Below are 57,671 nucleotides of genomic sequence, written 5' to 3' on the forward strand. Positions count from 1 at the left end.
AAAGGCCACCAGGAAGTGCAGGCCGACGGCAATCGTTACCTGGTGCTGCAAAATGGCTACCGCTACGACGGCAACCCCGGCCAGGCCGATTACCGTGCCATCAAATACGACACTTACGGCGTGCTGCTGCCAAAGCCGGAAGTCAGCGAGGAAGTGACCGAGCGTGAAGCGATCCCGACCTCGCAGCTGATTGGCCAGGAGGGCCTGCGCGAACGTGCCGAGCTGCAATGGCGTATCTCGCTGCCGATCCTGGTGTTCGTCGTGACCCTGCTGGCGGTGCCGCTGTCCAGGGTCAACCCGCGTCAGGGCCGCTTCCTCAAGCTGTTGCCGGCGATTCTTCTGTATATGGCTTACCTGACGATGCTGATTTCCGTACGCGGTGCTCTGGAGAAGGGCAAATTGCCGATCGCCCTGGGCATGTGGTGGGTGCATGGCCTGTTCCTGTTGATCGGCCTTGGGCTGATGTACTGGGAGCCGCTGCGCCTGAAGCTTGCCGCCCGTCGTGCGGAGGTGGCCCATGGCTAAGCTTGATCGCTACATCGGCCAGAGCGTGCTGCTGGCCATTCTGGCCGTGTTGGGGATCATCCTCGGCCTGGCTTCGCTGTTTGCCTTCATCGATGAGATGAGCGACCTGAGCGACACCTATACCGTGCTGGATGCCGGCAAGTTCGTGTTGCTGACCGCACCACGGCGCTTGTACGACATGTTGCCGATGGCCGCGCTGATCGGCTGTTTGATCGGCCTGGGCAGCCTGGCCAGCAGCAGCGAGCTGACCATCATGCGTGCCGCCGGGGTTTCCATCGGCCGTATCGTCTGGGCAGTGATGAAACCGATGCTGGTGCTGATGCTGGCCGGTGTGCTGATTGGCGAGTACGTGGCGCCGGTTACCGAGAACACGGCCCAGGCCGATCGTTCCCTGGCCCAGGGCGGTGGTGAAGCGCAGAGCTCCAAGCGCGGCATGTGGCACCGCCAGGGCGAAGAGTTCGTGCACATCAACGCCGTGCAGCCCAATGGCCTGCTCCTGGGTGTGACCCGTTATCGCTTCGACAGCGACCGCAAGATCGTGACCTCGAGCTTCGCCCGCCGCGCCCAGTACAACCAGGACCACTGGCTGCTCAGCGATGTCAGCACCACGTATTTCCGCGGCGACCATACCGAAGTGGTCAAGGCCCCTGAAGAACGCTGGGATGTGTCGGTGACGCCGGAGCTGCTCAACACGGTGATCCTGGCGCCTGAGTCGCTGTCCATCAGCGGGCTGTGGGACTACATCCACTACCTGTCCGACCAGGGCCTGAACAACTCCCGCTACTGGCTGGCGTTCTGGACCAAGGTGCTGCAACCGGTGGTGACCGCGGCGCTGGTGTTGATGGCGATTTCCTTCATCTTCGGGCCATTGCGTTCGGTGACCCTGGGTCAGCGCGTGTTCACCGGTGTGCTGGTGGGCTTCGTGTTCCGCATCGCTGGCGACCTGCTGGGCCCTTCGAGCCAGGTGTTCGGCTTCCCGCCGTTGCTGGCGGTGGTGATCCCGGCGGGGGTTTGTGCACTGGCTGGCATCTGGTTGCTGCGCCGGGCCGGATGACGGCGTGAGCGCTATGAAAAAGCCGACCTTAGGGTCGGCTTTTTTTTCGCCGGCAAGCCGGCTCCCACAGGTACAGCATAGCTTTCGAAATATGTGGGGGCCTTGTGGGAGCCGGCTTGCCGGCGATAGGGCCCTGCTATTTGTTCCGCTTCGGCACCCGCACCAGCTGGCTGTCCGAATAGATGTCATGCCAGCCGCGTTTGCGCTTGTCGATCAGCGACCAGAAGAACCCCAGCCCCAGGCACAGCCACGAGGCGATCGAGACCACGAAGCGCAGCAGTGCCTGCCACAGGCTGATCGCGCTGCCATCGGTGTTCTGCACCCGCACGCCCCACACCTGCATGCCCAGGGTTTGCCCGCCATGGGTCCAGAACTTGGCAAAGAAACCGAACAGCACGAACAGCAGCACCGTCGACAGCAGCGGGTCGCCATCCAGTGCACCGGCTTCGGTCAGCTCACGCATGCGTGCCTCGCCAATGATCGCCATCTGAATCATCTTGTAGGCGCCGGCAGTGACGATCAGCAGTGCCGTGCACAGCAAGAAGTCATAGAACATCGCCGCCAGGCGCCGGCCGAGGCCGACCGGTGGGAAATCACCCTGGGGTGAGAGCATAGGCTTGGACATGCAAAACGGCTCCAGAAGGCGAAGCCGGTATTCTACGGGCAAAAAAAAGCCCCTGCACTGGGCAGGGGCTTTTCTTCGAAGTCTGGATCGGCTTAGCCGAGGACTTGAACCTTGTCAGCCTGCATGCCTTTTTGGCCCTGAACTGCTTCGAAGGTGACCTTCTGGCCTTCCTTCAGGCTCTTGAAACCATTGCCTTCGATGGCACGGAAGTGCACGAACAGATCAGCACCGCTTTCTGGGGTGATGAAGCCGTAACCTTTCTCGTCATTGAACCACTTGACGGTACCGTTCTGACGCTCAGCCATTGTCTTATTTCCTATGAAGCTTAAATTTTAATGACAGTTTCTTTCACGTTATAAAAGAGTGAAAGAGTACTGGGCTGGGTTGCAGGAAAGTAAGAGACGTCGTACGGGTTGTAGCAGATTGCGGCTACTGGCCCAGGTCACGAACTGTTGCGACCCATGCAAACACAGTGCAGTGACTCTACGCCAACTCCCAAGAGAAAAACAAGCCCTTGGTCGTATGGAAAATCAGGCTTTTTTCGGTAACCGCCCGATTTGTTGGAAACGGCATGGTGCCTGGCCTGGCGGCATGTTCAAAAGTTATTGGGCAGGTTCGAAATCGAATATCTCGAACCTGCCGAAAAACCTCATACAGTGCCTTCAACCACGGTAGTAACGCTGCGGAACAAAAGGCATTTTACTGACCTTCAAGGCAACCTTCTTTCCTCGCACCATGGCATAAAGCGCTGTGTCGAGTGCGCCATGTTCGATATCGACATAGCCCATCGCAACAGGCGCGCCGAGTGTCGGGCCGAAACCGCCACTGCACACTTTGCCTACCACTTTATCGGTTGTATCGACGATCTCGGCGCCTTCACGTACCGGGGTGCGTTCCTGTGGCAACAAGCCGACTCGCTTGCGCGCTACACCCTGTTGCTGCTGGGCGAAGATCGCCTCGGCGCCGGGGAAACCGCCGGCGCGCGCGCCGTCGGCACGGCGAACCTTGGAAATGGCCCAGAGCAGGCTGGCTTCGATGGGCGTGGTGCCGGTGTCCATGTCGTGGCCGTACAGGCACAGGCCGGCTTCCAGGCGCAGCGAGTCGCGTGCGCCCAGGCCGATCGGTTGTACTTCAGGTTCGGCCAGCAGGCGACGGGCGAGGGCGTCGGCGGCTTCAACCGGCACCGAGATCTCGTAACCATCTTCACCGGTGTAACCCGAGCGGCTGATGAAGCAGTGTTCGCCGAGCAATGTGACCGGGCGGAACTGCATGAAGGTCATGCCGGCCACTTCCGGTGCCAGGCGCGCGAGCACCTTGGCCGCAGCAGGACCTTGCAGGGCCAGCAGGGCGCGCTGCTCGAACAGCGGCTGTACTTCGCAACGGCTACCGATGTGCGTTTGCAGGTGGGCCAGGTCCTGGTCCTTGCAGGCGGCGTTGACCACCAGGAACAGGGTGTCGTCACCCAGGTTGGCGACCATCAGGTCGTCGAGGATGCCGCCTTGTTCGTTGGTGAACATGGCGTAGCGTTGCATGCCCACCGGCAGGTCGACGATGTCCACCGGCACCAGGCTTTCCAGGGCAAGGGCAGCGTCTTTGCCGCGCAGGATGATCTGGCCCATGTGCGAGACGTCGAACAGACCGGCCTGTTCGCGGGTGTGCAGGTGCTCCTTGAGCACGCCGAGCGGGTACTGCACCGGCATGTCGAAGCCAGCGAACGGCACCATGCGCGCGCCCAGTTCGATGTGCAGGGCGTGCAGCGGGGTCTTTTGCAGTGTTTCGGACATCGATGACTCCTTGGTTTTAGTGTCGGGTCAACATTCGATGATGTTGACGGCCAGACCGCCGCGGGCGGTCTCCTTGTATTTGCTTTTCATGTCGGCGCCGGTCTGGCGCATGGTGCGGATGACCTTGTCGAGTGACACGAAGTGTTGCCCGTCTCCCCGCAGGGCCATGCGCACGGCATTGATGGCCTTCACCGAGCCCATGGCATTGCGCTCGATGCACGGCACCTGGACCAGGCCGCCGATCGGGTCGCAGGTCAGGCCGAGGTTGTGTTCCATGCCGATCTCGGCAGCGTTCTCGACCTGCTGTGGGGTGCCACCCATCACTTCACACAAGGCACCCGCAGCCATCGAGCACGCCACGCCGACCTCGCCCTGGCAGCCGACTTCGGCCCCGGAAATCGAAGCGTTTTCCTTGTACAGGATGCCAATCGCGGCCGCGGTGAGCAGAAAACGCACCACGCCGTCATCGCTGGCACCCGGCACGAAGCGCATGTAGTAGTGCAGTACCGCCGGGACGATGCCTGCCGCGCCATTGGTCGGTGCCGTGACCACGCGGCCGCCGTAGGCGTTTTCCTCGTTCACGGCCAGGGCATAGAGGTTGACCCAGTCGAGCACCGACAGCGCATCGCGCAGGCTGGCTTCCGGGTGCTGGCTGAGCTGGCGATACAGCGCCGGCGCCCGACGCTTGACCTTGAGTCCGCCCGGCAGGATGCCTTCATGCCGGTAGCCGGCCTCGACGCAATCCTGCATCACCTGCCAGATCCGCAGCAGGCCGGCGCGGGTTTCGGCCTCCGGGCGCCAGGCCGCTTCGTTGGCCAGCATGACCTGGCTCACCGACAGCTGTTGTGCGCTGCAGTGCCCGAGCAGTTCCTTGGCGGTCTTGAACGGGTAAGTGAGTACGGTGCTGTCCTCGACGATGCGGTCGTGGCCGGCGGCGTCCTCGTCGACCACGAAACCGCCGCCTACCGAGTAGTACTCGCGGCTGCGGATCTGCAGGCCGGCTTGGTCGAAGGCGCGGAAAATCATGCCGTTGGGGTGATAAGCCAGCGGCTTGCGGATCATCGCCAGGTGCTGCTTTTCAACGAAGACGATGTCGTGCTCGCCGAGCAGGCGCAGGTGGCCGCTGTCGCGGATCGATTGCAGGCGGGCGGGGATGGCTTCGGTGTCGACGGTATCAGGGTGCTCGCCTTCGAGGCCGAGCAAGACCGCCTTGTCACTGCCGTGGCCTTTGCCGGTGGCGCCGAGCGAGCCATACAGCTCGGCCTTGACGCGGGTGGTACTGGCCAGCAGGCCGTCGCGGCGAAGCCCTTCGGCAAAACGCGCGGCGGCGCGCATCGGGCCGACCGTGTGGGAGCTGGAGGGACCGATGCCGATCTTGAACAGGTCGAAGACACTCAGGGACATGGTGGTTCCTCCTGAAGACGCTGGGGCTGCTACGCAGCCCTTTCGCGACACAAGGCCGCTCCTACAGGGACAAGCGCCGCCTGTAGGAGCGGCCTTGTGTCGCGAAAGGGCTGCGTAGCAGCCCCAGCCTTTTACAGACCGCCTCAGGCGTCCTGATAGCTCTCGATCGACGGGCAGGCGCAGACCAGGTTGCGGTCGCCGAACACGTTGTCCACTCGTCCGACCGGCGGCCAGTACTTGCCTTCCACCAGGCTCGGCAGCGGGTACACCGCCTGCTCGCGGCTGTAGCCATGGGTCCATTCGCCAACCAGCTCGGCCGCCGTGTGCGGGGCGTTCTTCAGCGGGTTGTCGTCCTTGTCCAGGCTGCCATTCTCCACGGCGCGAATTTCTTCGCGGATCTGGATCATGGCGTCGCAGAAGCGGTCCAGTTCTTCCTTGGACTCGCTTTCGGTCGGTTCGATCATCAGCGTGCCGGCCACCGGGAAGGACATGGTCGGGGCGTGGAAGCCGAAGTCGATCAGGCGCTTGGCCACGTCGTCGACGCTGATGCCGCTGGTGTCCTTCAACGGGCGCAGGTCAAGGATGCACTCGTGGGCGACCAGGCCATTACCGCCGGTGTACAGAACAGGATAGTGCTCTTCCAGGCGACGGGCGATGTAGTTGGCGTTGAGGATCGCCATCTGCGACGCACGCTTGAGCCCGGCACCGCCCATCATGCGAATGTACATCCAGGTGATCGGCAGGATGCTGGCGCTGCCGAACGGCGCTGCGCACACCGCGCCTTCGTGGTTTTCCAGCTGGGCGTGGCCCGGCAGGAAGGGCGCCAGGTGCGACTTGACGCCGATCGGGCCAACGCCCGGGCCGCCACCGCCGTGGGGGATGCAGAAAGTCTTGTGCAGGTTCAGGTGCGAGACATCGCCACCGAACTTGCCAGGGGCGCACAGACCCACCATGGCGTTCATGTTGGCGCCATCGATGTAAACCTGGCCGCCGTTGTCGTGGATGATCGCGCAGATCTCGCCGATCGCTTCCTCGAACACGCCGTGGGTCGACGGGTAGGTGATCATGATCGCGGCCAGCCGCTCGCGGTGCTCGATGGCCTTGGCGCGCAGGTCTTCCACATCGACGTTGCCACGTGCGTCACAGGCAGTGACCACCACACGCATGCCGGCCATGTGCGCGGTCGCAGGGTTGGTACCGTGGGCCGAGGACGGGATCAGGCAGATGTCGCGATGGCTTTCGCCGCGGCTGCGGTGGTAGGCGCGGATCGCCAGGAGGCCTGCGTACTCGCCCTGGGAACCGGCGTTGGGTTGCAGCGACACAGCGTCATAGCCGGTGGCGGCGCACAGCATCGCTTCCAGCTCGCGGGTCATCTGCAGGTAACCCTGGCTCTGCTCGGCCGGGGCGAACGGGTGCAGGTTGCCGAACTCGGCCCAGGTCACCGGGATCATTTCGCTGGCGGCGTTGAGCTTCATGGTGCACGAGCCCAGTGGGATCATGCTGCGGTCCAGCGCCAGGTCCTTGTCGGCTAGGCGGCGCAGGTAGCGCATCAGCTCGGTTTCGCTGTGGTAGCGGTTGAATACCGGGTGTTCGAGGATCGCCGACTGGCGCAGCAGGGCGGCAGGCAGGCGCGATGCAGTGCTGGCGGCCAGGGCCGCGAAGTCAGGTTGCGCCTGGTCGCCTGCGAACAGCTGCCACAGGGCTTGGACATCGGCCTGGGTGGTGGTTTCGTCGAGCGACAGGCCAAGCGTGTCGGCATCGATCTGGCGCAGGTTGATGCGCTGGGCGCGGGCCTTGTCGTGCAGGCTTGCGGTGGCGGCACCCGTGGCCAGGGTCAGGGTGTCGAAGGCGGTTTCGCCGATCACGTCGATGCCCAGGGTCTTCAGGCCAGCGGCGAGGATCGCGGTCAGTGCGTGGGTGCGTTCGGCAATGCGCTTGAGGCCGGCCGGACCGTGGTAGACGGCGAACATGCTGGCGATGTTGGCCAGCAGGACCTGCGCGGTGCAGATGTTGCTGGTGGCCTTTTCGCGGCGGATGTGCTGCTCACGGGTTTGCATGGCCAGGCGCAGGGCAGTCTTGCCAAAGCGGTCGATCGATACACCGACCAGGCGGCCTGGCATGTCGCGCTTGAAGGCGTCGCGGGTGGCGAAGTAGGCCGCATGCGGGCCACCGAAGCCCAGCGGCACACCGAAGCGCTGGGCGCTGCCGATGGCCACGTCGGCGTCGAATTCGCCTGGCGGGGTCAGCAGGGTCAGGGCCAGCAGGTCGGCGGCCACGGCCACTAGGGCGTTGGCGGCATGGAAGCGCTGGACCAGCTCACGGTAGTCGAACACTTCACCGTTGCTGGCCGGGTACTGCAGCAGGGCGCCGAAGAAGGCGCTGACATCGCTCAGCTCGCGCTCGTCGCCGACCACGATTTCGATGCCCAGTGGCTCGGCGCGGGTGCGCAGCACGTCGAGGGTCTGCGGGTGGCAGTGCACGGACGCGAAGAAGGCATGGCTGGCCTTGTTCTTCGACAGGCGCTTGCAGAAGGTCATGGCCTCGGCGGCGGCAGTTGCTTCGTCGAGCAGGGAGGCGTTGGCGATCGGCAGGCCGGTCAGGTCGCTGATCAGGGTCTGGAAGTTCAGCAACGCTTCCAGGCGGCCTTGGGAGATTTCGGGCTGGTACGGGGTGTAGGCGGTGTACCAGGCCGGGTTTTCCAGCAGGTTGCGCAGGATCGGTGCCGGCGTGTGGGTGTTGTAGTAGCCCTGGCCGATGTAGTTCTTGAACAGCTGGTTGTTGCCGGCGATGGCCTTCAGCGCGGCCAGTGCATCGGCTTCACTCTGGCCGTCTTCGGCACCGAGCACGCTGGTGCCCTTGATGCTGTCGGGGATGACAGCGGCGCTCATGGCTTCCAGCGAATCGAAGCCCAGGGTGGCCAGCATGGCCTGCTCGTCAGCGGCGCGCGGGCCGATATGACGGGCAATGAATTCGTTGGCGGTGCCGAGGTTGTGGGTCATGGTCAGATTCCTCAGGCGTCGTCGTTGGCTTTGATCAGGCGGTCGTAGGCGTCCTGGTCGAGCAGGGCGGCCACTTCGTTGCTATCGGCGGGGATGAAGCGGAAGAACCAGCCTTCCCCCAGCGGGTCTTCGTTGACCAGCTCAGGGCTGTCGTTGAGGCCGTCGTTGACGGCGACCACTTCACCGGTCAAAGGCATGTACACGCCGCTGGCGGCTTTCACCGATTCGACGGTGGAGGCTTCGGCACCTTTTTCGTACTGCTGCAGCTCGGGCAGTTGCACGTAGACCACATCACCCAGGGCGTTCTGGGCGTAGGCAGTGATGCCCACGGTGACACTGCCGTCGGCTTCGGTGCGCAGCCATTCGTGATCTTCAGTGAAACGCAACTCGCTCATGGGGAATCCTCAAGGGGCGTGGGGCGCGGTGGGTTCGCGCTCTTGGGTTGGGATTCGGGGTTGCAATATTTCGGCCATATACAAAAAAGACATATAAATCAGATATTTACGTATTTTTGTGAACAGCTGATGTACTTTTTTGGAATGAAATCGATACAGTCGGCCGGGGCGAGAAAAGGGTTTGAGGATCAAACCCTTGGGAATGGGAGTCGGGAGGGTTGTGTATCGATTTCAATACGATGTATTGAAATCGATACGACAGGGGTGGCCGGCTCAGAGTGCGGCGAAGAAGGGCAGTGCGAGGTAGAGCTTGATCACGATCACATTGATGATGTCGATGAAGAACGCACCGACCATCGGCACGACCAGGAAAGCGATCTGCGAAGGCCCGTAGCGCTGGGTCACGGCCTGCATGTTGGCGATAGCCGTGGGCGTGGCGCCCAGGCCGAAACCACAGTGCCCTGCTGCCAGCACTGCCGCGTCGTAGTTGCTGCCCATGATCCTGAAGGTCACGAAGATGGCGAACAACGCCATGACCAGGGTCTGGACCGCCAGGATGATGAAGAACGGCAACGCCAGTGCAGCCAGGTCCCACAGTTTAAGCGACATCAGGGCAATCGCCAGGAACAGTGACAGGCTGACATTGCCCAGTACCGACACTTCCCGCTCGAACACTTGATACAGGCCGAACGCTGCAAGCCCGTTACGCACCACGACGCCTACGAACAGGACACAGACGAAGGTCGGCAATTCAAAGGCGGTGCCCAGCAACAGGCTGTTGAGCAAAGAGCCGCCCATCAAGCTGACCGAGATGAGTGCGAGGGATTCCACCATCGAGAAGGGGGTGATCAAACGTTCTTTGTTCGGTTGCTCGAAGCCCTTGGGCAAGCGCGGCGTTTCCTGATCCAGGCCGGGCGTCTGCACGCGGTTTATCAGCAGGCGGGCGACCGGGCCGCCAATCAGACCGCCCAGCACCAGGCCGAAGGTTGCCGCAGCCAGTGCCAGTTCCGTAGCGGAGGCCAGCCCATACTTTTCGCTGAAGGTCGCCCCCCAGGCAGCGCCTGTGCCGTGGCCGCCGGCCAGGGAAATCGAGCCTGACAGCAGGCCCATCAGAGGGTCGAGCCCCAGTGCCGTGGCGAGCCCGATGCCCATGGCGTTCTGCACCACCAGAAGGCCGGTGACTGCAAACAGGAAAATGGCGACCACACGGCCGCCCTTCTTCAGGCTGGCCAGATCGGCATTCAGGCCGATGGTGGCAAAGAAGGCCAGCATCAAGGGCGACTGCAGCGAGGTGTCGAACTGCACCTGAACGTCGAGGCTGCGCAGGCCTAGCAGTATCAGCGCAACGACCAGACCGCCCGCTACGGGTTCGGGGATGTTGTACAGACGCAGAAAATTGATGCGGGTGACAAGGCCGCGGCCGAGCAGGAGTACCAGTGACGCGGCGACCAGGGTTCCATAGAAATCGAGCTCAAGCATTCATGTAACTCTTTGTTGTATTCGGGCGTGAACGGTCCTCCATTTTCGTGTGGAAACTGGCTTGATATGTGTAGGGAAATTCTGCAGTTCGCTAGGTATTAACCTTAGGAATGCCGTATTTGCGCAAACGCTGGGCAATCGCGGTATGCGAGGTTTGCAACCGCCCGGCCAACTGCCGTGTCGATGGGTAGCTGGCATACAACCGCTGCAGCAGCTCGCGCTCGAAATCGCCCACCGCCTGCTCCAGGCTCGCCACTTCGCCATCCTGCCCGCGCGCCACCGAGGTGCCGGCGATGTCGAGGTCGCCGATGTCCACCAGGTTGCCTTCGCAAATGGCCGCGGCACGGAAGATCACGTTCTGCAGCTGGCGCACGTTGCCCGGCCAAGGGTTGGCCAGCAGTGCCGAGTGGGTGGCGGGCGTCAGCCGGCACGGCGGGCGCTGGATCTGGGTGCAGGCCTGCTGCATGAAGAAATGCGCGAGCATGAGGATGTCCTGGCCACGGTCGCGCAGGGGCGGCACCTGCAGGTTGAGTACGTTCAGGCGGTAGAACAGGTCTTCACGGAAGGTGCCTTCGCTGACCATGCGTTCCAGATCGCGGTGCGTGGCGCTGATGATCCGCACATCGACCTTCACTTCGCGGTCGCCGCCTACGCGGCGGAAGCTGCCGTCACTGAGAAAGCGCAGCAGCTTGGCCTGCAGATAGGGCGACATCTCGCCGATTTCGTCGAGAAACACCGTGCCCTGGTTGGCCAGCTCCATCAGCCCCGGCTTGCCGCCTCGCTGCGCGCCGGTGAAGGCGCCGGGGGCGTAGCCGAACAGTTCGCTCTCGGCCAGGCTCTCGGGCAGCGCGGCGCAGTTCAGGGCAAGGAACGGCGCCGCATGGCGGCTGCTGATCGCGTGGCAGGCACGGGCCACCAGCTCCTTGCCGGTGCCGGTCTCGCCATGTACCAGCAGCGGAGCGTCGAGTGCCGCCACACGCAGGGCGCGGGCCTTGAGGGTGCGGATCGCCGGGGATTCGCCGAGCAAGGCATCGAAGCCTTCGGCATGGTCGTGATGCAAGGCCGACAGGCGCTCGCCCATGCGATTGGGCGGGTACAGGGTCAGCAGGCCGCCGGCGTTGGTGATGGGCGTGGCGTCCAGCAGCAGGCTCTGGCCGTTGAGCTGCATTTCCCGCATCGGCAGGTGGAAGTTGTTGTCCAGCAGGGCCTGCAACAGGGCCGGGTCGCCGAACAGCTCGCCCACCGAGCGCCCGGCCGATTCGCGGCCGCACAGGGCGATCAGCGCGGGGTTGGCCAAGAGCACCAGGCCTGCGCTGTCCACCGCCAGGACTGGGTCGCTCATGGCGGCCAGCAGTGCGTCCAGCTGCAGGTGGCGGCGTTGGCCGGGGAGGATGTCGACCACGTCCACCGATTGCACGCCGTGTACTTCGAACAGGGCGTCGTGCAGCTCTTCGAGCACCGCCGGGCTGAGCGTCGGGGCGTCGATGTAGACGTTGGGCGGGACCATCTCCACGGCGTCCAGGTTGAGGTTGCGGGCACCGAGCAGGGCCAGGACTTCCTGGGTGATGCCGACGCGGTCGATGAAGCTGACGTGGATGCGCATGGGGAGGCGGGGTCATGGCCGGGGGAGGGCAGTAGTATGCCTTGGCTCATGGGTGAAGCCTAATCGCCGGCAAGCCGGCTCCCACAGGTTTTAGCGCTGTACCTGTGGGAGCCGGCTTGCCGGCAATGAATTCATTCGGGACTTTCGTTCTTGATCGGGTCGCCGGATTTCACATCCAGTTTATCGCGGATGTCTTCGAACATATGGTCGTAGATCTTGTGCGGGGAACTGAGGTTTTCGAACTTCTTGGGCGGTGCGAGGTGGGCCTGGGCCTTGCGGCTCAGCACCATCAGGAAGCTTGGCAGCGCCTGGTCCTTGGGCAGGAAGAATTTCTCGTCCACCGCCTTGCCTTCGATGCTGCCATGCATGCGGAACTGGATGCCCCTACCTTCCTTGGCATCGGTAGTCGCTTCATAGTCGATGTTCAGGTCGTAACTGTGGTCATCCTTGTTCAGCGCGGCACGCTGGATATGTACATGACCTGGCTCATACGTCGCCATGGCAGGCTCCTTTGGAAAGTGAAAATGGCGGGCTACGGTAGCCCGCCAACTGCATTCAACGGTAGCTGATTCCTGGCTTGGCAATGCTGACACGTGTGCCACCGGTGCCTTGAACGATCTTTTCGATGTTCTCCAGCGAACCAATCACCGCAACCCTACCGGTCAAGCGGGCAAACTCGCAAGCCGCCTGGACTTTCGGGCCCATGGAGCCAGCGGCAAAGCCCAGGCGCTCCAGCTCGTCCGGATGCGCTTCGGCGATCGCTTTCTGGGTAGGCTTGCCGTAGTCGATATACGCGGCATCGACGTCGGTGGCGATCACCAGCAGGTCTGCGCGCAGTTCCCGGGCCAGCAGTGCCGAGCACAGGTCTTTGTCGATGACCGCTTCGATCCCCTTCAAGGTGCGCTTGGTTTTATCAGGGTCGTACATGGTGGGGATACCGCCCCCGCCAGCGCAGATCACCACGGTGCCGCGTTCCAGCAGCCAGGTGATCGGCTTGATCTCGAAGATACGGATCGGTTTGGGGCTGGCCACCACACGGCGGTACTTGTCGCCATCGGGTTTGACTTTCCAGCCTTTTTCCGCTGCCAGACGCAGCGCCTCTTCCTTCTCGTAGACCGGGCCGATGAACTTGGTCGGGTCCTGGAAGGCGGGGTCGTTAGGGTCGACCTCGACTTGCGTGAGCAGTGAGGCGAACGGCACTTCGAAGGGCAGGAGGTTGCCGAGTTCCTGTTCGATCATGTAACCGATCATGCCCTCGGTTTCGGCGCCCAGCACGTCCAGCGGGTAGGCTTCGTCAGGCTTGTAGGAGAGCCCTTGAAGGGCCAGCAGGCCAACCTGCGGGCCGTTGCCGTGAGCGATGACCAGTTCGTTGCCGGGGTGAACCCTGGCGATCTGCTCGGTGGCGGTGCGGATATTGGCGCGCTGGTTGTCAGCGGTCATGGGTTCGCCGCGGCGCAGCAGGGCGTTACCGCCCAATGCAACAACGATACGCATGGGGAATGTCCTTTGCGAAGAAGGGGGGAACGCCTCGTTCCTGAGTGGGAGCCGGCTTGCCGGCGATCACCGGCGAAGCCGGTGCCATGCACCGTGTTGCCTGCATCGCCGGCAAGCCGGCTCCCACAGTATCGAGGTGGTTATCAGAGGTCGGCCAGCGTCGAGACGAGGATCGCCTTGATGGTGTGCATGCGGTTTTCCGCTTGCTCGAAGGCGATGCAGGCTGGCGACTCGAATACGTCGTCGGTCACTTCGATGCCATTGGCCATCTCAGGGTACTGTTCGGCGATCTGCTTGCCGACCTTGGTTTCGGAGTTGTGGAACGCCGGCAGGCAGTGCATGAACTTGGTGCGAGGGTTGCCGGTGGACTTCATCAGCTCCTTGTTCACCTGGTAAGGCTTGAGCTGCTTGATGCGCTCGCCCCAGGCTTCGATCGGCTCGCCCATCGATACCCAGACGTCGGTGTGCACGAAGTCAACGCCCTTGACCGCCGCTTTCGGGTCTTCGGTCAGGGTGATGCGTGCACCACTTTCTTCCGCGTATTTCTTGCAGCGCTCGACCAGGTCGTCATGCGGCCACAGGGCCTTAGGTGCGGCGATGCGCACGTCCATGCCGAGCTTGGCGCCGATCAGCAGCAGCGAGTTGCCCATGTTGTTGCGGGCATCGCCCAGGTAGGCGTAGCTGATGTCGTGCAGCGGCTTGTCGCTGTGCTCACGCATGGTCAGTACGTCGGCGATCATCTGGGTCGGGTGGTATTCGTCGGTCAGGCCGTTGAAGACCGGTACGCCGGCGAACTTGGCCAGTTCTTCGACGATTTCCTGCTTGAAGCCACGGTATTCGATAGCGTCGTACATGCGCCCGAGCACGCGGGCGGTGTCCTTCATGCTTTCCTTGTGGCCGATCTGCGAGGAGTTGGGGTCGATGTAGGTGACGTTGGCACCCTGGTCATAGGCGGCGACTTCGAAGGCGCAACGGGTGCGGGTCGAGGTCTTCTCGAAGATCAGGGCGATGTTGTTGCCCTTCAGGTGCTGCTGCTCGGTGCCGGTGTACTTGGCACGCTTGAGGTCGCGGGACAGATCCAGCAGGTACTTCAGCTCGCGGGTGGTGTGGTGTTCGAGGCTGAGCAGGTTGCGGTTGTGAATGTTGAACGCCATGACAGTTTCTCCTTGAGTTTGGTGAACATCCCTGCCGCGGCCTTGTGGGCGCGGCAGGGTGTATGGACGTTAGTAATCGATTGCGTCGCGGACGATCGGGCAGGTCATGCAGTGGCCGCCGCCACGGCCCCGGCCGAGCTCGCCGGCGCTGATGGTGATGACCTCGATCCCCTGCTTGCGCAGCAGGGTGTTGGTGTAGGTGTTGCGGTCGTAGGCAATGACCACGCCTGGCTCCACAGCCACGACGTTGTTGCCGTCATCCCACTGTTCGCGCTCGGCGGCGAAGCTGTTGCCGCCGGTCTCGACCACCCGCAGCTTGACGCCAAGCTGCTCGCCAACCACCTCGATGAACGATTTGTTGACGCGGCGCACGTCCATGCCGTAAGGCTTTTTCTCGTCCGGGCGGATGATGAACGGCACGATCTCTTTCACCACTTCCGGGAAGACCGTGACCAGGTCGCGGTCGCAGAAGCTGAACACGGTGTCCAGGTGCATGGCCGCGCGGGACTTCGGCAGGCCGGCGACGATGATTTCCGTGACCGCGCCTTTGGCGAACAGGTTCTGTGCCAGCTGGCCAATGGCCTGGCGCGAGGTCCGCTCGCCCATGCCGATGAGCACGATGCCCTTGCCGATCGGCATCACGTCACCGCCTTCGAGGGTAGCGTTGCCGTGTTCCTCGTCGGGGCTGCCGTACCAGATCTGGAACTCAGCGTCGGTGAATTCCTTGTGGAATTTGTAGATGGCGGTGGTCAGCAGGGTTTCCTGACGGCGCGCTGGCCAGTACATCGGGTTCAGCGTCACGCCACCGTAGATCCAGCAGGTGGTGTCGCGGGTGAACTGGGTGTTGGGCAGCGGTGGCAGGATGAAGCTGGAGTGGCCCAGGTAGTCGTTGTACATCTTGACCACGTCGGCGCCTTCGCTGGTCGGCAGGTCCTGGCCTGCGACGCCGCCGATCAGGAACTCGGCCAACTGGCGTGGTTCAAGACCTTCGAGCCAGCTGCGGACTTCGTTGGTCAGGCCTACGCCGACGGTATCCGGCGTGATCTTGCGGTCGAGGATCCACTTCAGTGCCGCTTTGTCCTTCACGATATCGGTCAGCAGGTTGTGCATTTCCAGCACATCCACACCGCGCTCGCGCATCTTGGTGACGAAGTCGAAATGGTCACGCTTGGCTTGGTCGACCCAGATCACGTCATCGAACAGCAATTCATCACAGTTGCTCGGCGTCAGGCGCTTGTGCGCCAGTCCCGGCGAGCAAACCATCACCTTGCGCAGCTTCCCTGCTTCGGAGTGGACACCGTACTTCTGTTTTTCAGTGGACATTGTTCATTCCTCCATTAGTGCGAATACGTGGGATCACAAGGTCAGGAAGCCGTCGTACAGACCATAGGCCGCCACCAGGGCGCCGATGACTACGGCTGCGAAGAGCAGTTTTTCCACGTTGGTGAAGATCGGTTGGCCAATTTCATGTTTGGCCTTGGCGAACAGGATCACGCCCGGGGCATACAGCAGGGCGGAGAGCAGCAGGTATTTCACGCCGCCGGCATACAGCAGCCAGATGGCGTAGATCAATGCGATGGCGCCGATGAGCAGGTCCTTGCTGCGCTCTTTCGCAGCTTGCTCATAGGTTTCGCCGCGCATGGCCAGCAGGAACGCATAGGCCGCCGACCACAGGTAAGGCACCAGAATCATCGAGGTGGCGAGGTAGATCAGCGACAGGTAGGTACTGCTGGAGAACAGGGTGATGACCAGGAAGATCTGCACCATGGCGTTGGTCAGCCACAGGGCATTGGCCGGCACATGGTTGGCGTTCTCGCGGCGCAGGAACTCCGGCATGGTGTGGTCTTTGGCGGCGGCGAACATGATCTCGGCGCACAGCAGCACCCACGACAGCAGGGCTCCGAGCAGCGAGATGATCAGGCCCACGCTGATCAGCACCGCACCCCAGTGGCCTACCACGTGCTCAAGCACGGCAGCCATGGATGGGTTCTGCAGCTTGGCCAGCTCTGGCTGAGTCATCACGCCCAGCGACAGCACGTTGACCAGCACCAGGAACAGCAGCACGGTGATGAAGCCGATGACGGTGGCCTTACCCACGTCAGAGCGCTTTTCCGCCCGTGACGAGAAGATGCTCGCGCCTTCGATACCGATGAACACCCAGACGGTGACCAGCATCATGTTGCGAACCTGATTCATCACGCTGCCCAGCTCCGGTGTACCGGTGGCCCAGATGTCAGCAGTGAAGATGTCGAGCCTGAAGGCGAACAGGCAGATCAACGCGAACAGCACCAGCGGTACGATCTTGGCTACCGTGGTGACCAGGTTGATGAACGCTGCTTCCTTGATACCGCGCAGCACCAGGAAGTGCACTGCCCAGAGCAGGACCGAGGCGCCGATGATGGCCGCCGGGGTATTGCCTTCGCCGAAGATCGGGAAGAAGTAGCCGAGGGTACTGAACAGCAACACGAAGTAGCCGACGTTGCCCAGCCAGGCACTGATCCAGTAGCCCCAGGCCGAAGAGAAGCCCATGTAGTCACCGAAGCCGGCCTTGGCGTAGGCATACACCCCGCCGTCCAAGTCAGGCTTTCGGTTGGCCAGAGTCTGGAACACGAAGGCCAGCATCAGCATGCCGACTGCCGTAATACCCCAACCTATCAATACCGCGCCGACACCGGCGCTTGCTGCCATGTTTTGCGGTAGCGAGAAGATCCCGCCACCAATCATTGAACCGACGACAAGTGCAACTAGAGCGCCGAGTTTTAGTTTTCCGGACGAATCAGACATTTAACAACTCCTGCCAGGAGAAAGTTGACGACAGATTAGTTCCGACGCCGAGGCCATGACATGACCTAGATCAGTTCATGGTCGCGTGATGTAGGAAATTTCCTTCACGCAACTCCTGGAGAGTGCCGACAGCTCTGCTGCAGGCCTTATGCACCGGCACCTCCATGTCCTTCTAGAGCAAACGCTCTGTTGCACCTGCGATGTCTGAAGCTAGCCTTTTTTGGGGCTTTCGCAAATTTTTGACAAGAATATTGAGTTTTATCAGTTTCTTTTCTAGATGCTGCATAGCTGCTAATTTTCACAGGTAGGGTCGATAGATAAAGCAGTTATGAGCGCTTTGCCTTCATAATCAGCTTTTATATAAGCAAGCTTAATCATATGGCCCCCGAGGCTGTTTCAAACGTATGACAACACAGGAAAAAAGGAGCGCCATGAGCGAACCAGGACAAAAGCTGCGCCTTGGTGCATTGATCGCGCTGGTGGTCGGTTCGATGATCGGTGGCGGGATCTTCTCGCTGCCGCAGAACATGGCAGCACGCGCCGATGCCGGTGCCGTGTTGATAGGTTGGGGTATCACCGCGGTCGGCATGCTGGCGCTGGCCTTCGTCTTCCAGACCCTGGCCAACCGCAAACCTGAGCTGGACTCGGGGGTGTATGCCTATGCCAAGGCCGGTTTCGGTGACTACATGGGCTTTTCCTCGGCCTGGGGCTACTGGATCAGCGCCTGGCTGGGCAACGTCGGCTACTTCGTGCTGCTGTTCAGCACCTTGGGCTTTTACTTTCCGATTTTCGGTGAGGGCAACACACCGGTCGCCATCGGCTGCGCCTCGCTGTTGCTCTGGGCAGTGCATTTCCTGGTGCTCAGGGGCATCAAGGAAGCCGCGTTCATCAACCAGGTCACCACCGTGGCCAAGGTGGTGCCGCTGCTGATCTTCATCGTCATCGCAGCGTTCGCCTTCCGTGCCGACATCTTCACCCGCGATATCTGGGGCCTGAACAACCCGCAGTTCGGCAATGTGCTGGATCAGGTGCGCAATATGATGCTGGTGACGGTGTTCGTGTTCATCGGTATCGAAGGCGCCAGTGTCTATTCCGGGCGGGCGCAGCGCCGCTCGGACGTGGGCAAGGCCACGGTGATCGGCTTTGTTGGCGTGCTGGCGCTGCTGGTACTGGTCAACGTGCTGTCGCTGGGGGTGATGACCCAGCCGGAGCTGGCCGGGCTGCAGAACCCGTCGCTGGCCACGGTGCTCGAGCACATCGTCGGCCCCTGGGGCGCCTTGCTGATCAGTATCGGCCTGGCCATTTCGCTGTTGGGCGCGCTGCTGTCGTGGGCGCTGCTGTGCGCCGAGATCTTGTTCGCCACGGCGCGGGACAAGACCATGCCGCGCTTCCTGGCCAAGGAAAACGCCAACCATGTGCCGGCCAACGCCCTGTGGCTGACCAACTGCATGATCCAGGGCTTCCTGCTGATCACCCTGGTGTCGGCGGGCACCTACACCAGCCTGATCTACCTGGCGTCGTCGATGATCCTGGTGCCTTATCTGTGGTCGGCGGCCTATGCGGTGCTGCTGGCCGTGCGCGGTGAGAGCTACGCCGAGCAGCCGGCGCTGCGGCGCAAGGACCTGCTCATCGGCGCCATCGCATTGATCTACGCCATCTGGCTGTTGTACGCCGGCGGCCTGAAGTACCTGCTGTTGTCAGCGTTGCTTTACGCGCCGGGGGTGATCCTGTTCGCCCGGGCCAAGCGCGAGCAGGGGCAGCCCCTGTTCACCACCTGGGAAAAGGTGATTTTCGCGGCGGTACTGGCCGGTGCGCTGCTGGCGGCCTACTTGCTGTATTCAGGGTTGTTGAGCTTGTGACACGGCAGGGCATGGCCGTTCCGGACGCGACCAGATCCACAGGTTGCCCAGGGTCATGCCGGCGATGGCCAGGAACACCGGCCAGTGATGTTCGAGGAACGTCAGCATCAAGCCTGCGCAGAGCAGCATGCTGACGGTCGCGCTGACCTTGGCCCGGCGCTGGATCACCTTGCCATTGCGCCAGTTATGGAGGATCGGCCCGAACAGCCGGTGATTCTCCAGCCAGGCCGACAGCTGCGGCGAGCTGCGGGTCGCGGCCCAGGCGGCGAGCAGGATGAATTCGGTGGTCGGCAGGCCGGGGATGACAATCGCCACCAGGCCGATGCCCAGGCTCACGTAGGCCAGGATGCCGTACAGCAGGCGCGACAGTTTCGAGCGGGCAGGTCGGGTCATGGTCTCACTGCGTAGAACGGTCCGGCCACCGGAGGGGCGGCCGGGTGGTGCGTGTCAGGCCAGCGCGGCGTCTGCGGCGTAGGCATGCTTGAGCAGTTCGGTGAAGCGCTCGAAGGCAGCGACTGCACCGCGTTCGGCAGCAGCGTCTTCTTCGGCCGACAGCGCCAGGCCATCGAGGATACGGGTGAACTGCTTCCAGCCTTCGGCGCGACCACCGGCCGGTTCGCCGAGGTGACGGGCACCGAAACTGTCCGACAATTCCAGCGCCACGGCACGCTTGATCAGAAACGCAGCGCCCAGTTTGGAGCCTTCGGAGACGAAGATCCAGCCCAATGCCTCACCCAGGCTCGGTTTCTGCAGGGCGCCGGGGACCGCTGCCGGGACTTCGGTGTCGAGGTCGGCGAGGTCCAGGCGGGCCTGCTCGGCGCGGCAGCGCTCGGCCAGGTCGGGGACGATGGCGATCAGCTGCGGGTCGGTGTACAGGGCTTGGAGCTCAGACTGGAACAGGTACTGGGCGACGACGAAACGGGCGAAGCTTTCGCGGCTGTCGAACGGCTTGTGCGACTTGACCAGGGCGTCGAGCTCGGTGTGCGGGGCGTGGGTGACCTGGTTGAGGCGTTGCGAGCGCAGGGCAGGGCGGTCGGTCATGGGGGTGTCCTTGGGAAATGAGGGCGTCTAGTGACAAGACGAAACAGCGGGGTTGGGACAGTAAAAAAACTGTCTTGTGGTGTTTGTGCTGGCCTCATCGCCGGCAAGCCGGCTCCCACAGGTATGTCACAGGATTCGAAATCTGTGCTGCACCTGTGGGAGCCGGCTTGCCGGCGATGAGGCCAGAACGGATCAGCTCAGGTCAGATATCCCACACCACATTGATGGCAAAGTTGCGCCCCGGCATGGTCAGGCGGTCGAGGTTGGCCGGCTGGGTCACGGCGGCCTCGCCCTGGCCGTCGTAGCCGCGCACGTCATCCCACTGCCAGTACTTCTTGTCGGTCAGGTTGTAGAGCCCGGCATTGACCGTGACGTCGTCGGTCACCTTGTAGAAGCCGCTCAGGTCCAGCACGCCGTAACCGGGCGTGCGGAACTGCGAGCTGGCGCCATCGGGGGCGAAGAAGGTGGTGTCGTCGACGCGGGTCTTGCGCTTGACCAGGGTCCAGCTGAGCAGGCCGCCGTAGTTCGGCTGCTCATAGCCCAGGCCGAATACGCCGGTCAGCGGGTTGACGCTGTTCAGCGGCTGGCCGTTGTCGTCGTTGCGGCCGTTGGCGTAAGCAATCGAGCCTTGGGTATACAGGCCCTGCGGTGCACCGAAGTGGTCGAGGTTGAGGCGGCCTTTGACCTCGGCGCCCTTGATGGTGGCGTGCTTGATGTTGTTGGCCTGGAAGGTGGTGCCCAGGTTGGCCGACTGCACGGCGTCTTCGTCGATGAAGTCGCGATACTTGTTGTAGAACACGGCGGCGCTGAAGTTACCGGCATCGAAGTTGCCGCGCAGGCCGGTTTCGTAGCTCTTGCTCTTCTCTGGCTCCAGGTCCGGGTTGCCGCGCACGCTGTAGCCCAGGCCCGGGTTTTCGAAGCGGCCGTACATCGACTTGGCGGTCGGTGTGCGGAAGCCTTCGGCGTACTGGCCGTACCAGGTGTAGTTGTCGTTGAAGGCGTAGGTCAGGCCGAACTTCGGCGACACGCGGTGCCATTTCTTGTCCGATTCGTCGAGGTTGCTGGGCGCTGTGCCCGAGCCTTGGATACCGCGCAGGAATTCGTCGGTGAACTCCGGCTCCATGCGCGTGTAGTCGTAGCGGGCACCTGGCAGGAAGGTCCAGTTGTTCCAGCGGATTTCATCCTGCACGAACAGGCTGTAGGTGTTGACCGTCGGATCCGGGAAGTCGCTGACCAGCGCCTGGCCGTCGCGCGGGCTGTCCTGCCCGATGGCGGTGCAGCCACCGCCAATGGCCACGCAGGTGCCGGAGCCGCTGCGTGAACCGGTCACCTCTTCATGCTTGAGGGTTGTGCCGTAGGTCAGCAGGTGATCGGTCTGGCCAATGTTGAAGGCTTTGTCCAGCTGGGCGTCGAACACCCACTGGCGGTCCTTGTAGGTGGTCTGGCGATCGCGCAACACTTGCCGTCCCGAGGCGACATACAGCTCATCGGTTCGTTGGTCGGTCTTGGCAATCTGGTAGTTGAGGCTCCACTTGACGTGGTCGGCGACCAGGCTGTCGAGGCCGAACTCGTGGTTGATGCCAAAGCGCTCGCGGGTGACGGTGTCGTTGCCTTGGCGCATGCGGTAGGAGTTCATGGCGCCAAACCCGGGAATGAACGGACCGCCCACGGCGCTGAGGATGTTCTGGTCGCGGTCATCCTTGTAGCGCTCGTAGGTGAACCCCAGGCGCGCGTCGTCGGCGTAGTTCCAACCCAGCTTGGCCAGCACGTTGGTGGTGCGCACATCTTCCGGGTTGGCTTCGGTGCGGGACAGGCCAGTGCCACCGTGCTCGCCATAGGATTCGGTTTCGTGGCCGTTGCGCTGGCTCAGGTGCAACAGGCCGTCGAAGTCGCCCTGGCGGCCGGCCACGCTGGCCGAGGTCAGCCAGCTTTCGTCGGCCGAGCTGTAGCCGGTCTTGAGGCGCGCACCCACATCCTTGCCGGGCTTGATGATGTCGTCCGGGTCGAGGGTGAAGTAGCTCACCGCGCCGCCAATGGCGTTGCTGCCGTACAGCACCGAGGCCGGGCCACGGAGGATTTCCACGCGCTTGACGATTTCCGGGTCGACGTAGTTGCGCTGGGTCTGGGCGTAGGGGCCGTAGAAGAAGCTGTCCGGGATCGACACGCCATCGACCTGGGTGAGGATCCGTTCGCCGTCGATGCCGCGGATGTTGTAGCCGTTCAGGCCGCTGCGTTGGCCCACGCCACCCACCGACACACCGGGCTCGTAACGCACCAGATCCTTGATGTCGTTGACGTTCTGCCGGTCCAGTTGCTCGCGGGTCTGCACGCTGACGGTGCTGGGCACCTGGCTTACGTCCTGGGCGCTACGGGTGGCGCTGACGGTCATCTGCTGCAGCGCGATGGCGCTGCCCGCCGACTGGCGCTCGAGCACCACATTGCCGTTGCCGATCTTGCGATAGCCCAGGCCCGTGCCTTGCAGCAGGCGCTTGAGTGCGGCCTCCGGCGACAGGGAACCTTGCACGCCGGGCGACGCCACGCCGTCGGCCAGTTCGGCGCTGAAGCCAACCTGCCAGCCGGTGACCTGGCTAAAGACATTGATCGCCTCGACCAAGGGCTGTTGGGCGATGCTGAAGCGGTAGTCGCCCATGCGCGGGCTGCTGGCTTGGGCTGGCTCGGCGGCCAGCGCCGGCAGGCTGCAGGCACCACTGGCGAGCAGGGCCAGTGTCAGCAGAGACAGTTGCCCTGTACGGCGGGGACGGGGGGACGGGCGAGTTGGACCTGTGGACATCGAAAGCGCTCCCTGACGCGCGAACTGTTATAGGTGATGACCGTTCCTGTTTTGAAACAAGAATCAGTTGCATTGGCTATAACGAGACGGGCGGAGTAGCGCGATCGCGTAAAAATAATTCTCAGGTCAGTTGAGGATGACCACGGCAGGGTATTCGTGCAGCTGCGCCGAGGTGATGTGAGCCAGGGCGCGCAGGGTCTCCAGCGGCTGGTCGAGGCGGTAGTTGCCGGTCACGGCCATGTCGTCGAGGTGGCTGTTGCGGTTGATGATCCAACCGGGGTAGTAGCGGCGCACTTCGGCCAGTACCTGGCTCAACGGGCAGTTTTCGAAGACCAGGCGGCCATCGACCCAGGCGAGGTCCTTGTGCATGTCCGCGCGCTGGCGCTGGCCGAAGCCTTGGGGGCCGACGCTGATGCTGTCGCCGGCGCTGAGGCGGATGCGCTGGTCGCTGTCCGCTTGCAGGTCGACGTCACCGCGTTGCACGCGAACCTGCGCCTCGCCATCGAGGTAGCGCACGGCGAAATCGGTGTCGCGTACCTGGGCGCGCAGGGGGCCGGCCTGCACTTCCAGTGGCAATTGCCCGCCGGCGGCGATCTGGAAATACGCCTCGCCTTGCAGCAGGCGCGCCACCTGGCGGCCTTCACGCAGGTCGCTGGCGAATGCCGAGTTGGTGTTGAGCAGCACCTTGGCACCGTCATCGAGCTCCAGGCGCTGGCGCTCGCCGACCACGGTGAGGTGGTCGGCCTGGAGGCGCACCGGCAGGTTGCCGAAGGTGAACAGCCCGACCAGCAGCACGGCGGCGGTGGCCAGCGGTTTCCAATGGCTGCGCAGCCGCCCGCGCAGGGACTTGCGCCGGCCGTGGTGCATCTGGGTGGCGGCCTGGCGCAGGGGCGTGCCGTTCCACAAGGCCTCGGCCTCGACGTAGGCCTCGGCGTTTTCCGGCGCCGCGCTGAGCCACTGTTCGAAGGCCAGGGTATCGGCGTCGGTGGCGCATTGCAGGCGAATCAGCCAGTCCAGTGCCTCATCCATCGCACGGGCGCGGGCGTCGGGCCCGGCGGCAGACGGGCGAGTGACGGGGCTGTCGGTCACGGGGAGTCCTTGAATTGATTTTTTCGAATGATCAAGGCTAAGGCGCAGTGTGGCAAGGGCTTCGGCTCACTCAGGCGGCCAACGGTCGGCTCATTTGAGGCGGTCGGCCACGCCCATGCAAATGGCCATGATCAGTTTCAGTTCCTTCTGAACCGTGCTGGCCGAAACCTTCAATTGTTCGGCAATTTCCAGGTAGCTGGCGCCGTGCAGGCGGCTGAGGATGAAAATCCGCTGCTGGCGCTCGGTCAGCTGGTTGAGGCTGACGCTCAGGTGCTTGAGCAGCTGTTCGGCATGCGCGGCGTCTTCGCTACTGCCAAGCGGTGCCGCGACATTGTGCAGGACCTCGTCGGGCACATCGTCGACCAGCATGCGCGATTGCACCCGGCGCGTGCGCAAATGGTCCAGGGCCAGGTTGCGGGCAGTCTGGAACACGAAGGGTTCGAGGTGCTCGATGGGCCGTTCGCCGAGGGCGCGGGAAACCCGCAGGTAGGTTTCCTGCAGCAGGTCCTCGGCAGTGCTGGGGTTGCCTACCATGCGCTGCAGGGTACGCAGCAGGGAAAGGCGCTGGACGAGGAAGACGGAATTGAACCGGGACTGACTCACAAGGGGACCTGGCCGACGAAAGGTGAATGATAATGCTTATCATCTTGCGTGTAGGTCAAGTCTGAAAGTGTTAGGGAAAGGTAAAGATTGTCTGTAGGAGCGGCCTTGCGTCGCGAAAGGGCCGCAGAGCGGCCGCAAGATATCAGCAGCGCTGCAAAAATCCTGGGGCTGCTCCGCAGCCCTTTCGCGACGCAAGGCCGCTCCTACAACAACAGGTACGCGGTATCAGCGAGCGCTACACAACGCCAGGCAGTTATCCAGCATCCGGTTGGAGAAGCCCCACTCGTTGTCGTACCAGGCCAGCACCTTGAGCATCCGCCCGTTGGCGCGGGTGTGGTTGGCATCGAAGATCGACGACAGCGGGTTGTGGTTGAAGTCGCACGACACCAGCGGCAAGGCGTTGTAACCGAGTACCTTGGAGTGCAGGCTGGCCTCCAGGAACAACTGGTTGACCTGCTCGGCGGTGGCCTCGCGCTTGAGGTTGACGGTGAGGTCGACCAGCGACACGTTGATCACCGGCACCCGCACCGCCATGCCGGTCAGTTTGCCGGCCAGCTCAGGCAGCACCAGGCCCACGGCCTCGGCGGCGCCGGTCTTGCTGGGGATAATCGACTGGGTGGCCGAGCGGGCACGGTACGGGTCGCCGTGGTAGACGTCGGTCAGCACCTGGTCATTGGTATAGGCGTGGATGGTGGTCATCAAGCCTTGCTCGATGCCGAACTCGCGGTGCAGCACCTGGGCGATCGGGGCCAGGCAGTTGGTGGTGCACGAGGCGCTGGAAATGACCTGGTGCGAAGCACGCAGGATGTCATGGTTGACCCCGTACACCACCGTGGCGTCGGCACCCTTGGCCGGCGCCGAGACAATCACCTTGCCAGCCCCCGCCGCCAGGTGCGCGGCCGCCTTGGCGCGGTCGGTGAACAGCCCGGTGCATTCGAACACCACGTCGATCGCCTCGGCCTTCCAGGGCAGTTCGGCCGGGTTGCGAATGGCGCTCACGGCGATGCGGTCGCCGTTCACCGTCAGGCTCTCGTGATCGGACTCGACGGATGCAGCGAATGTGCCGTGCACGCTGTCGAACTTGAGCAGGTGGGCGTTCATCGCGCTATCGCCCAGGTCGTTGATGGCGACGACCTGCAGGTCCTGGCGGTAGCCTTGGGTATACAGTGCGCGCAGGATGTTGCGCCCGATGCGGCCGAATCCGTTGATGGCGATGCGTAGGGTCATGGCAGTACCTCTGGCGGTCCGAGTGAAACCTGTGGCACAAAGTAGCTTCACTGAAACGGTTTTGTTGTTGGAATTACAAGATTATTCACTGAGCGATAGAAAAAAAGCGTTTTTGCTGGCAGTATTTTGTTTAAACATACAACGAGTGGTCGGGCGATCCCTCTGCGCCGTTGCACCGGGCCCTTTACCTAGAGCCTAGGTCGCAATCGTTTGGAGGGGAAATGTCCGGTAAACCGCCCTAATCGTTAGCCTGGAGTCCAGTACATGCACCCGCGCATCCTTGAGGTCACCCAACGGCTGACCGAACGCAGCCGTGCCACCCGTGAACGCTACCTGCAGCTGATTCGCGGCGCGGCCAGTGACGGACCCATGCGGGCCAGCCTGCAATGCGCCAACTTCGCCCACGGCGTGGCCGGGTGCGGCGCCGAAGACAAGCAGAGCCTGCGGCTGATGAACGCGGCCAACGTGGCCATCGTCTCGGCCTACAACGACATGCTGTCCGCTCACCAGCCGTACCTGCACTTCCCCGAACAGATCAAGCAAGCCCTGCGCGAAGTTGGCTCGGTCGGCCAGTTCGCCGGCGGCGTGCCGGCCATGTGCGATGGCGTGACCCAGGGCGAGCCCGGCATGGAGCTGGCCATCGCCAGTCGCGAAGTGATCGCCATGTCCACGGCGGTGGCGCTGTCGCACAACATGTTCGACGCCGCGCTGATGCTCGGCATCTGCGACAAGATCGTCCCCGGGCTGATGATGGGCGCGCTGCGTTTTGGCCATCTGCCGACCCTCTTCGTGCCCGGCGGGCCGATGGTGTCGGGGATTTCCAACAAGCAGAAGGCCGATGTACGCCAGCGCTATGCCGAGGGCAAGGCCAGCCGCGAGGAGCTGCTGGAGTCGGAGATGAACTCATACCACAGCCCCGGCACCTGCACCTTCTACGGCACCGCCAACACCAACCAGCTGGTGATGGAAGTCATGGGCCTGCACCTGCCAGGCGCTTCGTTCGTCAACCCCTACACCCCGCTGCGCGACGCCCTGACCGCCGAGGCCGCCCAGCAGGTCACGCGCCTGACCAAGGCCAGTGGCAACTTCATGCCGCTGGGCGAGATCGTCGACGAGAAGGCGCTGGTCAACTCGATCGTCGCCTTGCATGCCACCGGTGGCTCGACCAACCATACCCTGCACATCCCGGCGATTGCCCAGGCCGCCGGCATCCAGCTGACCTGGCAGGACATGGCCGACCTGTCCGAGGTGGTGCCGACCCTGTCCCACGTTTATCCCAACGGCAAAGCCGACATCAACCACTTCCAGGCCGCCGGCGGCATGGCCTTCCTGATCCGTGAGCTGCTCGATGCCGGCCTGCTGCACGAGGACGTCAATACCGTGGCCGGCCACGGCTTGCGCCGCTACACCCAGGAGCCGTTCCTCGACAACGGCAAGCTGGTCTGGCGCGAAGGGCCACACCAGAGCCTGGACGAAAGCATCCTGCGCCCGGTGGCGCGGCCGTTCTCGGCCGAAGGCGGCCTGCGGGTGATGGAAGGCAACCTTGGCCGTGGGGTGATGAAAGTCTCTGCCGTGGCCCCCGAGCACCAGGTGGTGGAGGCCCCGGCACGGGTCTTCCACGACCAGCAGTCGCTGGCCGATGCGTTCAAGGCCGGCGAGCTGGAGCGCGACTTCGTCGCCGTGGTGCGTTTCCAGGGGCCGCGCTGCAACGGCATGCCCGAGCTGCACAAACTGACGCCGTTCCTGGGTGTGCTGCAGGACCGCGGCTACAAGGTGGCGTTGGTGACCGACGGGCGCATGTCCGGCGCGTCGGGGAAGATCCCGGCGGCCATCCACGTTTGCCCGGAAGCGTTCGACGGCGGCCCGCTTGCACGGGTGCGCGATGGTGATAGGGTGCGGGTCGATGGTGTCGAAGGCACGTTGCAGGTGCTGGTGTCGGCCGAGGAACTGGCCAGCCGCGACCTGCCGGCGCCGCCCCAGGGCAACGACCTGGGTTGCGGCCGCGAGCTGTTCGGTTTCATGCGCATGGCGTTCAGCCCGGCAGAGCAGGGTGCGAGCGCCTTCACCTCGGGCCTGGAGAACCTCAAATGAAGGACTTGCTGGTTGGCGACATCGGCGGCACCAATGCCCGTTTTGCGTTGTGGCGTGACAACCAGCTGCATGAGGTGAAGGTCTTCGCCACGGCGGACTACACCAGCCCTGAGCAGGCCATCGAGGCTTACCTGGACGACCAGGGCATCGCTCGTGGTGGCTTGTCGGCGGTCTGCCTGGCGGTGGCCGGGCCGGTCGATGGCGATGAGTTTCGCTTCACCAACAACCATTGGCGGTTGAGCCGCAGCGCCTTCTGCAAGACCTTGCAGGTCGAGCGGCTGCTGCTGATCAACGATTTCTCGGCCATGGCCTTGGGCATGACCCGCCTGCAGCACGGAGAATTTCGCGAAGTGTGCCCCGGCCAGGCCGATCCGTCACGGCCCGCGCTGGTGATTGGCCCGGGTACAGGCCTGGGCGTTGGCAGCCTGCTGCGCCTCGGCGAGCGGCACTGGCAAGCGTTGCCGGGCGAGGGGGGGCATGTCGACCTGCCCGTGGGCAATGCCCGCGAGGTGGCGATCCATCAGCAAATTCACCAGCAGATCGGCCACGTCAGTGCCGAAACGGTGCTCAGTGGTGGGGGGCTGGTGCGTTTGTACCAGGCCATTTGTGTGCTGGACGGTGACACGCCCCGGCACAAGACTCCGGCGCAGATAACCGACGCTGCCTTGGGTGGCGAGCCTCGGGCGTTGGCGGTGGTCGAGCAGTTCTGCCGGTTCCTTGGCCGGGTGGCCGGGAACAATGTGCTGACCCTGGGCGCGCGGGGCGGGGTCTATATTGTCGGCGGGGTGATTCCGCGCTTTGCCGAGCTGTTCCTGCGCAGTGGCTTTGCGGCGAGTTTTGCCGACAAGGGGTGCATGAGTGGGTACTTCGACGGGGTGCCGGTGTGGCTGGTGACGGCGGAGTTTTCCGGTTTGCTGGGCGCTGGCGTGGCGTTGCAGCAGGCGCTGGATCATTGATTTGAGAATGGGGCCGCTTTGCGGCCCTTTCGCGACACAAGGCCGCTCCTACAAGGGATCGCGGTCGCCTGTAGGAGCGGCCTTGTGTCGCGAAAGGGCTGCAAAGCAGCCCCAAATGGCAGCAGCAGGCAAAAGACCTGCGACAACAATAGGGGCGGGACACCTTGAGCACTGCCGGAAAAACGATCCTGATGGTCGACGACGACCAGGAAATCCGTGAGCTTCTGCAAACCTACCTGAGCCGCGCGGGCCTGCAGGTGCACGCCGAAGCCGACGGCCAGGGCTTTCGCCAGGCGCTGGAAAGCACCCCCTGCGACCTGGTCATCCTCGATGTGATGCTACCCGACGAAGACGGCTTCAGCCTGTGCCGCTGGGTGCGCCAGCACCCCCGCCAGTCGCGGGTGCCGATCATCATGCTCACGGCCAGTTCCGACGAAGCCGATCGCGTCATCGGCCTGGAGCTGGGCGCCGACGACTACCTGGGCAAACCGTTCAGCCCGCGCGAGCTGCAGGCACGGATCAAGGCCCTGCTGCGCCGCGCAGAGTTCGGCCAGGCGGCGCCGGCGAGCGCCGTGCTGGCCTTCGACGACTGGCGCCTGGACACGGTCAGCCACCGCCTGTTTCACCGCGATGGTGAAGAGGTCATCCTCTCGGGCGCCGACTTCGCCTTGCTCAAGCTGTTCCTCGATCACCCGCAGCAGATCCTCGACCGCGACACCATCGGCAATGCCACCCGCGGCCGCGAGCCGATGCCGCTGGATCGCATCGTCGACATGGCGGTCAGCCGTTTGCGCCAGCGCCTGCGCGACACCGAAAAACCACCGCGGCTGATCCGCACCGTGCGCGGCAGTGGCTACCTGTTGGCGGCTCATGTCGGCACCTGCTGAGCGGCGCTGGCGCCTGCTGCCACGCTCGCTGCTGGGGCGCATGCTGCTGCTGACCCTGCTGGTGGTGCTGCTGGCCCAAGGCCTGTCCAGCGTGATCTGGGTCGCCCAGCTGCGCGCCAGCCAAATGCAGGGTTTGCGCGCCAGCGCCAGCAGCCTGGCCCACTCCATGAGCGCCAGTGTCAGCTACTTCCGCTCCTTGCCCGTGGCCTATCGGCCCATGGTGCTCGACCAACTGCGCAGCATGGGCGGCACGCGCTTTTTCGTCTCGCTCAACGACAAGCCGCTGGACATGCCGGTATTGCCCGTCACGCCACGCAAGCAGGCGGTCATCGACGTGTTCCAGCACGTGTTGCACGAGCGCCTGGGCGCGCAGATGGACATCTCCGTGGAGTTCGTCGGCCCCGATGACCTGCGCATCTTCAACAGTGGCCTGAAGCTCGATGAGCTGCCCCGGTCCTGGGCGCACTATTCGCTGACCCTGGAGCCGCTCAACCCGCCGGTACTGGTCACCCAGATTCGCCTGGATGAAGGCGAGTGGCTGTACATCGCCTCGTTGTTGCCCGAGCCCTACACCAGCCTCGAGGCCGAGCGCCTGCCGCGCCAGCAGATCGGTTTCATCGTGCTCACCACCGCCTTGCTGTTGCTGTTCATCGGCCTGCTGGTGCACTGGCAGAGCTGGCCGCTCAAGCGCCTGGCCCGCGCTGCGCGGGAGCTGTCGCTGGGCGCCGATGTGGCACCGGTGGCCGAAGGGGGCGGCAGCGAGGTGGTCGAGGTGGGGCGGGCCTTCAACAGCATGCGCGAGCGCATCAGCCGTTACCTGACCGAGCGTTCGCAATTGTTCAGCGCGATTTCCCATGACCTGCGCACGCCGATCACGCGGTTGCGGCTGCGGGTGGAACTGTTGGAGGACGAGCGGCTGCAGGCCAAGTTCAGCCAGGACCTGGACGAACTGGAGCTGCTGGTCAAAGGCGCACTGCAATGCGTGAAGGACACCGACATCCACGAGAACATCGAGCCGATCGACCTCAACCAGGTGCTGGAAATCCTCGCCGAGCCTTACCTGGGCGATGGCCGAATCACGGTCGAGGGCCGGGCCGTGGCGCCGTACCCGGGTAAGCCACTGGCGGTGCGGCGCTGCATTGGCAACCTGATCGACAATGCCATCAAGTATGGCGAGCGGGCGCGCCTGCGCATCATCGACAGCGCCGATGCCTTCGTGCTGCAGGTGGATGATCAGGGGCCGGGTGTTCCGCAGCAGCGTCTAGAGCAGGTTTTCGAGCCGCACTTTCGGTTGGCCGGGCAACAGCAGGGGTACGGGCTGGGCTTGGGGATCGCGCGCAACATTGCCCACAGCCATGGTGGCGAAGTGAGTTTGCTGAACTTGCGCGAGGGTGGGTTGCGGGTGACGTTGTACCTGCCGCGCGGGGTAGATTGAAGCCACTGGCCCTATCGCCGGCAAGCCGGCTCCCACAGGTACACCACAGCTCTCGAGAACAGTGGGGTCCTTGTGGGGCTCCCACAGGTACACCACAGCTCTCGAGAACAGTGGGGTCCTTGTGGGGCTCCCACAGGTACACCACAGCTCTCGAAAACAGTGGGGTCCTTGTGGGAGCCGGCTTGCCGGCGATAGGGCCAGCGCAGGCAACACAAATGTCACTGCCAGGTGACCTACCCACCCGACTTCGTGACATTCCAGCCAGAACGGCTGGCTAGACTCTGCAATCCTCAGGCATGGATGAAGCCGTACATGAACCTCCTGGATTTCCCCTCCGAGCCCTGGCTCAAGGCCGAAGGCCAGCGCCTGCTGTCTTTCGCCAAGGCCTCGCGTGTGCCCCATGGCTTCGCCAGCCTCGACGCGCTCGGCCAACAGCCGCCCACGGCCACCGCCGAAACCCTCATCACCGCCCGCATGACCCACAGCTTCGCCCTGGCCCACCTGCAGGCTGAGCCCGGTTGCCTGGCCTTGGTAGAACATGGCGTCAGGGCCCTGCGCGGGCCTTTGCACGACGCCCGGAACGGTGGCTGGTTCGCCGTCCCCTTCGGCCAGGGCGACAACGGCAAGGCGGCCTACCTGCATGCCTTCGTCGCCCTGGCCGCCAGCTCCGCCGTGGTAGCGGGCGCCAATGGCGCGCAAGGTTTGCTGGTGGACGCCATCCGGGTCATCGAAGCGCACTTCTGGGACGAAGAGGAGGGGGCATTGTGTGAATCCTATGCCAGTGACTGGCAACGGCCCGAAGCCTACCGCGGCGCCAACAGCAACATGCACGCCACCGAAGCGTTCCTCGCCCTGGCCGATGTCACCGGCGATACCCTCTGGCTGGAGCGCGCCCTGCTCATCGCCGAGCGCATCATCTACCGCCATGCCGCTGTCAACGGCTTTCGCGTCAATGAGCATTTCGATACGCACTGGCGACCCTTGGTCGACTACAACCGCGATAACCCTGCCGACCCGTTTCGCCCCTATGGCGTCACACCCGGCCACGGGTTCGAATGGTCGCGCCTGCTTCTGCATCTGGAGGCGGCGCGGCGCTTGGCCGGGCTGTCGACGCCCGAATGGCTGCTGGAGTGTGCCCGCGGCCTGTTCGACAGCGCCTGCCGGCTGGCGTGGAACGTCGACGGTAAAGCAGGCCTGGTCTACACCCTCGGTTGGGATGATCGGCCGCTGGTGCGCGAGCGCCTGCACTGGGTGCATGCCGAAGCCTGCGCCAGTGCCGCGGCCCTGCTGCAGCGTACCGGCGAGCCAGCGTATGCGGTGTGGTACCAGTGCTTCTGGCAGTTCATCGACCGTCATTTCATCGACCGCAGTGCCGGCAGTTGGCATCACCAGCTGGACCCGGCGAATCGGCCTGCCGCGACCCTCTGGGCCGGCAAGCCGGATCTCTACCATGCCTATCAAGCCGTGCTGCTGCCAGGGCTGGCGCTGGCGCCCAGCCTGGCGACGGGCTTGGCGTGCAATGTCACCAAACGATGACATTCACGCATCGCTTCGTTACCTGGCGCAGCCGGCACTCTGTTTAGACTCCATGCAATGCAAGCGACCGACTTGCCCGCATAACAACAAGAAAGGTACTCCAATGAATTCCACGCTGCGTCTCGCTGCCGCGATCTCCCTTGCCTCTGCCTTCCCGCTCAGTGCCCTGGCCGCCGATTCGAAAGGCAGCGTCGAGGTGGTGCACTGGTGGACCTCAGGCGGTGAAAAAGCCGCAGTCGATGTGCTCAAGGCCCAGGTCGAGCAAGATGGCTTCACCTGGAAAGACGGCGCGGTCGCCGGTGGTGGCGGCGCCACGGCGATGACCGTGCTCAAGAGCCGCGCCGTGGCCGGCAACCCACCTGGCGTGGCCCAGATCAAGGGCCCGGATATCCAGGACTGGGCAGCCACCGGCCTGCTCGATGCCGACGTGCTCAAGGAGGTGGCCAAGTCTGAGCAGTGGGACACGCTGCTCGACAAGAAAGTCGCCGACACCGTGAAGTACGACGGAGACTACGTCGCCGTGCCAGTGAACATCCACCGCATCAACTGGCTGTGGATCAACCCCGAAGTGTTCAAGAAGGCCGGCATCGACAAGGCGCCGACCACCCTCGACGAGTTCTACGCTGCCGCCGACAAGCTCAAGGCCGCAGGTTTCATCCCTCTGGCCCATGGTGGCCAACCTTGGCAGGACAGCACCGTGTTCGAAAGCGTTGTGCTCTCGGTGATGGGTGTGGACGGCTACAAGAAAGCCCTGGTCGAGCTCGATGACGCGACGCTCAAGGGGCCGGAAATGGTCAAGTCGTTGACCGAGCTGAAGAAGGTCGCCACTTACATGGACGCGGACGGCAAGGGCCAGGACTGGAACCTCGAAGCGGCCAAGGTCATCAACGGCAAGGCCGGCATGCAGATCATGGGCGACTGGGCCAAGAGCGAGTGGACCCTGGCCAAGAAGGTTGCCGGCAAGGACTACCAGTGCGTGGCGTTCCCCGGTACCGACCAGGCCTTCCTCTACAACATCGACTCGCTGGTGGTGTTCAAGCAGAAGGACCCGGGCACGGCCGCCGGCCAGCAGGACATCGCGCGCAAGGTCCTCGGCCAGGACTTCCAGAAAGTCTTCAGCACCAACAAGGGGTCGATCCCGGTGCGTAACGACATGCTCGCCGACATGGGCAAGTACGGCTTCGATGCCTGCGCCCAGACTTCGGCAAAAGACTTCCTGGCCGACGCCAAGACCGGCGGCCTGCAGCCGAGCATGGCGCACAACATGGCCACCACGCTGGCCGTGCAGGGCGCGTTCTTCGATGTGGTGACCAACTACATCAACGACCCCAAGGCCGACCCGGCCGATGCGGCGAAGAAACTGGCGGCGGCGGTCAAGGCGGCCAAGTGAAGACCTGACGGCCTCATCGCCGGCAAGCCGGCTCCCACATTGTCCGCGGCGCTGCTGTACCTGTGGGAGCCGGCTTGCCGGCGATGAGGCCAGTACCGACAACACAAAGGGGCCGCCCAGGCTCCGGGTACTCACACCATGACTACAGCAACCGCCCAACTGCGGGCCTCACCCCTGGACGCGCTTCAGCGCTGGCTACCGAAACTGGTGCTGGCGCCGAGCATGTTCATCGTCCTGGTGGGGTTCTACGGCTACATCCTGTGGACCTTCGTCCTGTCCTTCACCACCTCGACCTTCCTGCCGACCTACAAGTGGGCGGGGCTTGCGCAATACGCCCGGCTGTTCGACAACGACCGCTGGTGGGTGGCGAGCAAGAACCTGCTGGTGTTCGGCGGCCTGTTCATCGCCATCAGCCTGGCCATCGGCGTTCTGCTGGCGGTGCTGCTCGATCAGCGCATCCGCCGCGAAGGCTTCATCCGCACCATTTACCTCTACCCCATGGCACTGTCGATGATCGTCACCGGCACCGCCTGGAAGTGGCTGCTCAACCCCGGCATGGGCCTGGACAAGCTGTTGCGCGACTGGGGCTGGGAGGGCTTTCGCCTGGACTGGCTGATCGACCCCGACCGGGTGGTGTACTGCCTGGTGATCGCTGCGGTGTGGCAGGCCTCGGGCTTCATCATGGCGATGTTCCTCGCCGGCCTGCGCGGCGTTGACCCGTCGATCATCCGCGCCGCGCAGATCGACGGTGCGAGCCTGCCGCGCATCTACTGGACCGTGGTGCTGCCAAGCCTGCGCCCGGTGTTCTTCAGCGCACTGATGATCCTCTCGCACATCGCCATCAAGAGCTTCGACCTGGTGGCGGCGATGACCGCCGGCGGGCCGGGGTATTCGTCCGACCTGCCGGCGATGTTCATGTACTCGTTCACCTTCAGCCGCGGCCAGATGGGCATGGGCTCGGCCAGCGCCATCCTCATGCTCGGGGCGATTCTGGCGATCCTCGTGCCTTACCTGTACTCGGAGTTGCGGAGCAAACGCCATGCATAGCCCTGCCGCGAAAATGAGCCTGAGCCGACTCGCCATCCACGCCGTGTTGTTGGGCGCCGTGCTGCTGTACCTGGTGCCGCTGGTGGTGATGCTGCTGACCAGCTTCAAGACCCCGGAAGACATCGGCAGCGGCAACCTGCTGAGCTGGCCGGTGGTGGTCACCGGCATCGGCTGGGTCAAGGCCTGGGAGACGGTGAGCGGGTACTTCTGGAACTCGATCATGATCACCGTGCCAGCGGTGCTGATTTCCACCGCCATCGGTGCGCTCAATGGCTATGTGCTGTCGATGTGGCGCTTCCGCGGTTCGCAGCTGTTCTTCGGCCTGCTGCTGTTCGGCTGCTTCCTGCCGTTCCAGACCGTGCTGCTGCCGGCTTCGTTCACCCTCGGCAAGCTGGGCCTGGCCAGTACCACTGGCGGCCTGGTGCTGGTGCATGTGGTCTACGGCCTGGCGTTCACCACACTGTTCTTTCGCAACTTCTACGTCAGTGTGCCCGATGCGCTGGTCAAGGCGGCGCGCCTGGACGGCGCCGGCTTCTTCACCATCTTTCGCCGCATCATCCTGCCGATGTCGACGCCGATCATCATGGTCTGCCTGATCTGGCAGTTCACCCAGATCTGGAACGATTTCCTGTTCGGTGTGGTGTTTTCCAGCGGCGACTCGCAACCGATCACCGTGGCCCTGAACAACCTGGTCAACACCAGCACCGGGGCCAAGGAATACAACGTCGACATGGCGGCGGCGATGATCGCCGGCCTGCCAACCCTGCTGGTCTACGTGGTGGCAGGCAAGTATTTCGTCCGCGGGCTCACAGCCGGCGCCGTCAAGGGGTAAGTCATGGCAACGCTTGAACTTCGTAATGTGAACAAGACCTACGGCAGTGGCCTGCCGGACACCCTCAAGGACATCCAGTTGTCGATCAGGGACGGCGAGTTCCTGATCCTGGTCGGCCCTTCGGGCTGTGGTAAATCGACCCTGATGAACTGCATCGCCGGCCTGGAGAGCATCACTGGCGGTGCGATCCTCATCGACGACCAGGACGTCAGCGGCATGAGCCCCAAGGATCGCGACATCGCCATGGTGTTCCAGTCCTACGCGCTGTACCCGACCATGAGCGTGCGCGAAAACATCGAGTTCGGCCTGAAGATCCGCAAGATGCCCCAGGCAGCCATCGACGAGGAAGTGGCGCGGGTGGCCAAGCTGCTGCAGATCGAGCACCTACTGGCGCGCAAGCCGGCGCAGCTGTCCGGGGGCCAGCAGCAGCGGGTGGCCATGGGCCGGGCGCTGGCGCGCCGGCCGAAGCTCTACCTGTTCGACGAACCGCTGTCGAACCTCGACGCCAAGCTACGGGTCGAGATGCGTACCGAAATGAAGCTGATGCACCAGCGCCTGAAGACCACCACGGTGTACGTCACCCACGACCAGATCGAGGCCATGACCCTGGGTGACAAGGTGGCGGTCATGAAGGACGGCATCATCCAGCAGTTCGGCACCCCGCAGCAGATCTACAACGACCCGGCCAACCAGTTCGTCGCCAGCTTCATCGGCTCGCCGCCGATGAACTTCATTCCCGTACGCCTGACAAGGCAGGACGGGCGTCTGCTGGCCCTGCTCGACAGTGGTCAGGCGCGTTGCGAGTTGCCGTTGGGTGTGGCCGCAGACGGGTTGGAGGGCCGTGAAATCATCCTTGGCATTCGCCCGGAGCAGATCACCCAGGGCACGGGGGAGGGCAATGGCCTGCCGGGTATTCGCGCCGAAGTGCAAGTCACAGAGCCTACCGGGCCGGACTTGCTGGTGTTCGTCACCCTCAACCAGACCAAGGTCTGTTGCCGTCTGGCTCCGGACATCACGTGCCGGGTCGGGGACAGCCTGAACTTGCAGTTCGATCCTGCGCGGGTGCTGCTGTTCGATGCCGCCAGCGGTGAACGCCTGGGCCTGGGCGCGGGCAACGCATCAGTGAAGGACAACGTGGCTCACTTCAAGAGCCGTTGACATCGTCTACACCATCAATAAGAAAAAAGAGGACGCAAAGGGATGGAACAGCGCAATCGCACCTGGACCTTGGGCTCGCTGGCCTTGCTTGCCATGGTCGGTAGCAGTGGCCTGCAGGCCGCCGAGGCCTTCTCCAGCGAATCGAAATGGATGTCCGGCGACTGGGGTGGCACCCGCACCGAGCTGCTGGAAAAAGGCTACGACTTCACCCTCGACTACGTCGGTGAGGTGGCCGGTAACCTCGATGGCGGTTACAACGACGACAAGACCGCCCGTTACAGCGACCAGTTCGCCCTTGGCGCGCACCTTGACCTGCAGAAGATCCTTGGCTGGCACGATGCTGAGTTCAAGCTGGCGATCACCGAGCGAAGCGGGCGCAACCTGTCCAACGACCGCATCAGCGACCCGCGTGCCGGGCAGTTCAGCTCGGTGCAGGAGGTGTGGGGCCGTGGCCAGACCTGGCGCCTGACCCAGATGTGGATCAAGCAGAAGTACTTCGACGGTGCCCTGGACGTGAAATTCGGCCGCTTCGGCGAAGGGGAGGACTTCAACAGCTTCCCCTGCGACTTCCAGAACCTGGCCTTTTGTGGCTCGCAGGTGGGCAACTGGGTCGGCGGCATCTGGTACAACTGGCCGGTCAGTCAGTGGGCGCTGCGGGTCAAGTACAACATCACCCCGGAATTCTTCGTCCAGGTCGGCGCCTTCGAGCAGAACCCCTCGAACCTTGAGACGGGCAACGGCTTCAAGCTCAGCGGCAGCGGCACCGAGGGTGCGATCCTGCCGGTGGAGATGGTCTGGTCGCCGAAGGTCAATGATCTGCCCGGCGAATACCGCCTGGGCTACTACTACAGCACGGCCAAGGCCGACGACGTGTTCGACGACGTCAATGGCAACCCGCAGGCGCTCACCGGCGGGGACTTCAAATCGCATTCGAGCAAGCACGGCTGGTGGGTGGTGGCCCAGCAGCAGGTCACTGCCCATGGCGGCGACGTCAACCGCGGCCTGAGCCTGTTCGCCAACTTCACCGTGCATGACCAGGCTACCAACGTGGTCGACAACTACCAGCAGGTCGGCCTGGTCTACAAGGGCGCTTTCGATGCCCGGCCCAAGGACGATATCGGCTTCGGCGTGGCCCGCATCCATGTGAATGACGACGTCAAGAAACGCGCCGAACTGCTCAATGCCCAGAGCGGCATCGACGACTACGACAACCCAGGCTTCGTGCCGCTGCAACGTACCGAGTACAACGCCGAGCTCTACTATGGCTTCCACGTCACCAACTGGCTGACCGTGCGGCCCAACCTGCAGTACATCAAGAGCCCGGGCGGGGTGGACGAGGTGGATAACGCGCTGGTCGCCGGCCTGAAGATTCAGTCGTCATTCTGAGCCCATTTGTTGTAAATTTACGCCAATCCAATTTCGGCTTCCGGCATCCACTGGTTTGCAGTGGTTGTCGGGGGTAGGCCGAGACAGCGCTATCTCAAACAACAAGAGCTTGGAACCATGCCCGAACATCCGCTACATCGCTTCTTTTCCTCGCAACGGCCCCGGCCGACATTCGAGTGGGAGCGTTACCAGCAGCGCGATGTGCTGATCATCGATCACCCCCGTTGCCAGGCAGTCTTCAGCCGTCAGGGCGCTCAGTTGCTGCACTTTCAACCCGCCGGCGAACGGCCGTGGCTGTGGTGCGCCGAGCAATGGCCGCAGGTCGGGGCGATTCGCGGTGGTGTGCCGGTGTGCTGGCCCTGGTATGGCCGCCATCCCAGCGAGGACCTGTGGCCTGCCCATGGCTGGGCACGGTTGCTGGACTGGAAGCTGCTGGACAGCCGCGAGGACGAGGAGGGGGTGACCCTGAAGTGGCGTCTGGACCTGTGCGACTGGCAGGTGGACTTGCACGCACGGCTGGGCAGCCGCATGGAACTGAGCCTGAGCACCGAACACCAGGACAGCGAGCCTTGCCAGCTGAGCCATGCGCTGCTGGCCTACTGGCGTATCAGTGACGTTTCCGAGATAGCGCTGTCTGGGCTAGAGGATATCCAGGGCTACGACCGCTTGAATCGTCAGGCCTGTCGTGAGGACGGCGCCTTGAAGCTCAAGGGCGGTTGCCAGAAGGTTTACCCGGGTACGCCGCGGGTGCAGTTGCAGGACCCGGCCTGGCAGCGTGAGCTGTGCATCGATACCGGCGACAGCGATGACACCGTGGTCTGGCACCCCGGCAACCGCCCCTTGATGGGCGTGACCGGGCGCGAGTGCCAGGGCTTCGTCTGTGTCGAGGCGGCCAGCGGCAGCGGCGAAGGCCTGAGCCTGGCGCCAGGGCAGCGCGCCCACTTGCGGCTGCAGGCCCACCGGCTCAGTTGAGGTCGTCGTCCTCGATCGGGTAGCGGCTGGCGTTGAGGCTTTCCTTGATCTTGCGCAGGTGCGGCTGGAAGTCCACGCCGCGGCGCAGGGTCATGCCGGTGGCCAGCACGTCGAGCACGGTCAGCTGGATGATCCGCGAGGTCATCGGCATATAGATGTCGGTGTCTTCCGGCAGCGGGATATGCAGGCTCAGGCTGCAGGCCTGGGCCAGCGGCGAGCCGGCGGCGGTCAGGCCGAGTACCGAGGCGCCGTTTTCGCGGGCCAGGCGCGCCACCTCGACCAGCTCGCGGGTACGGCCGGTGTAGGAGATGATCACGAACAGGTCGCCGGTGTGGGCCACCGAGGCCAGCATGCGCTGCATCAGCACGTCGGCATGGGCCGACACCGCCAGGTTGAAGCGGAAGAACTTGTGCTGGGCGTCCAGGGCCACCGGGGCCGAGGCGCCCAGGCCGAAGAAATGGATCTGCCGGGCCTGGATCATCATGTCCACGGCGCGGCTGACCTGTTGCGGGTCGAGCTGCTGGCAGGCAGCGTCGAGCGAGGCGATGGCGCTGCCGAAGATTTTCTGGGTATAGGCCGCCGGGTCGTCGTCGGCCTCCACCGCGCGGCTGACATAGGCCGCGCCGCTGGCCAGGCTCTGCGCCAGTTGCAGTTTCAGCTCAGGGTAGCCGCTGACGCCGAACGAGCGGCAGAAGCGGTTCACGGTCGGCTCGCTGACCTTGGCCGCCTGGGCCAGCGCGGCAATGCTGAAGCGGGTCGCTTGTTGCGGGTTGAGCAGGATGACTTCGGCGACTTTGCGTTCGGCCTTGTTCAGCTCGTCGAGGCGTCCCTGGATCTGCTCCAGGAGGTTTCGCACGCGGTCCATGGGGGTTGTCCTTGGGTCGGGAAGACAGCCAGCTGACGGAGCAGCAGGCCTCTTGCAGGGTCGTCTATCGTACTGGCGGTGCGGGTGGTGCACCACTTGTCTGTAATCTTTGTGTGTAATGTTATGGTTTTTACTACATTATTTCTTGAAAACCCTATGTGAAAGCGGTATTTCTAGATCAACTTTAGGAAAGAACCAACATCATGGCTGCGATCAGTGTCGAACCTTGCACCTTTGCCCTGTTTGGCGCCCTGGGCGACCTGGCACTGCGCAAGCTGTTTCCTGCGCTCTACCAGCTCGACCGCGCCAACCTGCTGCACGCCGATACGCGCTTGCTGGCGTTGGCCCGTGAGCCTGGCAGCGCCCAGGAGCACCTGAGCGCCATCGAAGCCCACCTGCGCCGGCACGTTGCCCCAGCAGACCTGGAGCCTGCGGCACTGGGGCGTTTTCTCGGCCGCCTGAGCTACCAGCACCTGGACTTCCTGCAGCCCGAGGGCTACCAGGCCCTGGCTGAACAGGTGGCCGGCGATTTGCCGCTGATCGCCTACTTTGCCACGGCTGCCGCCGTGTATGGCGCGATCTGCGAAAACCTGGACAAGGCCGGCCTGGCCGCGCGCACCCGGGTCGTGCTGGAAAAGCCCATTGGTCACGACCTGGAGTCGTCACGCCGGGTCAATGATGCCGTGGCGCGCTTTTTCCCGGAAAGCCGGGTGTATCGCATCGACCATTACCTGGGCAAAGAGACGGTACAGAACCTGATTGCCCTGCGCTTTGCCAACAGCCTGTTCGAAACCCAGTGGAACCAGAACTCGATTTCCCACGTGGAGATCACCGTGGCCGAAAAGGTCGGTATCGAAGGCCGCTGGGGCTATTTCGACAAGGCCGGCCAACTGCGCGACATGATCCAGAATCACCTGCTGCAGCTGTTGTGCCTGATCGCCATGGACCCGCCCAGCGATCTGTCGGCCGACAGCATCCGCGACGAGAAGGTCAAGGTGCTCAAGGCCCTGGCACCGATCACTGGCGATGGGCTGAGCACCCGTGTGGTGCGTGGCCAGTACATTGCCGGTTACAGCGACGGCAAGGCGGTGCCTGGCTACCTGGAAGAAGACAACGCCAACGCCCAGAGCGACACCGAAACCTTTGTCGCCCTGCGCGCCGACATCCGCAACTGGCGCTGGTCCGGCGTGCCGTTCTATTTGCGTACCGGCAAGCGCATGCCGCAGAAGCTTTCGCAGATCGTCATTCATTTCAAGGAAACGCCGCACTACATCTTCGCCCCGGAACAACGTTTGCAGATCGGTAACAAGCTGATCATCCGCCTGCAACCGGACGAAGGTATTTCCTTGCGGGTGATGACCAAGGAGCAAGGCCTGGACAAGGGCATGCAGCTGCGCAGCGGTCCGCTGCAACTGAATTTTTCCGACACCTGGCGCACCGCGCGGATTCCGGATGCCTACGAACGCCTTTTGCTTGAGGTGATGCGCGGCAACCAGAACCTGTTCGTGCGCAAGGACGAGATCGAACATGCCTGGCAGTGGTGCGACCAGCTGATCGCTGGCTGGCGCAACGCGGGCGATGCCCCCAAGCCGTACGCGGCGGGATCGTGGGGGCCCATGAGTTCGATCGCACTGATCACACGCGATGGGAGGGCGTGGTATGGCGATATCTGACCTGCAATTGCCGGCGAACGTGAAGGCGCATCAGTTGATTGATGCCAAGGCGCTCTCGACGACCCTGGCGGCGGACGTGGCCAAGCGCCTGCGCGCCGCGATCGCTACCAAGGGCCAGGCTTGCCTGGTGCTGTCGGGTGGACGCAGCCCGGTGCCGTTCCTCGAGCAGCTGGCAAGCGAAACGCTGGACTGGTCGAAGGTCACCGTCAGCCTGGCTGACGAGCGCTGGGTGCCGGTGGAGCATGCCGACAGCAACGCTGGCCTGTTGGCCCGCCACCTGTTCCAGGGTGCGGCGGCCAAGGCCCGTTTCGTTGGCCTCTATCGACAAGCCGAGCAGCTCGACGCGGCAGCGGACAGCGCCGACCAGGCCCTGGCCGCGTTGCCGGCTATCGATGTGCTGGTGCTGGGCATGGGCGACGATGGCCATACCGCGTCGCTGTTCCCCGGCAGCCCCAACCTGGCCGCCGGGCTCGACCGCAACAGCCCGCGCCGCTGCCTGCCGATGCTGGCGCCGAGCGTGCCGCACCAGCGCCTGTCGATGACACGCTCGCTGTTGGCCAGCGCCGCTTTCATCGCGCTGTCCGTGCAAGGCCCGGGCAAACTCGCTACCCTGCGCGCCGCGCTGGCGGGCACTGATCTTTCCGAAATGCCGATTCGCGCCTTTCTTCACGACCCCCTGGACATCTACTGGTGCCCATGAGCAAAGGATCCACTGTCATGACCACCCTCGAACGCCCACAGCCCAAGCTCTCGATGGCCGAGAAAGCGACCCGGATCGACGCGATCTGTGGCGCGGCGCGCATCCTGCCGGTAATCACCATCGCCCGTGAGCAAGACATCCTGCCCCTGGCCGATGCCCTGGCTGCTGGCGGCATCCGTACGCTGGAAGTGACCCTGCGTTCGCAGCATGGCCTGAAGGCCATCCAGGTGTTGCGCGAGCAGCGCCCGGAACTGTGCGTGGGCGCCGGCACCGTGCTTGACCGCGACATGTTCGCTGCCGTTGAAGCGGCCGGTGCGCAGTTTGTCGTTACCCCGGGCATTACCCAGGACATTCTCGAAGCGGGCGTGGACAGCGAGATCCCGCTGTTGCCAGGCATCAGCACACCGTCGGAAATCATGATGGGTTATGCGCTGGGCTACCGCCGCTTCAAGCTGTTTCCGGCGGAAATCAGCGGTGGCGTGGCGGCGATCAAGGCCTTTGCCGGGCCGTTTGGTGATATTCGCTTCTGCCCGACTGGGGGGGTTAACCCTGCCAATGTGCGCAATTACATGGCGCTGCCCAATGTGATGTGCGTGGGGGGTACCTGGATGCTCGACAGTAGCTGGATCAAGAATGGTGAGTGGGCGCGGATCGAGGCGTGCAGCGCCGAGGCGATGGCCTTGCTGGACTGAAACTGAATTTGTTGTGTGCTTTACGGCTTATGGGGCGCTTGGTCGGCGCCCCTTTTTTTGTCTGCAGGTTTTGTGCTGCTTGTACTGGCCCTATCGCCGGCAAGCCGGCTCCCACAGGTACTCCACAGTTCTTGAGATCTGTGGTGATTGTGTGGGGTCTCCACAGTTCTTGAGATCTGTGGTGATTGTGTGGGATCTCCACAGTTCTTGAGATCTGTGGTGATCCTGTGGGAGCCGGCTTGCCGGCGATAGGGCCAGTACAGGCAAAAAAAAGGCCCGCATCCAGGATGCAGGCCTTGTTCTTTGCGAAGCTGCTTACGCCGCTTTAGCCTCTTCCTGGCTCAGCGACCGGTTCAGCGCACTGAACAGCGCCTTGAAGCTCGCAGTGGTGATGTTCTCATCGATACCCACACCATGCACCGGACGACCCCCGGCCACACGCAGCTCAATATAGGCCGCTGCCTTGGCATTGGTACCGGCACCAATAGCGTGCTCGTTGTAGTCCATGATCTCCACGGCGATCGGCAGGCCGGCCACCAGGGCTTCCAGGGCGCCATTGCCCTTGCCGCGCCAGTGCAGGGTGGTTTCGCCTTCACCGGCGACTTCCACTTCCACGGCGCTGTGGCCGTTCTCTTCCTGCAGGCGGTGGCTGACCAGCGCATACGGGGCGTTGGCCTGGAGGTATTCCTTGTGCAGCAGGCTGTAGATCTGCTGGGCAGTCATTTCCAGGCCCAGGCGGTCGGTTTCACCCTGCACCACCTGGCTGAACTCGATCTGCATGCGGCGTGGCAGGCTGATGCCGTATTCCTGCTCGAGCAGGTAGGTGATACCGCCCTTGCCGGACTGGCTGTTGACGCGGATCACCGCCTCGTAGCTGCGGCCGATGTCGGCCGGGTCGATCGGCAGGTATGGTACTTCCCACAGTTCGCTGTCCTGCTGCTTGGCGAAGCCCTTGCGGATGGCGTCCTGGTGCGAGCCGGAGAACGCGGTGTGGACCAGGTCGCCGACATACGGGTGACGCGGGTGCACCGGCAGTTGGTTGCACTCTTCGACCACCTTGCGCACGCCGTCGATGTCGGAGAAGTCCAGCTCAGGGTCGATGCCCTGGGTATAGAGGTTCAGTGCCAGGGTCACCAGGTCGACGTTGCCGGTACGCTCGCCGTTGCCGAACAGGCAACCTTCGGCGCGGTCGGCACCGGCCATCAGGCCCAGTTCGGTGGCAGCGATGCCGGTGCCACGGTCGTTGTGGCAGTGCAGGCTGATGATCACGCTGTCACGGCGGTTGACGTTGCGGCAGAACCACTCGATCTGGTCGGCGTAGATGTTCGGCGTGGCGACTTCCACGGTGGCCGGCAGGTTGAGGATGACCTTGTGCTCAGGCGTCGGGTTCCAAACCTCGATGACCGCGTCGCAGACTTCCTTGGCGAACTCAAGCTCGGTGGCGCTGAAGGTCTCGGGCGAGTACTGGAAGGTCCAGTGGGTTTCCGGCTGCTGGGCGGCGTATTTGACGAACAGCTTGGCCGCGTTCACTGCGATGTCCTTCACGCCTTGCTTGTCCTGGTTGAAGACGATGCGGCGGAACGACGGGCTGGTGGCGTTGTACAGGTGGACGATGGCCTTCTTGGCACCGCGCAGCGACTCGAACGTACGCGCGATCAGGTCTTCACGGGCCTGGGTGAGCACCTGGATGGTGGTGTCGTCCGGGATGTGGCCGTCTTCGATCAGGGAGCGCACGAAGTCGAAGTCGGTCTGCGAAGCCGACGGGAACGAGGCTTCGATTTCCTTCACACCAACCTGCACCAAGGTCTTCCAGAAACGCAGCTTCTTCTCGGAGTCCATCGGCTCGATCAGCGACTGGTTGCCATCACGCAGGTCGGAGCTGCACCAGATTGGCGCCTGGGTGATGGTCTTCGACGGCCAGGTACGGTCAGGCAGGTCGATGGTCGGGAAAGCGCGGTACTTCTTCGAGGGGTCTTTGAGCATGGTCATGGAAGCAATCCTTTTGTGTGCGGCCGAGATCGGGCCTGCCGAGCAATAACGAGATGAAAAGGCGAGGCGACGCGATTCAGCCTGGTAGTCGGGCGCTGACCAGGCAGAGGCTGCGATGTTGTCGGAGCAGGATGAGGGTGCTGTGGGTTTTCATGCCTTCAACCCTAACCAGTGGGGTGGGGGATGGCAAGTGTTCGCGGAAAATTGAGAGGAATGCTTAAAAAAAGCTTAATGGCGAGATTTTATAGCTCGGATTCTTTTCAAGCTTTTAGTGTGTTGCGCTGTATTTTTTGATCGCGCAAGACAGGGGAAGTGATGTCGAGGGGCTGGCCTCATCGCCGGCAAGCCGGCTCCCACAGGGTCAGGGGTGACCCTTGTGGGAGCCGGCTTGCCGGCGATACAGGCGCTGCGGTCTCAGGGCTGGAACGCGCCAATGAAGATCGCCGGATCCACCCGCGCATCGTTCAGGCTGACATTCCAGTGCATATGTGGCCCGGTAGCCCGCCCGGTCGAGCCGACCCGGCCGACCACCTCGCCCCGGCGCAACGGCTGCCCGACCGCCACATCGATCTTCGACATATGGCAGAACATGCTGATAAAGCCCTGCCCATGGTCGACGAACACCGTGCGCCCGTTGAAGAAGTAGTCACCCACCAGAATCACCTTGCCATTGGCAGGTGTCTTGATCGGCGTACCCGCCGGCACCGCAAAATCCAGCCCCGCATGGGGGTTGCGTTCTTCGCCGTTGAAGAAGCGGCGCACGCCGAACTTGCTCGACAGCGGCCCGCTGACGGGCTTGTCGAGCACCAGGTTGCTCGGCAGGTTGGGGCTGAAACTGCGGTAGGCCTTGATCTGTTCGGCCAGTTCACGGTCGATGCGCTTGAGGTCGGCCGGGTCGGGGTTGACCTGGCGCTTGTTCTTCAAGATGATGTGCTGCTCCGGGTATTTCTTGCTCCCCACACTGAACGTCAGGTTGCGACCATCCTGGCTCAGCACGGCCGTGCCGGGCTTTTGCGTCAGCGGGATACCGACGATGGCCAGCCAGTTGTCCTGCTCCTTGACCACCAGCACCGGCTTGCCGTCGAAGCGTGCATTCGGTGCAGTGGCCGCAGGCCCGAGGTCGACCACGGCGACGCCACCGGGTACCGGCTTGTTCAAGGTGCGGGTGATGTAACTGGCCTGGGCGCCGCCCGCCAGCAAGAACAGGGAAAGGGCAAGCAGGGGCGCGAACAGGCGGGGCATGTGTCAGTCCAGTAGGGAAAGGGTGACCGGGGTCAGGTGGTTGTCCTCGACCCGCACCCGCAGCTCGCCTTCGTTCAGGCGGGCAGTCAGGCGCTGGCCGTTGTGGGTCTGCTCGGCGCTGCGGATGGCGTGGCCACGTTCGTCGAGGAGGATGCTGTAGCCACGCGCCAGGGTGGCCAGCGGGCTGACCACCTGCAACGTCTGCAGCTGGCCCTGGAAGCGCTGGCGACGGTCCTTGAGCACTTCGCGCATGGCCCGTGGCAGGCGTTCGGCGAGGCTGTCCAGGCGCTGGCCCAGCAGTTTCAGGGTGCGCCCGGGATGCTGCGCGGCCAGGCGCGTGTCGAGGCGGGCCAGGCGCTCGCGGCGCTGGTTGAGGTTGAGCGTGAAGGCGCGGCGCAGGCGCATGTCCAGGTCGTCCAGGCGCTGGGCCTGCTGACGCAGGCGCTCGCCGGGGTGGCGCAGGCGCCGGGTCAGCGAATCGAGGCGCAGGCGGTCGTGGGTCAGGCGGTATTGCATGCGCAGCAGCAGGCGCCGTTGCAGGCCGTCCAGGCGCTGCTGCAGGCCGCTGTTGTCAGGGGCCAGCAGTTCGGCGGCGGCCGACGGCGTGGGGGCGCGCACGTCGGCGACGAAGTCGCTGATCGATACGTCGGTTTCATGCCCTACGGCACTGACGATCGGCGTCACGCAGGCCGCCACGGCGCGCGCCACGGCTTCCTCGTTGAAGCACCAGAGGTCTTCCAGCGAGCCGCCGCCACGGGCCAGGATCAGGGCATCGAAGCCAAGCCGGTCGGCCTGCTGCAAGGCGCGCACGATCTGGTTGATCGCCTCGCGGCCTTGTACGGCGGTGGGAATCAGGTTCAGCTCGACCTGCGGCGCGCGGCGGCCGAATACGCTGATGATGTCGCGGATCACCGCGCCGGTGGGCGAGGTGATGATGCCGATGCGCTGCGGGTGGGCCGGCAGCGGCTTCTTGCGTTCGGCGCTGAACAGGCCCTCGGCACCGAGCTTTTCCTTCAGTGCTTCGAAGGCCAGGCGCAGGGCGCCGTCGCCGGCCGGCTCGACCGTGTCGAGAATCAGCTGGTAGTCGCCACGCCCTTCGAACAGCGAAACCTTCCCGCGCACCCGCACCGCCAGGCCGTCGCGCAGGGCCTGGCGCACACGGCTGGCGTTCTGCCGGAACAGTGCACAACGCACCTGGGCGCCGCTGTCCTTGAGGGTGAAATACATGTGGCCGGAGGCTGGGCGGGCGAGGTTGGAAATCTCGCCTTCCACCCAGACGCTGCGGAACACGTCTTCCAGCAGCACGCGGGCGCGACCGTTGAGTTGGCTGACGGTGAGGACCTCGCGGTCCAGGCCGAGTCGTTCGAAGGGGTCTTTGATCATGGTGGGCATCATAAAGGACATAAGGGCTGCTTGTCTGTCCCGGCCCCATCGCCGGCAAGCCGGCTCCCACAGGTACTCCACTGTTCTCAGGTTCAGTGGGGTACCTGTGGGAGCCGGCTTGCCGGCGATGGGGCCTACAGCCCTGCATTACAGCGAGGAACTACCGGGGTAGAATTGCAGCATTACCGCAATCCCCAGGCCCGTTTCGTCAATGACCACCCAGAGCATCATCGTCCCCAAACTCTCCACCGTGCCGGTGCACGAAGCCCGCGCCCGGGCAATCCTGCGCTGGCTGGTGCGCGAGAAAATCGTCGAGGAGCAAATGACCACCTGCGGGCGCACCGGCAACCGCATGGGCCATGCCCTGGCCGCAGGCGCGCGCAAGGTCGCCCTGCATCCGCAGAAGCTGCCGTTCGGCGAGCAGGTCAATGGCCTGGAAGTGATGCTCAAGCGTTGCATCTATACCCCCACCGAGGGGTTTCTCGAAGAGGCCGGCTGCCCGGAGTGCCGACGCGAGGTGGGCGAGCCGTTGTTCGAAAGCCTGGAAGAGTGGATGCCCGGTGTAAGTGACAACTTCACCTGTCCGCTGTGCGGTTTCGAGGACGACATCAATGGCTTCATTTACCTGCAGCCATGTGCCTTTTCCAACTTGGGGTTCATCTTCAACAACTGGGGCGAGGCCGGGTTTACCCAGGCCTTTCTCGACAGCTTCGCCGATTGGCTCGACCAGCCGGTGGCGGTGGTGAAGGTAAAACTGCCAGAACGCTGACCGAAGGCCCTTATTTTGCATTGAGCGGCGCGCCGTGGATGAGTATAATGGCGCGCTTCCATTTTTCCCGCCCGGGAGCCCCCGCGATGTTGCGTATCAGCCAAGAAGCCCTGACTTTCGACGATATTCTCCTTGTACCTGGCTATTCCGAGGTACTGCCTAATGAAGTCAGTCTCAAGACCCGTTTGACCCGTGGCATTGAGCTGAACATTCCGCTGGTCTCCGCCGCCATGGATACCGTGACCGAAGCGCGCCTGGCCATCGCCATGGCCCAGGAAGGCGGTATCGGCATCATCCACAAGAACATGACCATCGAACAGCAGGCCGGCGAAGTACGCAAGGTCAAGAAGTTCGAGGCTGGCGTGGTCAAGGACCCGATCACCATCGAGGCCGACGCCACCGTGCGTGACCTGTTCGACCTGACCCGCCTGAACAACATCTCCGGTGTTCCGGTGCTGGAGAACGGCGACCTGGTCGGCATCGTCACTTCCCGTGACGTGCGCTTCGAAACCCGCCTGGATGCCAAGGTACGCGACGTGATGACGCCCAAAGAGCGTCTGGTCACCGTCCGCGAAGGCGCCGACAAGAACGAAGTCCGCGAGCTGCTGCACAAGCACCGCCTGGAAAAAGTCCTGATCGTCGACGACAAGTTCAGCCTCAAGGGCATGATGACCGTCAAGGACATCGAAAAGGCCAAGGCCTACCCGTTGGCCAGCAAGGACGACCAGGGTCGCCTGCGCGTCGGCGCTGCGGTCGGCACCGGCAAGGACACCGGCGAGCGCGTTGCTGCCCTGGTTGCCGCTGGCGTTGACGTGGTTGTCGTCGACACCGCCCACGGCCACTCCAAAGGTGTGATCGACCGCGTTCGCTGGGTCAAGGAAACCTACCCGCAAGTGCAGGTGATCGGCGGCAACATCGCCACCGGCGCTGCGGCCAAGGCCCTGGCCGAAGCCGGCGCCGATGCCGTCAAGGTCGGTATCGGCCCAGGCTCGATCTGCACCACCCGCATCGTCGCCGGTGTCGGCGTGCCGCAGATCAGCGCCATCGCCAACGTCGCCGCCGCTCTGGAAGGCACCGGTGTGCCGCTGATCGCCGACGGCGGCATCCGCTTCTCGGGTGACCTGTCCAAGGCCATCGTCGCCGGTGCTTCCTGCGTGATGATGGGTTCGATGTTCGCCGGTACCGAAGAAGCGCCGGGCGAAGTCGAGCTGTTCCAGGGCCGTTCCTACAAGGCTTATCGCGGCATGGGCTCGCTGGGTGCCATGGCACAGGCGCAAGGCTCGTCCGACCGTTACTTCCAGGACTCCTCGGCCGGCGCCGAGAAACTGGTACCGGAAGGCATCGAAGGCCGCGTGCCGTACAAGGGCGCCCTGGCCGCGATCATCCACCAGCTGATGGGCGGCCTGCGTTCGTCCATGGGCTACACCGGCAGCGCGACCATCGAAGAGATGCGTACCAAGCCGGAATTCGTACGCATCACCGGTGCCGGCATGGCCGAGTCCCACGTGCATGACGTGCAGATCACCAAAGAAGCCCCTAACTACCGCGTAGGCTGAGGCTTCCAGCAACATTTGCATGCGGGGCTGTCACGACAGCCCCGCGTCGTTTCCGATTTCCACTGACGAGATTGAGTCATGGCCCTCGACATTCACGCTCACCGCATCCTGATCCTCGATTTCGGTTCCCAGTACACCCAACTGATCGCCCGCCGCGTGCGCGAGATCGGTGTCTACTGCGAACTGCATCCGTTCGACATGGACGATGAAGCGATCCGCGAATTCAACCCGCGCGGCATCATCCTCGCTGGCGGCCCCGAGTCGGTCCACGAAGCCAACAGCCCGCGTGCCCCGCAGGCCGTGTTTGACCTGAACGTACCGCTGCTGGGCATCTGCTACGGCATGCAGACCATGGCCGAGCAGTTGGGCGGCAAGGTCGAAGGTTCCGACCTGCGTGAGTTCGGTTATGCCCGCGTCGACGTGGTCGGCAAGAGCCGCCTGCTCGACGGCATCGAAGACCACGTCGACGATGACGGCGTACTGGGCCTGGACGTGTGGATGAGCCACGGCGACAAGGTCACCCAGATGCCGGGCGACTTCCACGTGCTGGCCAGCACCCCGAGCTGCCCGATCGCCGGCATGTTCGACGATGCCCGCGGCTACTACGGCGTGCAGTTCCACCCGGAAGTGACCCACACCAAGCAGGGCGGTCGCATCCTGTCCCGCTTCGTGCAGGACATCTGCGGCTGCGAAGCCCTGTGGACCCCGTCCAACATCGTCGAAGACGCCATTGCCCAGGTACGTGAGCAAGTAGGTTCGGCCAACGTCCTGCTCGGCCTGTCCGGCGGTGTCGACTCGTCCGTGGTCGCTGCGCTGCTGCACCGCGCCATCGGCGACCAGCTGACCTGCGTATTCGTCGACAACGGCCTGCTGCGCCTGCACGAAGGCGACCAGGTGATGGCCATGTTCAAAGAGAACATGGGCGTCAAGGTGATCCGCGCCGATGCCGAGAAGCAATTCCTCGACAACCTGGAAGGCGAAGCCGACCCGGAGAAGAAGCGCAAGATCATCGGCCGCACCTTCATCGACATTTTCGATGCCGAAGCCAGCAAGCTGGACAACATCCAGTTCCTCGCCCAGGGCACCATCTACCCGGACGTGATCGAGTCGGCTGGCGCCAAGAGCGGCAAGGCCCACGTGATCAAGTCCCACCACAACGTCGGCGGCCTGCCAGAGGAAATGAACCTCAAGCTGGTCGAGCCACTGCGTGAGCTGTTCAAGGATGAAGTGCGCAAGATCGGCCTGGAGCTGGGCCTGCCGTACGACATGGTCTACCGCCACCCGTTCCCGGGCCCGGGCCTGGGTGTACGTATCCTGGGTGAAGTGAAGAAGGAATACGCCGACATCCTGCGTCGCGCCGACCACATCTTCATCGAAGAGCTGCGTAAAGCCGACTGGTACCACAAGACCAGCCAGGCGTTCGTGGTGTTCCAGCCGGTCAAGTCGGTCGGTGTGGTTGGCGATGGCCGCCGCTACGCCTGGGTCGTCGCGCTGCGTGCTGTCGAGACCGTGGACTTCATGACCGCGCGTTGGGCTCACCTGCCGTACGAGCTGCTGGAAACCGTCAGCGGCCGTATCATCAACGAAATCGACGGTATCTCGCGCGTCACCTACGACGTGTCGAGCAAGCCGCCGGCCACCATCGAGTGGGAATGATCGGGCAGCCGGCCTAGGCTGGCACCGACAGGCATGGATACACCAAAAAGCCCGCACAATTGCGGGCTTTTTGGTTTTTGCTCATTCAGGTTGCTCAAGCTTCTGGGCGAATAGCGCTTTCTGGTAAAAATTGAAGGCAAGCAGCCTGTTCTTGACTGCGGTGAACTCATCCCCCTGCACGGGTTGCGGGTTCTTTTCCTGGGGGTCGTTTTCGATATTGTATTTCGTCAGGGTGTCCGAGCTGAATTCGTAAATGTATTTGTAGGGATACTCCACCAAGGCTGACGCCAAATGGTCGAAGAATGTGGACATGAAGTACGCCCGCTTACCCTGCGCTCTCAACAAACTAACGCCTTGTACAGCGAGGGGCGACTCGGTAACGCCAAAGAAATCGGCAACCGTAGGGACAATATCGGTCTGGTGACTTGTCGTTGAGTCGTGTTTGGCCAGCGCTTTGCCATGCGCCCAGAATATCAGGGGTACGGCAACTTCTTCCTCATGCATGGAAGCGTTGTGAATGAACAAACCGTGCTCACCGAACGACTCGCCATGGTCACCCACAAGTACAAATAACGTCGAGTCCAGAAGGCCGGACTTGTCAAACGACTCCAGCATTTCAGCCAGCACGCTGTCGCTTTTTGCTATGCAGTTTTCGTATTTTTCCAACTCGCTCTTCAAGGCGGAGTCGTGGCCGCATTCATAGGGGTAGTGCGCCGCGCTTGGGAAGTACAATGCAACGAAACCTTTGCCGTTCTTCTTGATGTTCTCCAGGTAAGGGATGCTGGACAAAAACAGCTGCTCGTCACTCTCCCCGAAACTATTGGCATTCGCTGGGCGGTTCTCGCTGGCGATGATGTCCGAGAGCTCATAGGCATTCGATACGCCGATGGATTTCAAGAAACCCCGCATATTTTCGAACTCTAGAAACAATGAGCTGAAGGCGACGGCTTCCATGTTTTTCTGGTTTTTCAGTTCATGGATGAGGCTAGGTTGATTCAGAGACATGGCCTCTTTGATCTCGACGTCGGGGTAGGCGTGCTGCCCGGTCAGGATCGCGTGATAGCCTTTGGACGAGTGAGGCACTGATACGTACGATTTGAACAGCATGCCCTCCCGGGAGAGCTTTTCGAATGTGGGGTACTTTTCAGCGGTATTGATGTCCGCAGCGAAAATGCTGTTCCAGCGAACCGATTCCAGGACGATGAAAACCAGGTTCTTGAAGTCTGGCCTGGCGTGCGACTGTAGTTTTTCGATGTTGTTTACGCTGGAGAGCGGGTAGGCGGGTTGCTCGAACGGCAACGTTGGTTTGTGCGGAGCAGCGTTCAGGAACGTGCTGCTTCTGAGCGCGGTGACCAGCGGACTGACTACGATATTTTTGTTCAAATCGTAGCGCGCGTCTTTGGCGGAGAGGGTGCCGATGAGCAGGGCAGCTATCACTAGCAGGGGAGCCCAGTAGTATCTCTTCTTCCTGGTGACGTCTGTGCGTTGTGCTTTATAGGCGATGTAGGTTGCCACCCCAACGAACGACCACGCCGCCAGGTAAGCAAGAAAGAGTACGAAGACAATGAACCTGAAGGTGAGCCCAAAACCGGCAGATTGCTTGAAGAACGCTTCGGCCCCGGAGGTCAGGTTGCTTGCGTTTTGCAGGCTGTAGCTGATCAGTTGCCAATTCAGAGGCTTCAGCCACAGCTCCCGGACACGCATATCCATCAGCAAGAACAGCAACAAGGCACCTGAGACGATGCTCAACAGGTAGAAGTTGAATTTATGCCGGGTAAGGGTGTAGACGCCAATCACATAGACGGCAGTCGCAAGCATTACATCTTGTAAGAGGTACAGGGCAATATCGAGAACGCCGGTGTCCACCCATCGATAGGAGAAGAACTCGATCAGGATGATCTTCGGCACGAGCAGCAGGGCAACAGCGAGCAGCAGAGAAATGTGTAATGAAAAATTCCGTTTCCACATGTTGTCGAGCCCTCGCATTTAGGAAGCAGGCTTCTTGTTGTGATGGGTGGGCAGAACGCCAGCAGCCAGAGCCCATCTGCTTGAACTTAAGCAGCCTGCCCTTGTTTGAGCAAGTCACCCCAGGCGCATCAAGCGCTTGCCCAAGAAATAGGGCAGGACGAGCGGGCGCTCACGGCCGCTTACCGAAGGTGCGACAAGACTTCACTTAATCTTTCCCATTTGCAGGTGTATCGTATTCGCCCTTCATCGCCAGCCACTGCTGGCAGACTGATTGCGCAGAACACGAGGTACCCGCACCGATGTCCTTTACCCGTCGACAAATGCTCAAGGGCCTGACCGGCCTTGCTGTGGTAGGCCTGGGCGCCGGAGGCGCCGCGCGCTACTGGCTGGGCAAGGTAGAGGACGAGAATGCCGGGCACGACTACGAGCTGATCGCCGCACCGCTGGACGTTGAGCTGGTGCCCGGCTTCAAGACCGAGGCCTGGGCTTTCGGTCCTTCGGCGCCGGGCACCGAGCTGCGGGTTCGCCAGGGCACCTGGCTGCGCGTGCGCTTCATCAACCACCTGCCGGTGGAAACCACCATTCACTGGCACGGCATCCGCCTGCCGCTGGAAATGGACGGCGTACCCTATGTGTCGCAGTTACCGGTCAAGCCCGGCGAGTACTTCGACTACAAGTTTCGCGTGCCGGATGCCGGCAGCTTCTGGTACCACCCCCATGTCGCCAGCTCCGAGGAGCTCGGCCGTGGTCTGGTCGGGCCGTTGATCGTCGAGGAACGCGAGCCCACCGGCTTCCTCCACGAGCGCACCCTGAGCCTGAAAAACTGGCATGTCGACGAGCAGGGCGCCTGGCTGCCGTTCAGCATTCCCCGTGAGGCGGCGCGCAATGGCACCGCCGGGCGCTTGATCACCATCAACGGCCAGGCCGATTCGGTAACCGAGCTGCCGGCCGGCCAGGTGGTGCGTCTGCGACTGTTGAACCTGGACAATACCTGGACCTACCGTCTGAACCTCAAGGGCAACTGCGAGGCGATGATCTATGCCCTCGACGGCAACCCGGTCACCCCGCGCCCGTTGGACGACGACTATTGGCTGGGGCCCGGCATGCGCATTTGCCTGGCAGTGCGCATCCCCGAGGCGGGTGAGGAAATCTCCTTGCGTGACGGTTTCGTGCGCCTGGGCACCTTGCGTTCGGTGCCCAGCAACGATGCGCCGGGCGATTGGCCGCCGGCGCTGCCACCGAACCCTGTGGCCGAGCCGGACCTGGAGAATGCCGAAAAGCTGAACTTCAATTTCGAATGGGTCGGCAAGGTGTCGGTGAATACCGAGAATGGCAGACCACCGAGCTTGTGGCAGATCAACGGGCAGGCCTGGGACATCACCGACAAGACCTGCGCCGATCGCCCGATCGCAACGCTGCAGAAGGGCAAGAGCTACATCTTCGAGCTGAAGAACATGACCCAGTACCAGCACCCGATCCATCTGCATGGCATGAGTTTCAAGGTGATTGCCTCCAATCGGCACAAGATCGTCGAGCCGTGGTTCACCGATACCTACCTGCTGGGCAAGAACGAGCGCGCGCAGGTGGCCTTGGTGGCGGATAACCCGGGCACCTGGATGTTCCACTGCCATGTCATTGACCACATGGAAACCGGTCTGATGGCCGCGATCACGGTGGTGTGATGCGGCCACAAATCATCGATCGCAGCCTCGATCAGGAATTCATGCGTCTGGCCCTGAGCCTGGCGGCAGAAGGTGCCGCACTGGGCGAGGTGCCGGTGGGCGCAGTGCTGGTGCAGCATGGCCAGGTGATCGGGCAGGGCTTCAACCGGCCGATCATCGACAGCGATCCCAGCGCCCATGCCGAGATGGTGGCGATCCGCGCGGCGGCGAAATCCGCCAGCAATTACCGCCTGCCGGGCAGCACCCTGTATGTGACGCTGGAGCCTTGCAGCATGTGCGCGGGGTTGATCGTACATTCGCGGGTGGCGCGGGTGGTGTATGGGGCGCTGGAGCCCAAGGCCGGGATCGTGCAGAGCCAGGGGCAGTTCTTCAGTCAGGGGTTCCTGAATCATCGGGTGATGTTCGAGGGTGGGGTGCTGGCCGAAGCGTGCGGGCAGATCTTGAGTGAGTTCTTCAAGGCCCGCCGGGCAAAGGGGTAGCCTGCACAGGCCTCATCGCCGGCAAGCCGGCTCCCACAAGGATCACCTAGTCCCACTGTGGGAGCCGGCTTGCCGGCGATAGGGCCCAGGAGGTTCACATCGGCGGCGACTGCTCCGCCGGCTTGTCCTTGTTCACCCCTGGCACATGCAGGTTGCCCTCGGCCACCTGGCCTTCGAGCTGCGGCTGGGTCACCCAGGTGAGGATGTCGTAGTAGCGACGGATGTTGGCCACGAAGTGCACCGGCTCCCCGCCGCGGGCATAGCCATACTTAGTCTGCCGGTACCACTGCTTCTGCGACAGGCGCGGCAGCATCTTCTTCACGTCCAGCCACTTGTTCGGGTTGAGCTTTTCGCGCTTGGCCAACGTGCGGGCGTCTTCCAGGTGGCCGCTGCCGACGTTGTAGGCGGCCAGGGCGAACCAGGTACGGTCCGGCTCCTGGATGCTGTCGGCGAGCTCAGCCTTGATCTTCATGAAGTACTTGGCGCCGCCCTGGATGCTTTGCTTGGGGTCCAGTCGGTTGGACACGCCCATGGCCTGGGCGGTGCGCTGGGTCAGCATCATCAGGCCGCGCACGCCGGTCTTGGAGGTGACTTCAGGCTGCCACATCGACTCCTGGTAGCCGATTGCCGCCAGCAGGCGCCAGTCGACCTGCTCGACCTTGGCGTAGCTCTTGAAGTGCTTTTCGTACTTGGGCAGGCGCTGCTGCAAGTGCTGGGCGAACGTATAGGCACCGACATAGCCCAGGACATCGACATGGCCGTAGTAGCGGTCTTTCAGGCGTTGCAGGGTGCCGTTCTTCTGCGCCTTGTCGAGGTACTCGTTGACCTCGTTGAGCAGGCTGTTGTCGTCGCCGGCCGCCACCGCCCAACGCTGGTCGCGCGCGTCGCCCAGGTCGAAGGCAACCCGCACGTTGGGGAAATACACCTGGTTCATCGCCAGTTCGTTGGAGTCGACCAGGGTCAGGTCGATCTGGCCTTCATCGACCATGCGCAGCAAGTCGACTACTTCTACCGCGTCGGACTCTTCATATTGCAGGCCCGGATAGCGCTTTTTCAGCTCGGCCAGCTGGTCGGCATGGCTGCTGCCCTTGAGCACCATGATCTTCTTGCCCACCAGGCCTTTGGCCTCGGTGGGGCGAGGGCGGCCATTGCGGTAGATGACCTGCGGGGTCACTTCGAGGTAGGGGTGGGAGAACTTGGCCTGGGCATTGCGCCGCTCGCTGCTGACCAGACCAGCCGCAGCCAGCACCGGGCCGGACGGCTTGCCGAGGGCATCGAACAACTCGTCGAGGTTGTCGGCAGTCTCGATCTGCAGCTTGACGCCGAGATCGTCGGCGAAATGCTTGACCAGTTCATACTCGAAACCGGTTTCGCCGTTGCGATCCTGGAAGTAGGTGGCCGGGCTGTTGCGGGTAAT

At 63.1% G+C, this 57,671-nt stretch carries 47 protein-coding genes (2 of these 47 cut by a window edge); 22 read left to right on the forward strand and 25 right to left on the reverse strand.

Features of this window, described 5'->3' with window-relative positions; all coding sequences use genetic code 11:
- Both lptF and lptG read left to right on the forward strand, forming a co-directional pair.
- On the forward strand, positions 1-525 hold the final stretch of the coding sequence (lptF, locus tag ACIPZB_RS04575; protein ID WP_400639152.1) for an LPS export ABC transporter permease LptF. The gene continues 591 nt to the left of window position 1, outside the view; the window shows 525 of its 1,116 coding nt (coding positions 592-1,116); its start codon lies off the left edge, out of view; it ends in the stop codon at positions 523-525.
- Positions 518-1,579, forward strand: coding sequence for an LPS export ABC transporter permease LptG (gene lptG, locus ACIPZB_RS04580; protein WP_400639153.1), 1,062 nt, complete (start codon positions 518-520; stop codon positions 1,577-1,579). The genes lptF and lptG overlap by 8 nt, the downstream gene beginning before the upstream one ends.
- A 136-nt stretch (positions 1,580-1,715) precedes the next feature.
- Here lptG and ACIPZB_RS04585 read toward each other — a convergent pair whose 3' ends face one another.
- From ACIPZB_RS04585 to arcD (ACIPZB_RS04645), 13 genes are all read right to left on the reverse strand, one after another.
- A complete protein-coding gene (locus ACIPZB_RS04585) occupies positions 1,716-2,204 on the reverse strand; it encodes an RDD family protein (RefSeq protein ID WP_400639154.1) in 489 nt (162 codons plus the stop codon).
- A gap of 92 nt (positions 2,205-2,296) precedes the next feature.
- Positions 2,297-2,509, reverse strand: coding sequence for a cold-shock protein (locus ACIPZB_RS04590; protein WP_008094261.1), 213 nt, complete (start codon positions 2,507-2,509; stop codon positions 2,297-2,299).
- Positions 2,510-2,866: 357 nt separating this feature from the next.
- Complete coding sequence (gcvT, locus tag ACIPZB_RS04595; RefSeq protein ID WP_400639155.1) at positions 2,867-3,988, reverse strand: glycine cleavage system aminomethyltransferase GcvT; 1,122 nt, start codon at positions 3,986-3,988, stop codon at positions 2,867-2,869.
- A gap of 27 nt (positions 3,989-4,015) precedes the next feature.
- A complete protein-coding gene (locus ACIPZB_RS04600) occupies positions 4,016-5,392 on the reverse strand; it encodes an L-serine ammonia-lyase (protein WP_400639156.1) in 1,377 nt (458 codons plus the stop codon).
- Between the two features lie 143 nt (positions 5,393-5,535).
- Entirely contained in the window at positions 5,536-8,391 is a 2,856-nt protein-coding gene (gene gcvP, locus ACIPZB_RS04605; protein WP_400639157.1) for an aminomethyl-transferring glycine dehydrogenase, read from the reverse strand.
- Positions 8,392-8,402: 11 nt separating this feature from the next.
- Positions 8,403-8,786 (reverse strand): glycine cleavage system protein GcvH, encoded by a 384-nt coding sequence (gene gcvH / locus ACIPZB_RS04610; protein WP_008094253.1) that lies wholly within the window; start codon positions 8,784-8,786, stop codon positions 8,403-8,405.
- A gap of 273 nt (positions 8,787-9,059) precedes the next feature.
- Positions 9,060-10,265: a sodium/glutamate symporter gene (gene gltS, locus ACIPZB_RS04615; protein ID WP_400639158.1), complete on the reverse strand. Its 1,206-nt coding sequence runs from the start codon at positions 10,263-10,265 to the stop codon at positions 9,060-9,062.
- Between the two features lie 91 nt (positions 10,266-10,356).
- Positions 10,357-11,868: a sigma-54-dependent transcriptional regulator gene (locus ACIPZB_RS04620; protein WP_400639159.1), complete on the reverse strand. Its 1,512-nt coding sequence runs from the start codon at positions 11,866-11,868 to the stop codon at positions 10,357-10,359.
- 131 nt (positions 11,869-11,999) lie between these two features.
- On the reverse strand, positions 12,000-12,368 hold the full coding sequence (locus ACIPZB_RS04625; RefSeq protein ID WP_400639160.1) for a DUF5064 family protein: 369 nt from the start codon (positions 12,366-12,368) through the stop codon (positions 12,000-12,002).
- 55 nt (positions 12,369-12,423) lie between these two features.
- Positions 12,424-13,362 carry a carbamate kinase gene (gene arcC, locus ACIPZB_RS04630; RefSeq protein ID WP_008094245.1) on the reverse strand — a complete coding sequence of 313 codons (939 nt, stop codon included), beginning with the start codon at positions 13,360-13,362 and terminating at the stop codon, positions 12,424-12,426.
- Between the two features lie 143 nt (positions 13,363-13,505).
- Positions 13,506-14,516, reverse strand: a complete 1,011-nt coding sequence (locus ACIPZB_RS04635; protein ID WP_400639161.1) for an ornithine carbamoyltransferase — start codon at positions 14,514-14,516, stop codon at positions 13,506-13,508.
- A gap of 69 nt (positions 14,517-14,585) precedes the next feature.
- Positions 14,586-15,839, reverse strand: coding sequence for an arginine deiminase (arcA, locus tag ACIPZB_RS04640; protein WP_400639162.1), 1,254 nt, complete (start codon positions 15,837-15,839; stop codon positions 14,586-14,588).
- Positions 15,840-15,872: 33 nt separating this feature from the next.
- The gene (arcD, locus tag ACIPZB_RS04645; protein ID WP_008094240.1) at positions 15,873-17,300 is read right to left on the reverse strand and encodes an arginine-ornithine antiporter; all 1,428 of its coding nucleotides are present in this window, start codon (positions 17,298-17,300) and stop codon (positions 15,873-15,875) included.
- A 431-nt stretch (positions 17,301-17,731) separates the two neighbouring features.
- On the opposite strand from arcD (ACIPZB_RS04645), the gene arcD (ACIPZB_RS04650) reads away from it, so the two are divergent.
- Positions 17,732-19,159 carry an arginine-ornithine antiporter gene (gene arcD / locus ACIPZB_RS04650; RefSeq protein WP_400639163.1) on the forward strand — a complete coding sequence of 476 codons (1,428 nt, stop codon included), beginning with the start codon at positions 17,732-17,734 and terminating at the stop codon, positions 19,157-19,159.
- On the opposite strand, the gene ACIPZB_RS04655 is transcribed toward arcD (ACIPZB_RS04650), so the two are convergent.
- The 6 genes from ACIPZB_RS04655 to gap all read right to left on the reverse strand — a co-directional run bounded on the left by ACIPZB_RS04655 (position 19,139) and on the right by gap (position 25,910).
- A complete protein-coding gene (locus tag ACIPZB_RS04655; RefSeq protein WP_400639164.1) occupies positions 19,139-19,552 on the reverse strand; it encodes a YbaN family protein in 414 nt (137 codons plus the stop codon). The two genes, arcD (ACIPZB_RS04650) and ACIPZB_RS04655, sit on opposite strands and share 21 nt — an antisense overlap.
- Positions 19,553-19,606: 54 nt before the next feature.
- On the reverse strand, positions 19,607-20,200 hold the full coding sequence (locus ACIPZB_RS04660; protein ID WP_400639165.1) for a biliverdin-producing heme oxygenase: 594 nt from the start codon (positions 20,198-20,200) through the stop codon (positions 19,607-19,609).
- Between the two features lie 202 nt (positions 20,201-20,402).
- Positions 20,403-22,991 (reverse strand): TonB-dependent receptor, encoded by a 2,589-nt coding sequence (locus tag ACIPZB_RS04665; protein WP_400639166.1) that lies wholly within the window; start codon positions 22,989-22,991, stop codon positions 20,403-20,405.
- 126 nt (positions 22,992-23,117) lie between these two features.
- Positions 23,118-24,080 carry a FecR family protein gene (locus tag ACIPZB_RS04670; RefSeq protein ID WP_400639167.1) on the reverse strand — a complete coding sequence of 321 codons (963 nt, stop codon included), beginning with the start codon at positions 24,078-24,080 and terminating at the stop codon, positions 23,118-23,120.
- 90 nt (positions 24,081-24,170) lie between these two features.
- Positions 24,171-24,683 (reverse strand): RNA polymerase sigma factor, encoded by a 513-nt coding sequence (locus ACIPZB_RS04675; protein ID WP_008094228.1) that lies wholly within the window; start codon positions 24,681-24,683, stop codon positions 24,171-24,173.
- Positions 24,684-24,908: 225 nt separating this feature from the next.
- Positions 24,909-25,910, reverse strand: a complete 1,002-nt coding sequence (gene gap / locus ACIPZB_RS04680) for a type I glyceraldehyde-3-phosphate dehydrogenase (RefSeq protein ID WP_400639168.1) — start codon at positions 25,908-25,910, stop codon at positions 24,909-24,911.
- A gap of 264 nt (positions 25,911-26,174) precedes the next feature.
- On the opposite strand from gap, the gene edd reads away from it, so the two are divergent.
- The 11 genes from edd (at position 26,175) to ACIPZB_RS04735 (ending at position 39,600) form a co-directional block, all read left to right on the forward strand.
- Entirely contained in the window at positions 26,175-28,001 is a 1,827-nt protein-coding gene (edd, locus tag ACIPZB_RS04685) for a phosphogluconate dehydratase (RefSeq protein WP_400639169.1), read from the forward strand.
- On the forward strand, positions 27,998-28,957 hold the full coding sequence (locus ACIPZB_RS04690) for a glucokinase (RefSeq protein WP_400639170.1): 960 nt from the start codon (positions 27,998-28,000) through the stop codon (positions 28,955-28,957). The genes edd and ACIPZB_RS04690 overlap by 4 nt, the downstream gene beginning before the upstream one ends.
- Before the next feature lie 191 nt (positions 28,958-29,148).
- Positions 29,149-29,844 carry a two-component system response regulator GltR gene (gene gltR, locus ACIPZB_RS04695; RefSeq protein ID WP_400639362.1) on the forward strand — a complete coding sequence of 232 codons (696 nt, stop codon included), beginning with the start codon at positions 29,149-29,151 and terminating at the stop codon, positions 29,842-29,844.
- The gene (locus ACIPZB_RS04700) at positions 29,828-31,279 is read left to right on the forward strand and encodes an ATP-binding protein (RefSeq protein ID WP_400639171.1); all 1,452 of its coding nucleotides are present in this window, start codon (positions 29,828-29,830) and stop codon (positions 31,277-31,279) included. Before gltR ends, ACIPZB_RS04700 begins: the two co-directional genes overlap by 17 nt.
- Before the next feature lie 312 nt (positions 31,280-31,591).
- Positions 31,592-32,815: an AGE family epimerase/isomerase gene (locus ACIPZB_RS04705; protein WP_400639172.1), complete on the forward strand. Its 1,224-nt coding sequence runs from the start codon at positions 31,592-31,594 to the stop codon at positions 32,813-32,815.
- Between the two features lie 103 nt (positions 32,816-32,918).
- Positions 32,919-34,205, forward strand: a complete 1,287-nt coding sequence (locus tag ACIPZB_RS04710; RefSeq protein WP_400639173.1) for an ABC transporter substrate-binding protein — start codon at positions 32,919-32,921, stop codon at positions 34,203-34,205.
- Between the two features lie 138 nt (positions 34,206-34,343).
- Positions 34,344-35,252: a carbohydrate ABC transporter permease gene (locus tag ACIPZB_RS04715; RefSeq protein ID WP_400639174.1), complete on the forward strand. Its 909-nt coding sequence runs from the start codon at positions 34,344-34,346 to the stop codon at positions 35,250-35,252.
- Complete coding sequence (locus tag ACIPZB_RS04720) at positions 35,245-36,084, forward strand: carbohydrate ABC transporter permease (protein ID WP_400639175.1); 840 nt, start codon at positions 35,245-35,247, stop codon at positions 36,082-36,084. Before ACIPZB_RS04715 ends, ACIPZB_RS04720 begins: the two co-directional genes overlap by 8 nt.
- Positions 36,085-36,087: 3 nt before the next feature.
- Entirely contained in the window at positions 36,088-37,242 is a 1,155-nt protein-coding gene (locus ACIPZB_RS04725; protein ID WP_400639176.1) for an ABC transporter ATP-binding protein, read from the forward strand.
- 93 nt (positions 37,243-37,335) lie between these two features.
- Positions 37,336-38,628 (forward strand): carbohydrate porin, encoded by a 1,293-nt coding sequence (locus ACIPZB_RS04730; protein ID WP_400639364.1) that lies wholly within the window; start codon positions 37,336-37,338, stop codon positions 38,626-38,628.
- A 117-nt stretch (positions 38,629-38,745) separates the two neighbouring features.
- Entirely contained in the window at positions 38,746-39,600 is an 855-nt protein-coding gene (locus ACIPZB_RS04735) for a D-hexose-6-phosphate mutarotase (protein WP_400639177.1), read from the forward strand.
- Here the strand turns inward: ACIPZB_RS04735 and hexR are convergent.
- Entirely contained in the window at positions 39,593-40,456 is an 864-nt protein-coding gene (gene hexR / locus ACIPZB_RS04740) for a DNA-binding transcriptional regulator HexR (RefSeq protein ID WP_177324908.1), read from the reverse strand. The two genes, ACIPZB_RS04735 and hexR, sit on opposite strands and share 8 nt — an antisense overlap.
- Before the next feature lie 212 nt (positions 40,457-40,668).
- Between hexR and zwf the strand changes: the two genes are divergently transcribed.
- From zwf to ACIPZB_RS04755, 3 genes are read left to right on the forward strand one after another with little or no spacing between them, the layout of a single operon-like run.
- Positions 40,669-42,138 carry a glucose-6-phosphate dehydrogenase gene (zwf, locus tag ACIPZB_RS04745; protein ID WP_400639178.1) on the forward strand — a complete coding sequence of 490 codons (1,470 nt, stop codon included), beginning with the start codon at positions 40,669-40,671 and terminating at the stop codon, positions 42,136-42,138.
- Positions 42,125-42,838 (forward strand): 6-phosphogluconolactonase, encoded by a 714-nt coding sequence (gene pgl, locus ACIPZB_RS04750; RefSeq protein ID WP_400639179.1) that lies wholly within the window; start codon positions 42,125-42,127, stop codon positions 42,836-42,838. Before zwf ends, pgl begins: the two co-directional genes overlap by 14 nt.
- Before the next feature lie 17 nt (positions 42,839-42,855).
- Positions 42,856-43,530 (forward strand): bifunctional 4-hydroxy-2-oxoglutarate aldolase/2-dehydro-3-deoxy-phosphogluconate aldolase, encoded by a 675-nt coding sequence (locus tag ACIPZB_RS04755; RefSeq protein ID WP_400639180.1) that lies wholly within the window; start codon positions 42,856-42,858, stop codon positions 43,528-43,530.
- Between the two features lie 315 nt (positions 43,531-43,845).
- Here the strand turns inward: ACIPZB_RS04755 and leuA are convergent, their stop codons facing one another.
- From leuA to xseA, 3 genes are all read right to left on the reverse strand, one after another.
- Positions 43,846-45,519, reverse strand: a complete 1,674-nt coding sequence (leuA, locus tag ACIPZB_RS04760; RefSeq protein ID WP_400639181.1) for a 2-isopropylmalate synthase — start codon at positions 45,517-45,519, stop codon at positions 43,846-43,848.
- A gap of 414 nt (positions 45,520-45,933) precedes the next feature.
- Positions 45,934-46,761: a peptidoglycan DD-metalloendopeptidase family protein gene (locus ACIPZB_RS04765; protein ID WP_400639182.1), complete on the reverse strand. Its 828-nt coding sequence runs from the start codon at positions 46,759-46,761 to the stop codon at positions 45,934-45,936.
- A gap of 3 nt (positions 46,762-46,764) precedes the next feature.
- Positions 46,765-48,144: an exodeoxyribonuclease VII large subunit gene (gene xseA, locus ACIPZB_RS04770; RefSeq protein ID WP_400639183.1), complete on the reverse strand. Its 1,380-nt coding sequence runs from the start codon at positions 48,142-48,144 to the stop codon at positions 46,765-46,767.
- A gap of 211 nt (positions 48,145-48,355) precedes the next feature.
- Here xseA and ACIPZB_RS04775 point away from each other — a divergent pair, with 211 nt between their 5' ends.
- The 3 genes from ACIPZB_RS04775 (at position 48,356) to guaA (ending at position 52,125) form a co-directional block, all read left to right on the forward strand.
- On the forward strand, positions 48,356-48,913 hold the full coding sequence (locus ACIPZB_RS04775) for a hypothetical protein (protein WP_008094435.1): 558 nt from the start codon (positions 48,356-48,358) through the stop codon (positions 48,911-48,913).
- Positions 48,914-48,999: 86 nt separating this feature from the next.
- On the forward strand, positions 49,000-50,469 hold the full coding sequence (gene guaB, locus ACIPZB_RS04780) for an IMP dehydrogenase (protein WP_008094438.1): 1,470 nt from the start codon (positions 49,000-49,002) through the stop codon (positions 50,467-50,469).
- Between the two features lie 78 nt (positions 50,470-50,547).
- Positions 50,548-52,125, forward strand: a complete 1,578-nt coding sequence (gene guaA / locus ACIPZB_RS04785) for a glutamine-hydrolyzing GMP synthase (protein ID WP_236236826.1) — start codon at positions 50,548-50,550, stop codon at positions 52,123-52,125.
- Between the two features lie 81 nt (positions 52,126-52,206).
- Here guaA and ACIPZB_RS04790 read toward each other — a convergent pair whose 3' ends face one another.
- Positions 52,207-54,093 (reverse strand): LTA synthase family protein, encoded by a 1,887-nt coding sequence (locus ACIPZB_RS04790; protein WP_400639365.1) that lies wholly within the window; start codon positions 54,091-54,093, stop codon positions 52,207-52,209.
- Between the two features lie 299 nt (positions 54,094-54,392).
- Here ACIPZB_RS04790 and ACIPZB_RS04795 point away from each other — a divergent pair, with 299 nt between their 5' ends.
- Together ACIPZB_RS04795 and tadA are read left to right on the forward strand one after the other, a co-directional pair.
- Complete coding sequence (locus ACIPZB_RS04795; RefSeq protein ID WP_400639184.1) at positions 54,393-55,775, forward strand: multicopper oxidase family protein; 1,383 nt, start codon at positions 54,393-54,395, stop codon at positions 55,773-55,775.
- Positions 55,775-56,254 (forward strand): tRNA adenosine(34) deaminase TadA, encoded by a 480-nt coding sequence (gene tadA, locus ACIPZB_RS04800; protein ID WP_400639185.1) that lies wholly within the window; start codon positions 55,775-55,777, stop codon positions 56,252-56,254. The genes ACIPZB_RS04795 and tadA overlap by 1 nt, the downstream gene beginning before the upstream one ends.
- A 94-nt stretch (positions 56,255-56,348) precedes the next feature.
- Here the strand turns inward: tadA and mltF are convergent, their stop codons facing one another.
- Positions 56,349-57,671 carry the 3' portion of a membrane-bound lytic murein transglycosylase MltF gene (gene mltF / locus ACIPZB_RS04805; protein ID WP_043273522.1) on the reverse strand. It continues 135 nt past the right edge of the window, so only the last 1,323 of its 1,458 coding nucleotides appear in the window; its start codon lies off the right edge, out of view; it ends in the stop codon at positions 56,349-56,351.

Source organism: Pseudomonas sp. NPDC089396 (assembly GCF_044749545.1).
Lineage (GTDB): Bacteria > Pseudomonadota > Gammaproteobacteria > Pseudomonadales > Pseudomonadaceae > Aquipseudomonas.

Bases quoted from the DNA above. Each gene is read 5' to 3' on its own strand.
- lptG (WP_400639153.1), top strand. From the start codon at position 518: ATGGCTAAGCTTGATCGCTACATCGGCCAGAGCGTGCTGCTGGCCATT.
- ACIPZB_RS04585 (WP_400639154.1), bottom strand. From the start codon at position 2,204: ATGTCCAAGCCTATGCTCTCACCCCAGGGTGATTTCCCACCGGTCGGC.
- ACIPZB_RS04590 (WP_008094261.1), bottom strand. From the start codon at position 2,509: ATGGCTGAGCGTCAGAACGGTACCGTCAAGTGGTTCAATGACGAGAAA.
- gcvT (WP_400639155.1), bottom strand. From the start codon at position 3,988: ATGTCCGAAACACTGCAAAAGACCCCGCTGCACGCCCTGCACATCGAA.
- ACIPZB_RS04600 (WP_400639156.1), bottom strand. From the start codon at position 5,392: ATGTCCCTGAGTGTCTTCGACCTGTTCAAGATCGGCATCGGTCCCTCC.
- gcvP (WP_400639157.1), bottom strand. From the start codon at position 8,391: ATGACCCACAACCTCGGCACCGCCAACGAATTCATTGCCCGTCATATC.
- gcvH (WP_008094253.1), bottom strand. From the start codon at position 8,786: ATGAGCGAGTTGCGTTTCACTGAAGATCACGAATGGCTGCGCACCGAA.
- gltS (WP_400639158.1), bottom strand. From the start codon at position 10,265: ATGCTTGAGCTCGATTTCTATGGAACCCTGGTCGCCGCGTCACTGGTA.
- ACIPZB_RS04620 (WP_400639159.1), bottom strand. From the start codon at position 11,868: ATGCGCATCCACGTCAGCTTCATCGACCGCGTCGGCATCACCCAGGAA.
- ACIPZB_RS04625 (WP_400639160.1), bottom strand. From the start codon at position 12,368: ATGGCGACGTATGAGCCAGGTCATGTACATATCCAGCGTGCCGCGCTG.
- arcC (WP_008094245.1), bottom strand. From the start codon at position 13,362: ATGCGTATCGTTGTTGCATTGGGCGGTAACGCCCTGCTGCGCCGCGGC.
- ACIPZB_RS04635 (WP_400639161.1), bottom strand. From the start codon at position 14,516: ATGGCGTTCAACATTCACAACCGCAACCTGCTCAGCCTCGAACACCAC.
- arcA (WP_400639162.1), bottom strand. From the start codon at position 15,839: ATGTCCACTGAAAAACAGAAGTACGGTGTCCACTCCGAAGCAGGGAAG.
- arcD (WP_008094240.1), bottom strand. From the start codon at position 17,300: ATGTCTGATTCGTCCGGAAAACTAAAACTCGGCGCTCTAGTTGCACTT.
- arcD (WP_400639163.1), top strand. From the start codon at position 17,732: ATGAGCGAACCAGGACAAAAGCTGCGCCTTGGTGCATTGATCGCGCTG.
- ACIPZB_RS04655 (WP_400639164.1), bottom strand. From the start codon at position 19,552: ATGACCCGACCTGCCCGCTCGAAACTGTCGCGCCTGCTGTACGGCATC.
- ACIPZB_RS04660 (WP_400639165.1), bottom strand. From the start codon at position 20,200: ATGACCGACCGCCCTGCCCTGCGCTCGCAACGCCTCAACCAGGTCACC.
- ACIPZB_RS04665 (WP_400639166.1), bottom strand. From the start codon at position 22,991: ATGTCCACAGGTCCAACTCGCCCGTCCCCCCGTCCCCGCCGTACAGGG.
- gap (WP_400639168.1), bottom strand. From the start codon at position 25,910: ATGACCCTACGCATCGCCATCAACGGATTCGGCCGCATCGGGCGCAAC.
- edd (WP_400639169.1), top strand. From the start codon at position 26,175: ATGCACCCGCGCATCCTTGAGGTCACCCAACGGCTGACCGAACGCAGC.
- ACIPZB_RS04690 (WP_400639170.1), top strand. From the start codon at position 27,998: ATGAAGGACTTGCTGGTTGGCGACATCGGCGGCACCAATGCCCGTTTT.
- gltR (WP_400639362.1), top strand. From the start codon at position 29,149: ATGGTCGACGACGACCAGGAAATCCGTGAGCTTCTGCAAACCTACCTG.
- ACIPZB_RS04700 (WP_400639171.1), top strand. From the start codon at position 29,828: ATGTCGGCACCTGCTGAGCGGCGCTGGCGCCTGCTGCCACGCTCGCTG.
- ACIPZB_RS04705 (WP_400639172.1), top strand. From the start codon at position 31,592: ATGAACCTCCTGGATTTCCCCTCCGAGCCCTGGCTCAAGGCCGAAGGC.
- ACIPZB_RS04710 (WP_400639173.1), top strand. From the start codon at position 32,919: ATGAATTCCACGCTGCGTCTCGCTGCCGCGATCTCCCTTGCCTCTGCC.
- ACIPZB_RS04715 (WP_400639174.1), top strand. From the start codon at position 34,344: ATGACTACAGCAACCGCCCAACTGCGGGCCTCACCCCTGGACGCGCTT.
- ACIPZB_RS04720 (WP_400639175.1), top strand. From the start codon at position 35,245: ATGCATAGCCCTGCCGCGAAAATGAGCCTGAGCCGACTCGCCATCCAC.
- ACIPZB_RS04725 (WP_400639176.1), top strand. From the start codon at position 36,088: ATGGCAACGCTTGAACTTCGTAATGTGAACAAGACCTACGGCAGTGGC.
- ACIPZB_RS04730 (WP_400639364.1), top strand. From the start codon at position 37,336: ATGGTCGGTAGCAGTGGCCTGCAGGCCGCCGAGGCCTTCTCCAGCGAA.
- ACIPZB_RS04735 (WP_400639177.1), top strand. From the start codon at position 38,746: ATGCCCGAACATCCGCTACATCGCTTCTTTTCCTCGCAACGGCCCCGG.
- zwf (WP_400639178.1), top strand. From the start codon at position 40,669: ATGGCTGCGATCAGTGTCGAACCTTGCACCTTTGCCCTGTTTGGCGCC.
- pgl (WP_400639179.1), top strand. From the start codon at position 42,125: ATGGCGATATCTGACCTGCAATTGCCGGCGAACGTGAAGGCGCATCAG.
- ACIPZB_RS04755 (WP_400639180.1), top strand. From the start codon at position 42,856: ATGACCACCCTCGAACGCCCACAGCCCAAGCTCTCGATGGCCGAGAAA.
- leuA (WP_400639181.1), bottom strand. From the start codon at position 45,519: ATGACCATGCTCAAAGACCCCTCGAAGAAGTACCGCGCTTTCCCGACC.
- ACIPZB_RS04765 (WP_400639182.1), bottom strand. From the start codon at position 46,761: ATGCCCCGCCTGTTCGCGCCCCTGCTTGCCCTTTCCCTGTTCTTGCTG.
- xseA (WP_400639183.1), bottom strand. From the start codon at position 48,144: ATGATCAAAGACCCCTTCGAACGACTCGGCCTGGACCGCGAGGTCCTC.
- ACIPZB_RS04775 (WP_008094435.1), top strand. From the start codon at position 48,356: ATGACCACCCAGAGCATCATCGTCCCCAAACTCTCCACCGTGCCGGTG.
- guaB (WP_008094438.1), top strand. From the start codon at position 49,000: ATGTTGCGTATCAGCCAAGAAGCCCTGACTTTCGACGATATTCTCCTT.
- guaA (WP_236236826.1), top strand. From the start codon at position 50,548: ATGGCCCTCGACATTCACGCTCACCGCATCCTGATCCTCGATTTCGGT.
- ACIPZB_RS04790 (WP_400639365.1), bottom strand. From the start codon at position 54,093: ATGTGGAAACGGAATTTTTCATTACACATTTCTCTGCTGCTCGCTGTT.
- ACIPZB_RS04795 (WP_400639184.1), top strand. From the start codon at position 54,393: ATGTCCTTTACCCGTCGACAAATGCTCAAGGGCCTGACCGGCCTTGCT.
- tadA (WP_400639185.1), top strand. From the start codon at position 55,775: ATGCGGCCACAAATCATCGATCGCAGCCTCGATCAGGAATTCATGCGT.